This window comes from Mesorhizobium sp. M0243 (assembly GCF_040321775.1).
In the GTDB taxonomy this organism is placed as follows: Bacteria; Pseudomonadota; Alphaproteobacteria; order Rhizobiales; family Rhizobiaceae; genus Mesorhizobium.
The window spans coordinates 169,299-223,639 of the sequence record NZ_JAMYSF010000004.1 but is presented as its reverse complement, the minus strand read 5'-3'; the positions used below and the strand labels follow the sequence as shown (position 1 = coordinate 223,639).

The following is a 54,341-nucleotide window of genomic DNA, read 5'->3' as shown; positions in this document are numbered from 1 at the left end:
CGACCCGAACGAGGCCGACACCTGGGCTGCATTGTCCGACATCGCGGTTCTGGCCGGCCGGGTCGAAGAGGGCCTTGAGCACATTCGCAAGGCGTTCCGGCTGAACCCGTTTCCGGCGAGCTGGTACTATCTGACGCTCGGCCAGGCGCAATATGCGGCGCGCGACTATCAAGCCGCTATCGAGACGTTGCGCCGTGACGAGACCTATCGCACAAGCTCACGCCGTTTCCTGGCGGCAAGCCTGGCGCAACTCGGCCGGCTGGATGAGGCGCGCGCGGAGGCCGAGCTGTTTCTCGTCGGCAACCCGCATTTCACAACCCATCACTGGGCGACGACCGAGCCATTCCGCGACGCCGCTACGCTCGAGCATTTCGTCGATGGTTTTCGCAAGGCCGGTCTTCCGGAGTGACGCGCCGGCATCCGGCCTGCCCGTGGCAAAGGCGAAGTGGTGCGCTAACCCGGATCTAGGCATGGGCATGATCTCGGTGGCGCGAGACCTTCTCGCGGTTACCGCAGGTGCGCATGCTGCACCAGCGCCGCTTGCCGCCTCGCGACGTATCGAGGAAAAGCCAGCCACAGCGAGGGCAGGAATGCAGCCTGTCGCGCGGCAGGGTGAAGAACGCTTCGATGGACAGCATGGCCAGCAAGGCGGTGACGGCATCCGGGTCCCGCCACCGGGCAAGGGCAAGCTTCGGTCTGGTGCGATCCAGCTCGATAGAGCCGGCGGCAAGCGAGCTTGCCGTGCGCGAGAATAACACGCCTAGAGCAATTCCAGGAAAAGTGTGAAGCGGTTTTCCGTCCGGGATTGCGTCAAAACAAAGAGTTAGAGCAGCTCGCCGTTTCCGTGAAACGGTGAAATGATCTAGCGGTTCGACCGCGGACGGTTTGCCGGCGGCGATTGACTCGAAAACCTGAAATGACGCCTCCCGCACTTCGCGGACCCGTTCCACGAACCGCCCATCCGCTATCTCGGCGACGGCCTGCGCCTGGCGATCGTCGGCAAGCCCTGAGGCGTTGAACCAGTTCGCAACATCCCGGACGGACTTAAACAGTTCATTATCAGCTGCTGGCACCCGCCGGTCGAACACGGCGTTCGACAGGTCCAAAGCGGGATGCCCGCCTATGAAGTGATCCGGCACCCATTCGGTGTGTGCATGGCTCACGGAACATAACCTCATTACTTGCATTATACGGTTACAAGATGAATCACTATCACACCGATATACGGTGTCAAAGCCACCCCAGATCGGCGCGAGAGCCTGGAGAGAGAGGATGTGCAGCAATCGTTACAAGACCCGCCACCAGACCATCAATGTCGACGGCCTCGACATCTTCTATCGTCATGCCGGCGACCCGGGCAGGCCGGCAATCCTGCTGTTGCACGGGTATCCGACTTCGTCGCACGTCTATCGAAATGTCATCGAACCGCTGGCGGAGACAGCCTATGTGGTGGCGCCGGATCTGCCCGGTTTCGGCTTTTCGTCCGCCCCTTCCATCGATGCCTATGACTACACGTTCGAGAACCTGGCCAACACGATCGAAGCCTTCATCGAGGCCCTCGGCCTCCAGCGATTCTTCCTCTACATCACTGACTTCGGCACGCCCGTCGGCTATCATCTCGCCACACGGCGGCCGGATCGCATCCTCGGCCTGATCGCGCAGGACAGCAATGCTCATGACGAGGGGCTGGGACCGGAATGGGACGCGCCGAAGGCGTTCTTCGCCGAACCGACTGAAGAAAACCGCGCCAAACTGCCGGACTGGATGAATTTCGAGGGGACCCGGAACCAATATATCGGCGGTCTCCCCGAGCGTCTGAAGGTGTTGTTTCCGCCCGAGGGTTGGTATCTCGATACGGAGCGTCTGGCGAGGCCCGGCAACACCGACATTCAGTTCGAACTCTTCACCGATTATGGCTCGCACATCGCCCGCTTCCCGGCCATCCAGGCCTATCTCCGCGACCAACAGCCAGCATGCCTCGTGCTGTGGGGACGGCACGACGCCTTCTTCGCGCTGGACGAGATCATGGCCTACAGCCGCGACCTCGACGCAGTCGAAATCCATGTCTTTGAGAGCGGACACATGCTTCTCGAAACGCATCATCGCCAATGCGCGGCTCTCATCGCTCACTTCATCCACGAGGTGGAGACTGGGGTATTTCGCGAACCTGCCGGGCGCTAAACGTCGGCGCTCAAACCGCCACTTCGATGGGCTCGGCAAGCCTGGGATTGGCCCGCGCGGCGATCAGGCAGCCGGCCACGATCAGGCACGCTCCGGTCAAGGTGGTCCAGGTCGCCTCCTCACCGAAGAAGAACCAGCCGAGCGCGACCGCCCAGATGAAGGCCGAGTATTCAGTCGGGATCAGATATTGCGCTTCGGCGCGGGCGTAGGACCAGCTCATCAGGAACTGCCCGGCAAGCGACAGCACCGTCACCCCGGCCAAAGGAAGCCAAAGATTGCTCGGTAGGGCGACGGCAAGCCAGGGTGCTGCGAGGCCGAGGAGGATGGCAACGCAAAGGTTCTGGAACAGCATGATCTCGATGGGCTTGGCCAACTGCGCCTGTTGCCGGGCGAGGATCAGATTGTAGCCGTAGAACACCGTCGACACGAGCACCGCTGCCGTGCCGAGCATGGCATCTTGCGAATAGTCTGCCTTCCCGAACTGGCCGGCCATGATGATGGCGACACCGGCAATGCCGGCCAAAGATGCCCAGACAGCCTGGCGCCGGATCCGTTCGCCCAGCAGCAGCGCGGCGAGAAACAGGGCAAACAAGGGCGCCACGAAACTGAGCCCGATCGCCTCCGCGAGCGGCAGCCTGGCCAAGCCCCAGAAGAAGGATATCAGGACGATGCCGACAATCGCGGCACGCAGCGCATGCAGCCTCAGCACCGGAACGGTTGGCGTTAGGCGCGGTCCCGCCAACCAGGCCACGCCCGCGACCACGGTCGCGACCATGCTGCGCCACAGCAAGGTGTTGTAGACGCCGACCGCGATGACCAGGATCTTCATCGCCGCATCCATCCCGGACAGCAGGAAGATCGCAAGCGCGCAAACGAGCACCGGGATCATCGGGGAAACGGCGCCGGTCAGGCTGGATGTCTTCACGGCTTCACTCATGTGACGGATTGCAGCCGGATATATCAGGCCACAGGGCGCGACCAGATGGCAGTCCCGTCGATGTAGCAGTCCAACCCCGATTGGCGTCGTGTTCGCGGCTATCGCCATATCAGGGTATCAGTACCACCTTCCCGGTCGACCGGCGCTCATCCAGCAACCGGTGCGCTTCGCCGGCCTGGTCGAGCCGGAATCTGCCGCCGATCGTGACCTGCAGTTGGCCGCCTGCCGCCATTTGGAACAGTTCGGACAGGCTGGCTTTCAGCACATCGGCAGACAGCAGCGGCAGCAGCGCGAAACCCCTGAGTGACTGGTTGCGGCCGATCAACTGCTCCAGATCGAAGGCAGCGAGGCCAAAGCGCCCGAGCGCAGCAAACACCAGTTCGCCGCCAGGCGCCAAGGCCTCAAGCAAGGCAGCGGTGAGCGCACCGCCGACTGTGTCGTAGATGATGTTGGCGCCCTCCCCGCCGGTGAGGTCGCGGACGCGAGCGGGCCAGTCCGGCTTGGTATAGTCGACTGCGGCATCGGCGCCGAGCGACAAGGCGAAATCCAGCTTTGCCTTGCCGCCGGCGGCTGCGATCACCTGGCGTGCGCCCTTCAGCCTGGCCAGTTGGACAAGCAGCGTTCCCACACCGCCCGATGCGGCCGGCACCAGCACCGCCTTGTCATCGGGCGGGCTTTGCCGAGCAGATGAAGGGCCGTCAGCCCCTGCACCATCAGCGCCGTGGCAGCCTCGGACGGCAGCGCATCCGGCAGCGGCACGACGAGATCGGCTGACATCGTCACCTGCTCCGCATAGCCGCTGTGGGAACGCTGCGACATGAACAAAGGCGCGGCCACGCGGCGACCCAGCAATTGTGCATCCACACCTTGCCCGACGGCCTCGACGACACCCGCCGCCTCGGCGCCCGGGATCATCGGCAGTTGCGGCGTTACCGCGTAGCGGTTCGCGCGCATCAGCACTTTGAAGAAGTTGATCCCGGCGGCATGGACACGGATCAGCACCTCGCCGGCCTGCGGCACCGGCGCCGGCAGATCGACCACCTCCAGCACCTCGGGACCGCCGAAGCGGCTGAGTTGAATGGCTTTCATGGCAAACTCCGATAGCACTGGCATCGGCAGCGGTTTGCCACTATCTGCGGAGCCTCGACTACACACTCATTTGTCCCCTGCTGACCAGGAGGTGACCATGCCAGATCCCAAGAGAATGCCGATCAAAAGACTGCCGATGCTGCCGGCGGAACGGGCGCTGAAAGTGATCGCGGGTCGCTGGAAGGCGGTTATCCTCTACCATCTCTTCGATGGTCCCCGGCGCCTGTCGGCGCTCAAGACGCTGATGCCGGGCATCACCCAGAAAGTGCTGATCCAGCAGCTGCGCGAAATGGAAGAGCACGGCCTGGTCAGCCGCGAGATCTTCGCCGAAGTGCCATCGCGCGTCGAATATTCGGCGACGCGCCTCGGCCTCAGCCTCGAGCCGATCCTGCTGGCGCTCTGCCAATGGGGCCAGCGCCACGCCGACGAGTTGAACGAGGCGGACCGCCTCGCCGACTGCATCATCCGGCCACGGCAGGCGACGCACCCCCAAATGGCATAAATCGAATTTGACGGGTGAGTTGCCGACGCGGGCTGCCAGACCGTCAATTGTCTACAGAACGGATCGGAAAATGCACCGCATAGCTTCGGGCGACCTTTATCAGACCTACGATCTTGGTGACTTGCGCATCACCTCCTTGCGCGATGGCTATGTCGACATGCCGATCGGACGGCTTCGGCAACGCGGCGACAAGCCATTTGGCGATGAATTGCCGCAACAAGTCGCGTTGGTTGGTGGTCAACTCAGGCTTTCCGTCAATGCCTTCGCGATTGACGATGGAAACGGGATCATCTTGATCGATACCGGCGCCTCGAACGCCTGGCATCCCACCATGGGCCGACTTCCCGAGGCGCTGGACGAAGCTGGCATCGATGCAGGACGAGTCCGTACCGTCTGCTTCACCCACACGCATCTCGACCACATCCATGGTCTTGTGCTTGCCGACGGCCGCGACGCTTTCCCGCGCTTGGCGCGCTTGCTCGTTCCCGGGGAAGAACTCGGCTTTTTTCGCGCCGAAGCGCGGCTCGAACGATTTCACGGCACGGCGGAACCCTTCGAAGCCGGAGACCGTATCGGGACACATGTCGACATTGTCGGCGCTCATGGCCATGAAGCGGGACACAGCTGCTTTCGTGTTTCTGCCGGCGGCGAACGCATTTTGATCTGGGGCGACACCGTTCACGTCCCATCGCTTCAGTTCGATCGACCTGAGGTGACATGGGAATTCGACGCCGATCAGGACCAGGCGCGCGAAAGCCGGTTGCGGTTGCTGGCGCTTGCAGCCGACGATCATTGTTTCGTCGCCGGCGCGCATCTGGATTCGCCCGGTGTCGGCCGCGTCGTCCGATCCGGCGCCAGCTTTCAATTCGAGCCGCTATAATTGAAAAAGGGCGGCGCAAGACGCCGCCCCCGGATCCTTGGGAGGATAATTCGAATTGGCGGTCAGGCCGCCTTGACTTCCTCGGCAACGGCGTCGGCCTGACGCGCTGCCTTGAGAACCTTGGCCCACCACGCAACATCGTTGACCAGCGCCGTGGCGGCCTGGTTCAGATGCTCCAGGTCTTCCAGCTTCTTCTCGCCCTGGCGGACGGCGAGGAAATCGCCCCAGGCGATATGGACGGCCGACTTGACCGGCGCCATCTGCAATTCGACGGCATACAGTCTAAGCTGTTCGACGGCACGCGAGCCGCCGACGCTGCCATAACCGACGAAGCCGGCCGGCTTCTTGTTCCATTCATTGGCGGCGTAGTCGATGGCGTTCTTCAGCACGGCCGTCGGGCCATGATTGTATTCGGCGGCGGTGAAGATGAAGCCGTCGAATTCGGCGACCTTCTTCTGCCAGCGCTGTGCCACTTCGTTCTGCGACGGCGCCCAGGCGGAGGATGCGACCTCGTCGAAGAACGGCAGCGGGAAGTCGCGCAGGTCGACGATCTCGACATCGATGTCGGCATGCGACTTGGCGATTTTGGCGATCCACTGGGTTGGCACATCGGCGAAACGAGCGGCGCGCGTCGATCCGACGACGATGGCAATTTTGGGTTTGGACATAAGGGCTCTCCTTGCACGAAGTACTGGTATCATTTGGATACCTGCGCTATATGAGATACTGCAAACGCGATGCACAAGAAGGCACTTTTTTGTTACCGAGGCACCCACACCGCTCCGAAGACTGCCGCGCCATCTCGGAAATCCTGCAGCGCGTCGGCGACAAATGGACTGTTCTGGTCGTTGGCAAGCTGGGCGACGGACCGCTGCGTTTCAATGAATTGCGCGCCGCCGTCGGCGGCATCTCGCAGAAAATGCTGACCACCACCTTGCGCGGCCTGGAGCGTGACGGCTTCGTCACCCGCACCGTGTTTCCAACCATTCCGCCGCGCGTCGATTATGAGCTGACCGAGCTCGGCCACGAGCTGCTGATCCCCGTCAGCGCACTGAGCGAATGGGCGCGCGCGAACACCATGCGCGTCAAGGCGGCGCGCGAAAAATTCGACGGCACGCACGCCTGAAACCCTTGCAGGGCAAGGGATTCAGCCCCGCACGCAACATCCGGCTTGCCTGATCGGAAATTCTATCTCGGCTGCGCGGATCGTTGCCCGAATGCACGCGCCGTTTTGGCTGGCGGATTGCCGCTCATGCCGTCCGCTGACGGCTGCCGCTCAGGCTCCTGACATGCGGACATCGCATCGCGCGGCGGCACAGGTATCACACCGTGCGCCCTGCTCGCCGGGAGCCTGTTCCCCATGCGTGCAGGCACTGCGCGAGATATCTTCCTTCACCTCCGCGTAAGCGGTCACGCCGAGCAGGCATGTCGTCGCCACCAGGGCTGCCACGAGCCAACCGTTCAGCAGATGTTGACGCATTGTCTCTCCTCCGATTGCAGCAGGATCGGGCATGGAGGCAACCGGCGGATGTCGCGAAACGGGTCCGCTACATGGCCCCTGTTACAAACGGCCATCCCCGGCTCGCTCTACCTGATCCCAGCTATGTCGGCGTCAACCGATCCATGGCAGACTGGTACGATCGGCTGGGTATTTTCCGCCCCGGCTGCTACCGGTGAAAGCCGCCATTCGCGTCGAGGTTCATGTCGTACAAGGAATATCCCGCCATCGACCTGCCCCCATCGGAAGCACTGCTGCCGAGCCCGCTGCTTGTCGTCGAGGACGAGCCGATGATGCAGGTGCGGTTGCGCTCGATCCTGAAGGGCCTTGGCTATGCTCAGGAGGAGCTGTTTTTCGCCGGGTCGATCGCGCAGGCCAGGACCCTGCTCGTCGACCAGCCTTTGCCATGGCGCTGGTCGATGTCGGCCTGCCCGATGGCAACGGCATCGACCTTATCGGCTCCCTGCACGAGCATGACGCGGCGCTGCCGATCCTCGTCATCTCGGCCTGGAGCAACGAAAACACCATCCTCGAGGCCCTACGTGCCGGCGCGACCGGCTACCTCCTGAAGGAGCGCGACGACATCGAGCTTTCGCTTTCGATCCGCAGCACCATCCGCGGCGGCGCGCCGATCGATCCCTTCATCGCCCGGCGCATCCTGGAACTGGTGTCGGCGCCGGCGCCGACCGGGCGTGCCCGTCCTTCCACCGACAGGCCGGGGCGCGGCAAGCCCGCGCTTGCGCCGCCGCCTCCCTTGACGCCGCGCGAGATCGAGATCCTCAACCTCGTTGCCAAGGGGCTTACCAATCGAGAGATTTCGGGAGTCCTTTCCCTCTCCAGGTTCACGGTCGAATGCCACATTCGCAACATCTACAAGAAGCTGTCGGTCAAATCCCGGACGGAAGCGATCTTCGAGGCGCGGTCGCAAGGCTTCTTGCCCTGATATTCCTGCTCCTCGTGCCGGGCGGCATCGCCTTTGCCGCCGGCGGGGCCGTGCCGTTCAAGACGATCGAGGCCGTGAGATCCGGCTGGGACGCCGCCGCGCCGCCGGCCACCGGCTGGACCAGCGTGACCTTGCCCGACGACTGGACGACGCGCTGGCCCGGTTTCGACGGCGTGGTCTGGTATCGCCTCACCTTCGACAGGCCCGACGCGGCCGAACCGCTGGGCCTCGCGCTGAACTACTGGACACTGGCCGGATCGATCTCGGTCAACGGCGCGGAACTCGGCCGCGACGAATTCCTCGTCGAGCCGTTGACGCGCTCATGGAACGTGCCCCGCTACTGGCAGCTCGCGGCCCCGGTTCTGCATGCCGGCACCAACACGCTGCTGATCAGGGTCTCGGGCCTGGCGCCATACCAGCCAGGCCTTGGTCCGGTCCTGATCGGCCCGCCTTCGGCGACGCGTGCTCATTTTGTCCAGCAATTCTGGATTCGCCGCGAGCTGCCGGTCTTCTATCTCGGCGTCACCGCGGCGCTTGGCACCTTCTTTTTCGTCGTCTGGCTGCTGCGCCGAAGCCTGAAGGCCTATGGCTGGTTCGCCCTGATGACGATTGCGTGGTTTTGCTATTCGCTCAATTTCGTGGTGACGAGCCCTTGGCCGTTCGGGGCGACCGACACATGGCAGCGTTTCATCATGCTCTCCTTCATGGTCATGGCCGCCGCCTTCGTGCTGTTTGTCATCCGCTTTGCCGAGCGCCGCTTTCCCCAAGGGGAAGCCGTGCTATGGACCGCGCTGGCGATCGGTGCCGCAGCCCTGTTTGCCACGCCGCATTCCCAGCTCGGCCCGATGCTCAACCTGCTGGCCTTGTCCTGGTCGCTGCTTTATATCGGCGCCTGTTTGCTGTCGATCGGCCTGACCTGGCGCAGCGCTCGCCTGGACCACATCGTCCTCCATATCGTCAACGCGTTCACCATCGTGGCCATCCTGCATGACCTGATGACATATCTCGGCATACTTCTTGGCAATGTCTACTACGTCACGCTGACATCCCAGTTCCAGATGGTCGGCATGGCGCTGGTGCTGGCCTGGAACTTCGTCGCCAACATGCGCCGCATCGAGGGGTTCAACGATGAGCTCACGGCCAAGATCGAAACCGCCAGGAAAGAACTCGCCCTCACGCTGCATCAGCAGCATGAGGTCATTTTGGCCAACACCAGGCTGGCCGAGCGCGTGTCCCTTTCCCACAATCTGCACGACGGCATGGGCGGTACCCTGGTCAATTCGATCGCCATGCTGGAGCACGCGCCGCAGAGCCTGCCGGCCGATCGCTTCCTGTCCGTCCTCAAGGAACTGCGCGACGAGTTGCGGGTGATCATCGATACCGCCGCCGACGACCAGACGGGCGGCCAGTCTCTGGCCGGGTGGATCGCACCGCTGCGCCGCCGCCACACGCTGGCATGTGAAAGCCGCGACATCGATTGCGTGTGGAACCTGACCGGGCTGGAGGACTGCCACCTGTCGCTCGCGCGAAGCCTCGATCTCGTCCGCATCCTGCAGGAGGGCCTGACCAACGTGCTCAAGCACAGCCAGGCAAGCTGCGTCGTCATCGACCTGCACCGGCGCGGCGAGACGCTGAGCCTGATGATCCACGACGACGGCGTCGGCTTCGATGCCGCCTCGGAAGCGCCCGTCCCGGGCACCGGCCTGCGCTCGATGCGGGCGCGGGCCGGACGGCTGGGCGGCACGCTCGAAACGCGGTCGCGACGCGGCGAAACCGTGCTGGCCCTGCATGTGCCCGCCGACGCAATTCCAGGAATGGCATGAACGGTTTTCCGCTCGCACTCACGTGAAAACGAGGAGATAGGCGGTTCGACATTGCCGCAGGCGACGAACCGCCTTGAGCCCGGCATAGCTAGTTTCAACGATATCGCGAGCCGGGCTTTCGCGGGATGCTGCAGGCTGGAGAGATTCCAGCGCAATCGGGTTGTGCCGGACACGATGGGATTGACATGGGCCGGAAAGAAACCACTGAACTCATCAAGAAGGGTAAGGAAAAGATCCTGCGCCTGGGCGCCCCGCTTGCCGTCTCGCAACCGATACATCGGATGCCGCCACGCAATCTCGCCCGTCCTCGGCAAGCTAATGGTCCACTAGTGGCCCTTCTGACCCGTCTTCTATGCGCGAGCGCGCTGGGGGCCGCCATGGCTGCACCGGTCCTGCTGACGTTCTCGCCATCTGTGGCACGGGCGGATGGCGGCGCGGGTGCTAGTGGCGCGGCCGGAGGGCAAGGATACACCGGCGCCAATGGAAGCGACAGTACAGGTACGGGCGGCGGTGGCGGCGGCGCCGCCGGCGGGGGTGACGGCGGAAAAGGTGGGGACGGTGCCCAAGGCGGAGCCGGAGGCGCCGGTGACCTCGGCAGCGGCACGACCACCGGCGATGGTGGCGCCGGCAGCGGCGTCTTTGGCAGTGGAGGGGGGGGGCGGAGCCGCCGGTGCCAATGGTGGAGGAGGTGGTGCAAGCGGCGTTGCCAGCGGCGCTTTCCAGACATTGAGCGGCTACGATGGACAAGGTGTTGCAGGCGGGAACCCGGGTGGCTCGGGGGGGGCGGCGGGAGGTGGCGGGGGTGGCGGAGGCAACGGCAATGGGGCTGGCACTTCAGCGATCTCGATCGGTTCAACCGACCTGCTCCTGGGTGGCGGCGGCGGCGGTGGCGCTCTCGGCTATACTACAAGCAACAACGGCGCGCTGACGTTTGGCGGCGGCGGCGGGGCCGGTGGCTATGGGGCTATCGTGACGGGCGGCGGCTTGCAAAACACCAACAGCGGGACGATCAGCGGCGGCGGCGGCGGCGGTGGCGGCGGCGCCAGCTTCAGCTTCAGCGACGATATTCTAACCGCCGGGCCCGGAGGCAATGGAGGCAATGGCGGCGTTGGCGTGATCTTTGCCGGCGGCGGCGCCACCTTGATCAACAACGGCGTGATTCAAGGTGGCAATGGCGGCGGTGGGGGCGGCAGTGGGGTTGGAAGCACGGCCGTAGGCGGCTTCGGCGGTAATGGTATCGTCATGTCGGGTGGCGGCACGATCGAAAACCGCGGCACTATCCAAGGCGGTGCCGGGGGCTTTTCCGGCAGCAACAACGGATCCGCGAATCGCACAATTGGAGGATATGCCATTATCGGAGCCGGCCTGACCGTGACCAACAGCGGCACCATCGCCGCAGGTCCTGGGCGCCTCCCTAGCATCCAGTTCACCGGCGGCGTCAACGCGCTGGAACTGCGGGCAGGCTCGGTGATTACCGGCGCTGTGTGGGCGTCAGCGCGGCCGACAGGTTGAGGCTCGGCGGAAACGTCGACAGCAGCTTCGACGTCTCCACGATCGGGCGGCAATACCGGGATTTCGGCATCTACGAAAAGACCGGCACCGGCACATGGACCTTGAACGGCAGCACCAGTGAGGTGACGTCGTGGACCATCGGCCAGGGCACGTTGTCGGTGTGGTTGGACGCCCATCTCGGAGCCGCCTCGGGCGCCCTGACATTCGACGGCGGCGTGCTGCGGGTCATGAGCACTATGTTCACCGCCACCAGCCGCACGATCAACTGGGGCCCCGGGGGCGGCGGCTTCGACATCGCCGACAGCGCCAACAACTTCACCGTGAGCCAGGCACTGACGGGCCAAGGGGGGCTCACCAAGCTCGGCGCCGGAACCCTGACGCTGACCGGCATCAACATCTATTCCGGCGGCACCGTCGTCAACGGCGGCACGTTGAGGATCGGCGGCGACTGGGCGCTGGGCGATGTCTCGGGCGCCCTGACCTTGAACGGCGGCGCGCTGCAGGTGACGGGCAGTCCCCTCAACTTCACGCTGGAGCGCCAGGTAATCCTCGGCGCCAATGGCGGTACCTTCGATGTCGGCGCCGGCAAGAACCTGATCCTCGACGGCGTGGTTTCGGGTGACGGGCAACTCGCCAAGACCAGTTCCGGCACGCTGACGCTGAACAGCGCCAACAGCTATTCGGGCGGCACGGCGGTGCGCGGCGGCGGCCTTGTCGTGGCGGCGACAGGTGCGCTCGGCGACGGACCGGTCACGATAAGCTCGAACGGAAGCGGGGGATGGGCCAAGCTCTATTCTCGGGCAACGACGCCGCCAATCCCGTCAGCGCCCAGGATCTCTCGATCACCGTCGGGTTGGGCGACCTCAACTTCCTGCGCAATGCGACCGCCGGCGCGGCCACCATCGTCCTGGCGAAGGACGGCAATGGCGGGCTCAATTTCAGCACCGGAACCGATGCCGGCACGGCCAGCATCACCAATCAGGGCGGCGGCTCGGTCGCCTTCACGGGGGCAAGCGCGGACAAGGCGACGATCGTCAATGACGGCCTGGGCATACCGTATTATTTCAGCCGGACAACCTTCGACGACGATTATTCGAGCAATGTGTCTTCCTCCGCCGGAGAGGCCACGATAACCAACAGGAATGGCGGCTCGACTGTTTTTTACGGACATTCGGACGGCGGAACCGCGACCCTGGTCAACGAAGCCGGCGGCACGCTCGATTTCCAGGGATCGTCGCAGGCGCCGTCGTCAACGGCGCCGGCGGCAGCGTGCTGGTGCGCTTCCGGAACCAGGACTCCGTGCTCGATGTCGGCTCGCTGTCGGGCGACGGAGCCATACAGATCGACGATTCAGAGCTGGCGCCACAGCTTTCGCTCGGCTCGCTCGGCCATGACGACATCATCGGCGGCACTATTTCCGGAAACGGCTCCCTGACCAAGACCGGCACGGGCAAGCTGACGCTCAACGGACAGAACAGCTATGCGGGCCCGACCACCGTCGGCACGGGAACGCTGGTGGTGGGCGACGCCAGCCATGGCGACGCGAGCCTCGCCGGCGATGTCACGGTGGATTCCGGCGCGCGCCTTGGCGGCATCGGCACCATAGGCGGCAATGTCACCATCCTCGGCACGCATGGCGTCGGCAATTCCATCGGCGTCCAGACGGTCGGCGGCAACTATGTCAATCACGGCATATTCGAAGTCGAGACGACCCCATCCGGCGCCGACAAGCTGATCGTCGGCGGCACGGTCGACATATCAGGCGCGACGCTCAACCTGGTCCTGACGCCGGCGACAGCCGAGAGCTGGAACCTGCGCAACGGGCCGTACACGATCATCCAGAACAATGGCGCGGCCGATGTCGCCGGCACCTTCGCCTCCGTCGGCAACCTCAACGACCTTCTCTTCCTCGACCATCTCATCAACTACAAGGGCGGCGACGGCAACGACATCACCCTTACCTTGGCGCGCAACGACGTTGCGGTCGCCAACGTCGCCACCACCGGCAACCAAATCGCGACCGCCGGAGCCCTCGACCGGCTGGGCGAAGGCAATGCGCTTGCATGGGCCATGCTGCTCATGACCGACGAGGATGCCGCGCGCCTGGCGCTCGATGCCGCGTCGGGCGAGGTTCATGCGTGCCGATCGCCAAGGATACAGCCATTGTCGGGGCCGGGCTCGATTTCCGGATCGCCGACAGAACCACGCTGGGGATCAGCTACTCCGGCCAGTTCGGGACGAAAGCGGCCGATCAGGGCGTTCGCGCCACGATGGAAGTGCGGTTCTGATTTTACGGCTTGCGCGTCAGCTTTCGGCAGGAACTGCTTTCGGCTTGCCCTCGCCATCCAGCGCCACCATGACGAAATCGGCATGGGTGACCTTTTCCATCAGGTCGGAGAGGTAGCGCTGCGCCCAGGCTTCGACCTTGAGCGTCATCGAGGTGCGGCCGACGCGCTCGACATGGGTGTAGATGCACAGCGTGTCGCCGATCTTCATCGGCTTGGCGAAGGACATCTCTTTCACCGCAGCCGTCACCACGCGGCCCTTGGCGCGCTCGGCGGCACGGATGCCGCAGGCGAGGTCCATCTGCGCCATCACCCAGCCGCCGAAAATGTCGCCGGCCGCATTGGCATCCGAAGGCATGGCCAGGGTGCGCAGCGTCAGATCGCCAAGCGGCCGTCCTTCAGCGTAGTGCACCATGGGAGAATTCCTTCGAGACCGGCCGCCCTCGAGCCCGTATCGTCACGGCGCCCGAAGGTCAACGCGCCACGACATGGCCACAGGCTCCGAACTGACAAAAGACCTGCGACTGCCGGGTCGCGGTGTCGGCAGCTTTTTTGCCGGCAGCTTTTCACGATAGGAATTTTTTCTTGACTCAGTGACCGCAGCTATGGTACATTTTTGCCTATGGTGCTGATTTGCGCCAGTGACCCGCCGTACAGGCGGGTTTTTCGTTTGATGCACCGTCAGCCAACACCCGGTAAGGCTCCGTTAACCCGAGTTGGTGGGCTCTGGCATGGCGATGAGTGGAAGACGGCAGTTCGCATCACCCGGCGAAGGTCGATCAGAAATAGCGCCTGAGGTTCGTGCGAATACGATCGAGCACGCTGTCCCCGGAAAGGTCTGGAGAAAATTCCTTGCCGGTGATCGCCTCATAGGCCTGCGCATAGACCCGCGAAGCCTGTTCGACGATCTCGTCGGGTATCTCAGGGATAGGGTCGCTGTAAGGATCGCACCGCGCCGAGACCCACGAGCGGATGAAATCCTTGTCGAAGCTCTCCGGCCGGCTGCCGCTGGCGAGCGCCTGTTCGTAGCTCGCCGCAATCCAGTACCGGCTGCTGTCCGGCGTGTGGATTTCGTCGGCGAGAATGATGGTCCCGTTCTTGTCGGTGCCGAATTCGTATTTGGTATCGGCGAGGATGAGGCCGCGCTCGGCGGCGCGCTGCTGGCCGCGGGCGGACAGCCGCAAGGCGTAGTCCGATACGGTATCCCACTGCGCCTGCGTGAGAAGACCCTGCTCGAGGATCTCCGCTTTGGACAGCGGTTCGTCATGGCCGCCATGCGCGGCCTTGCTGGTCGGCGTGATGATCGGCTCCGCCAGTCTTTCATTGTCGCGCAGGCCGTCCGGCAGGTGGATGCCATACATGTCGCGGTCACCGCGCTTGTAGCGCGTCAGGATCGAGGTGCTGGTGGTGCCCGCCAGATAGCCGCGCACGACGATCTCGACCGGCAGGATGTCGAGCCTCGTGCCGACGACGACGTTCGGGTCGGGGTATTCGAGAACATGGTTCGGGCAGATGTCGGCGGTTTCCTCGAACCAGTAGCGCGCCGTCTGCGTCAGGATCTCTCCTTTGTACGGGATCGAAGTCAGGATGGTGTCGAAGGCACTGAGGCGGTCGGTGGCGATGATGATGCGCCGGCCATCCGCAAGGTCGTAGTTCTCGCGGACCTTGCCGCTGTAGTGGCCCGGCAGTTCGGGGATGAACGCGTCAGGGAGGGTTCGCATATGATTTCCTGCCTTCCGCAGAGTGGCCAGAGCATGATTCCGAAAAGTTGCAGACTTTCGGAGAAAATCATGCGCCAAAATAATGCCATCGCATAGGCTGTCGAGAAGGTAGATATCAAGCGCGATTGTCGGGCATCCCCGCAAACCCGGCCAGTTCGACGGTCGCTTTTTTCACAACTGATGCCGGATGGCGCGGCGACTTCGGAATGCCGTCGCGTCTAGGCTGCAGCCAATCTTTCGGAGCCTCCCATTTCCATCATGCAGACCTATGATTTCATCATCGTCGGCTCCGGCTCGGCCGGCTCGGTCCTGGCCGAAAAACTCTCGGCCTCGGGGCGCTTCTCGGTGTTAATGCTGGAAGCCGGCGGCAGCGACCGCCGCTTCTACGTGCAGATGCCGCTCGGCTACGGCAAGACCTTCTTCGATCCTGCCGTCAACTGGAACTACAAGGCCGAGCCGGATCCGGGCCTCGCCGGCAATACCGACCACTGGCCGCGCGGCATGCTGCTCGGCGGTTCAAGCTCGATCAACGCCATGGTCTGGATCAGGGGCGCCCGCGAGGATTTCGATGCCTGGGCCGCCGCCGGCAATCCCGGCTGGGGCTATGACGATCTGCTTCCCGCCTTCAAGGCGCTCGAGGACAACCAGGCCGGTGCCGACCGATGGCGCGGCACGGGCGGCCCGCTGCATGTCACCGACTGTTCGGACGCAGTCCATCCGCTGACCAAACGCTATCTCGCCGCCGGCCAGCAGGCCGGCCTGCCGCTCAACCCGGATTTCAACGGCGCCGCCCAGGAAGGCGTCGGCATCTACCAGATCTCGACCCGCAACGGCCGCCGCATGTCGGCGGCGCGCGCTTTCCTGCGCCCGGCGATGAAGCGCGGGAATGTCCGCGTCGAGATGAAGGCGCTGGCGACAAAAATCCTGTTCGAGGGCAAGCGTGCCGTCGGCGTCGAATACCAGCAGAACGGCGGGATGAAGACGGCGCGTGCCGGCCGCGAAATCATCCTGTCGGGCGGTTCGATCAACTCGCCGCAATTGCTGCAACTGTCCGGCGTCGGCCCTTCCGCCCTGCTTGGGAGCCTGGGCATTCCCGTCGTCCATGCCAACGAAAATGTCGGTGCGCATCTGCAGGACCATGTCGGCATCAACTACACCTTCAAGGGCCGGCTGCCGACGCTCAACCAGACGCTGCGTCCCTGGTGGGGCAAGCTGCTGGTCGGTATGCAATACATCCTGACCCGCTCCGGCCCACTGTCGCTGTCGATGAACAATGCCGGTGGCTTCTTCCGCACCGACCCGGCGGCGACGCGGCCAAACATGCAGCTCTATTTCCAGGCCTTCTCGACCGTCATTCCCAAGAGCGGCGAGCGCCCCATCCTGACGCCCGACCCATGGCCGGGCTTTTCCATCGGCCTATCCAACTGCCGCCCGTCGAGCCGTGGAGAGATCATGATCGGCTCGGCCAACCCACGCGACTACCCCAAGATAACGGCCAATGCCTACTCCACCAATGCCGATGTCGAGGAGATGCTGGCGGCGGTGAAATTCGTGCGCAAGATCGCCTCGATGCCCGCCATGGCCGAGATCATCGAGGAAGAGGTGTTGCCCGGCCCGTCGATCACCTCGGACGCCGATCTGGTCCAGGATTTCAGGAAGCGCTCGGGCACCGTCTATCACCCGGTCTCGACCTGCCGCATGGGGCCGGATCCCGCGCGCGCCGTCGTCGACCCCCGCCTCAAGGTGCATGGTCTGGAAGGTTTGCGCGTCATCGATGCCTCGATCTTTCCCGACAACATCACTGGCAACACCAACGCCGCCTCGATCATGACCGGTTGGAAAGGCGCCGAATTGGTTCTGGAGGACCAAGAATGAAGATCACCGACGTCAAGACCTGGGTTGTCGGCAATCCGCCGCCCGGCATCGGCGGCAAGTATTTCATCTTCGTCAAGCTGACCACCGATGGTGGCGTGGTCGGCTATGGCGAGGCCTACAACGCCACCTTCTCGGCCCATGTTACCGCCCGGATGGTCGAGGACATGGCCGAGCGCTATCTCGTCGGCCGCGATCCGCACGACATCGAGAACTTCTTCCGCCGCGCCTATTCCTCCGGCTTCACCCAGCGCCCCGATGTGTCCGGCATGGGCTGCTTCTCGGCGCTGGAAATGGCCTGCTGGGACATTATCGGCAAGGAAGCCGACAAGCCGGTCTACAAACTGCTCGGCGGACAGGTGCACGAGACGCTGCGCTCCTACACCTATCTCTATCCGCACAGCGGCAGCGTCCACTCCGAGGACGCGCACGGCAAGAACGTCTACAACGATCCAGATCTCGCCGCTGCCTGTGCGCTCGAATATGTCGAGCAGGGTTTCAATGCCGTCAAGCTCGACCCGGCCGGCCCCTACACCGCCTTCGACGGCCACCAGCCGCGCCTCGTCGATATCGACCTGTCCACCCGCATGATCAAGGCGATCCGCGAGGCGGTAGGCACCCGCGCCGACATCCTGTTCGGCACGCACGGCCAGTTCACGGCGTCCGGCGCGCTGCGCATGGCGCGCGCCATCGAGCCCTACGATCCCTTGTGGTTCGAGGAGCCGGTGCCGCCTGATATGCCTGAGGTCATGGCCCAAGTGGCCCGCGCGACCTCGATCCCGATCGCCACCGGCGAGCGGCTGACGACCAAATTCGAGTTCGCCCGCGTCATCGAGAACCGCGCCGCGACCATCCTTCAGCCGGACCTCGGCCGCTCCGGCGGCATTCTCGAAACCAAGAAGATCGCCGCCATGGCCGAGGCCTACCACATCCAGATCGCGCCGCATTGCTATTGCGGACCGATCGTCGGTGCCGCCAACATCCAGCTGGCGGTAACGCTGCCCAACTTCCTCATCCTCGAATCGCTGAAGCAGTGGGACGGTTTCCACGCCACGCTGCTGAAGAAGAAGATCGAGTGGCAGGACGGCAAAATCATCCCGTCGAAGGAGCCCGGCCTCGGCGTCGAGCTCAACGAAGCGGTCTGCGACGCACATCCCTATACGGGCAAGGAATTGCATCTGCAGATGATGCAGACGCCGTTGATGCCGTGAGCGAAAGCTACGCCTTCATCGGTCTTGGCCATCTCGGCGGCAACCTTGCCGCCAGCCTGATCCGCAACGGCTTTGCCGTCACCGTCTTCGACCGTGATCCCACCCCCGACGCGCGCCTGGGGGCGCCCGGGGCCACAGCGGCAAGCAGCCCCGCCGAGGCCGCCGCACGGGCCGGCAACGCCATCTCCTGCCTGCCCTCTCCGAAGGTCAGCGAAGCCGTGCTGGCGGGCGCCGATGGTCTGCTGGAGGGCCTGCCCACAGGCGGCACCTGGATCGAGATGTCGACCAACGGCCGCGACGAGATTCTCCGCCTCGCGGCCCTCGCCTCGGCCAAAGGCATCGAGACGCTGGAATGCCCGGTCACCGGCGGCGTGCATCTGGCGGCGGCCGGAAAGATCACCGCGCTGGTCGGCGGCGATCCAGCGCTCTATGCGCGCCATCGCCCGGCAATCGAAGCGATGTGCGCGAAATCGTTCTTGATGGGGCCGGTCGGCTCGGCGGCGGTGATCAAGGTGATCACCAACATGCTCGCCTTCGTTCACCTCGTCGCCGCCGGCGAGGCGCTGATGCTGGCCAAGCGAGGCGGGCTCGACCTCGCCCAAGCTTATCACGCCATCGTCGCCTCCTCCGGCAACAGCTTCGTCCACGATACCGAAAGCCAGCTCATTCTCAACGGCTCCTACGATATCGGCTTCACCATGGATCTGGCGCTGAAGGACCTCAGCTTCGCGCTCGCCATGGGCGAACAGTCAGGCGTGCCGCTTGAGCTGGCGTCGCGCGTCAACGCGATTTTTCAGCAAGGCAAGGCCGCCTATGGCGGCGGCGCCTGGTCGACCCAGATCGTCAAACTGTTGGAAGATGCCGTCGGCACCGACCTGCGCGCACCTGGTTTCCCGGCCAAGCTCGAACTCTAACGCCGGCTGGATATTAAGCGATTTCAGCGAGTTGGCTGGATCGGCGGATTCATCTGAATCAATCCGTCAACGGCTTGATTCAGTATCTGAGCGTCAACGCACCCGGCAGGATCTCGAAGGTCGCGGGTATGCGTCCCGGCGACTCGCCGTCTATGTCGACCAGCGCGCCGTTCTTCTCGACATCGCCGAGCGGTTCGACCACCACTTTCCTGCCGCGCAAGATGGTGATCGCTGGATGGTTCCGGTGCCGGCCGCCATAGAGCAGCCGGATGTCCCAGATCAGCTTCAGCTTGCCGGCGGCGCGCAGGATGACGATGTCGAACTGCCCGTCGGTCAGTTCCGCATCCGGCGCGATCATCATGCCGCCGCCGAAGAATTTTCCGTTGGCGACCGCCACCAGCGCCATGCGCGCTTCGACGGGCGCGCCGTCGTCGACCGTGATCCTGACGTCCTGGAAGCGGTAGCGGATGAACTCGACCACGGTGCGCCACAGGAAAAGCGCCTTGGCCGACATCCTGCCCTTGCGCTTGTCGGCATTGACGGCGCGGTCAGTGGCGCCGGAAAGCCCCAGGCTGGCGATGTTGATGAAATGCCGGCTGGCCAGCGCGCCATGATCATCGATGTAGCAGATGCGCCCGGCATCGACCTTGCGACCCTTGGCTTCGGCCAACCGCTTCAGCACGGCATCCACCTCTTTCGGCAGGCCGAGCCCGCGCGCGAAGTCAATGCCGGTGCCGCACGGCAAGAGGCCGAGCTCGGTGGTCCGGCCGCTTTCCTGGAACGCCTGCAGCAGTCCATCGGCCACTTCGCTGGCGGTGCCGTCGCCACCGGCCGCGATCACCAGGTCGAAGCCAATCATCGCGAGATCGATTGCCAGCCTTTCGGCGTCACCTTCCGCCTGCGTTTCGCGCAGCTCGAATTCGCCGAAGTGCTTTTTCAGCGACGCGGCGACCTCAGGCCAGTGCCGTTTCAGCCGGCCCCCACCGGCAATCGGGTTGAGAACCACTCCGACTTTCAAGCAACCCTCCCGCAAGGACATCGAGCCGCTCGGCACCTCGAATCCTTTGCCGGCATTGAAGCCCGCACCGGCCGGCAGGGCAAGGGCCGAATGTCCACCGCTGCCGCCCATCATGGCGGATCGGAAAATCGCATTCCCTGGTTGATCCCCGATAATCCCGCTATCCACAGGCCTCAGGCCATTCCCCAGGCCCCTTACCCGGCGTAGGTTAAACCCATCTCAGGCGGCTACCGATCATCCAGCCGAAAGGCGAAGTGAAAGGCGGATTTCCTGAGGCCCGGACGGCCCGAAGCGAGAGCAGGCTTGCCTGTTTCGAGGGACGGAGCCGAGACCTACGGGGCCGCGGAAAGCGTGCCAACGCCGACGGCGGACCGATGCTGCCATGAAGGACGGCAAAAACCTTCGATGGTGCGCAGGGCAAAGCCCGCAAGGGTGGAAACCAGCGTGGTCCCGAACGGACGCTGCTCTCGGGCGGCGGACTGGCAGGACCGTCAAAATCAAGGCCGGCAAGGCGCGACGACTTTACGGAAGTTGCTGCCGCGACCGTGTCCTGATCTGACAGGGAGGCGCTGGGAGAAATCCCGGCGCCGACTGTCTTTTTGCCCCTCGATATCCTTCGCCGGCGATCTCGCGGGCGCCGCTTCACCGCGCGCTAAAATCGGTTAGTATCGCTGCGTCGTCAGAGTCTGTTTGCAAAGCGGACTCGTAGAGGGGGGATACTTCATGACGCTGATCCAGAAGCTTGCCGTCGCCTATGCTTTCCTGTTTTTTGGCGTCGTCGCCATTGGCTACATACCCGCGTTCAATGACGCTGGCGGCAATCTGTTCGGTCTGTTTTCGCTGCAATGGTATGACGACCTGCTGCACGCCTTCTCCGGCGTCTGGGCGCTGGCCGCCGCCTTCATCTCGCACCGCCAGGCGGTGTTCTATTTCAAGTTGTTCGGTTCGGTCTACCTGTTCGACGGCGTGCTCGGTCTGGTCACCGGTTCCGGCTGCCTCGATGCCGGCATCTTCATCAACGGCTTCCGCTCCCTCAACGATATCGAATTCCCGGCCCGCTTCTTCGCCAACCTGCCGCACCTGGTCATCGGTGGCTTCGCCGTCTATGTCGGTTTCCGGCTGGCCAGGCGCATACACGAACACTTCGCCACGGCCTGATCTGGCATGTTCCTGTTCCGCTGGCTGAAGCGCATCATCAAGACGATCCTGTGGGTGATCGTCCTCGTCATCCTCATCCCGATCGCCGGGCTGAGCTACGGCTTTCTGACGACGTCGTCGCTCGACAAGACGCCGCTGCCCGGAATTGCCGATGGCGCGCCGCCCAAGGCGCTGGCCGACAAGGTCCGCGCCGAGATCCCCTTCTACCAGCGGCCGGAGGAATCGACCTTCCTCACCTATCCGGAATGGGCGATCGTCTACGCCGCGCGCGAATATGCCGGCTTCGTCGACAAGGACCAGCCGAGCGGCTTTCCCTACTGGTCCTATGTCGGCCGCTTCTGGCAGGACTACGCCATGGTCATCCGCGCCAGTTCTGCCTACAAGTTCAACTACGCCAACCACCAGATGCTGGTCATCATCGGCACCAGCCACTCGATCGAGCATATATTGCAGTGGGCCTATGAGAACACGGTCGGCCGCATCACCGAGGCGACGACGGCCAAGCGCACCGCCGCCGACATCTATCAGGCCAAGCTGGCGGCGGACTATGCAGGGTTTCTCGACCAGGTGCCCTGGTATCAGTTCCCCTATGCCGAGAAGCGCGCCGGCCTGTTTGCCGTGCAGCCGGCGCCGGGAGACAGCTCGATCCGGACCAGCGAACGCAAGCTGGCGTTCGGCCTCGCCGACACCATCAAGCAGGGCTATGCCGACCTGATCACCAAGGCGCTCGCCGCGACGATGGACCCTGCCTTGCTCGACGTCCATGTCTGGGCCAAGGGACCCGTCGGCGAAGCCACCCGCAACGAGCCCGACACCTTGCTCGAACGCGACATGGGCGCTGACGGCACCATCTTCGTCACCAGGCGCTATCAGGTCTTCACCGAAATGATCCCGCGCCTGATCGACAAGGGCGTCTCCTTCGTCGAGATCGGCGGCAATGACGAGATCATGGTCACGGTGCTCTCCACCGATACGATCGCCATCCCTGAAGGCATGCGCATCCTGTTCAGCTATCCGCTCCCGGCCGATCAATCCACGCGCCGCACCGGGCTGACCGTCGCCGTGCGCAAGCTGCATCTCGTGCTGCCGGCGCTGATCAAGGCTGGCGCCAGGCTTGAACACGTCTACGACTACTGAGGCCTTTCGGCCACGCCCGGCCAGGATTATGCATTTCCTGGGCTCCGCCACGCCCATTCCACAATCGCGGCCAAATCCCGCCTTGTTCGCGCGCGAAGGAATGGGAAGAAATGGATGGGTTGCCGGGGGCATCTCGAAGGGACAAGACCGTGATCAAGACCGCCCTTGTCGCTATGACCATTGTCGGCTGCGACTGCGACGCCAAGCTTTGCGAATATATCGGCGAGACGCCGGCCAAGTGGTCGACCGTCGCCGAGTGCGAAGCGGCGATGAAGAGCCAGATGCTGCACGAGCGCAATTTCAACTATCCGCTCGTCTCCGGCATTTGCCGCACGAAGGGTTCGTCGTCCTCCTCGCAACTGGCCGCGACCGCGTCGCGCCCGGAGCTGAAGCCGGCCAGCCGCGTTGTCAGAACCGAAAGCCCGCTACCGCCTGAATTGAGCCACCGGCCGAGCGTCTCGGTCGGTTCGCCGACGACGGCCATGGAAGCCGACGCCGCCCGGCCCGTCGCCTATGAACAGGTGGTCGATGGCGGAACCGGCGTGCTCTATCGCACCAAGAACGGCTACGCCGTGGTCAAGACCGATCTCGGCCGCGCCGCCTCGGCGACCGCCGATGCCGCGAAACGCTCCGTGAACTGGCTGGCCGGCTTAGTGCCAAAGGGGCTGTAGTCCTGCTAGCGTCTCGGTTTGACGACCGCTTAATCAGGCAGGCACATAGGTCAACCTGATTACGTCATCGCCGATCAAATCGCTGGCCACAAAGCGAAGCGGCGGCCGGGGGCCGGCGAAGAATGGCTTGCCATGACCGAGCACGAACGGGTGGAGGTAGAGTTGATATTCATCGATAAGACCAAGGTCGGTCAGGCTTCGTGCCAGGTTTGGTCCGGAAACTGAAATCTCCCCGACGAGCTCAGCCTTAAGCCCACCTATCACCGCCTCGACGTCGTCCCCGACAAGTGTGGCGTTGGGGCCGAGCGACTTCAGAGAGCGCGACACAACCCACTTCGGTTGGCTCCGCCACGCCGCCGCGAATTCGTGCGCCTCCGCGCTCCATTCAGGACTGTCTTCGTCCCAATAACGCATGACCTCGTACATGCCGCGACCGTAAACACTGCCGCTCAAATTGCGCACTTGCTCTATCCAGTGACGAAAGATTGTCGGGCCTGACGGCATTTTCTGGTGGTCGACATAGCCGTCGAGGGACTGGTTCATTCTGAAAATGAGCTTCGCCATGCTGCAGGATCTCCAACATCCGGATCGTCAGAATAACTTGAGCCGCCGTTATGCAAAAGTATGGATTCCCCCCCGAAACCCAAACTGAGAGACGAGCCTAGTCCCGCTGCAGCTTGACTTTCAGGCTCTGCCAGAACTTGTCGATAAGCGGCTTTTCGGTCGCTGCATCCTCGCCGGCAACGCGGGTGATGAACAGCAGCCCCCGATCGGCCAGGCCGAAGCCGACGATCTCGAAATCGGCGGTGTCGGTGCGTGTCTTCACCTCGGCGCGAATCCCGGTCAATTCCTTGCCGTCGGCGAGTTTGCGCGTCGTCGGCTCCTGCGTCAGCTTGGCGCCGGCCTGCACCGATTCCTTGGTCATCTCCTGCAGCATCAGCTGGTTGAGCGACACCGGGTTCATCGTGCCATATTCCTGCACGACGACGATCGTGCCGAGAGCCGACGCCATCAGATACTGCGTGATATCATCGCCGAGATCGGTCTTGGTCACCGAAATGCTGCTGGGGTGAACGAAGGAGAAAACGCTGCCGGAAAAGGTGGCGAAGTCGTTGCGCTCGAGCGTCACCTTGCTGTGCTTACCGCCGGGTAGCGTCACATCAGTGCTCTCGCCGGGATCGATATCGATCGTTACCCCGTCGATGGTCAGCTTGAAGGCTTTGAGATCCTCGCCCCCGGCCGGTCCAGCGCACAGCGCGATGAGGGTGAATGCCGCCGCCGATACCATGCGCATGGCTGTTCTCCTGCTTCTTATGCCACCCCGCTCAGCGCCTTGATGGCACGGTAGAAGGTCGAGGAAAACAGTTCCGTAGGGTCATACTGCCGCTTCGCCGCCAGGAAGGCCGGCAGTTCGGGATAGGAGGCCAGCAATTCCCTGGCCGTATAATGCAGCTGGTAAGGCAGGAAGAAGCGCCCGCCATGCTTGATCGTCACGTCGATCAGCGCCCGCGTCAGCGCGCGCATCCTGGCATTGCCGTCGGCATCGGTCGGCTGGTTGATGTAGAGCACTAGCGAATAGGCTGGCTCCGGCGCGTAGGTCAGCGCCACATCCTCCTTGTGGACGATGCGCACCGAAGCATTGAGCACCGGCAGCGTCTGGTTGCGCAGGATCTCGCGCGCTTCCGCGATGAATTCGACATAGGCGGCACGTGGAATAAAATATTCGTGCAGGATGTCGGTCTCTTCTATTTGATCGTTGAAGAGATAGGGCACCGAATCATGCATCGGGTTGTTGCGGGTGACGAGACAGGCCTCGCCCTCGGCCATGGCCGAAGTACGCGCCACCGTGCAGCTTTCGAATTTCGGCTCCAGCGTCTTTTCGGTGAACCACTTCAACTCCTGGAACAGGCTGCCCCATTTCGCCAGGTTGATGATCACCCGCTTCAACCCGACTGAACCCGGCTCGCCGATCTCAGGCTGATCCGCCGGCGGCTGCTCCGCCACCTTGTCGTAACGGTAGACGATCATATCCTCGAGGAAATTGCCGGGCGCCGTCGACAGATGGCCGTAGAACAGGCCGATATTCTTGTTCGGCTCCAGCACCTCGGCGAAGAATTTCGGAAAATCGTCCGATCTGATGATTTCGCGCGAGGTCCGGTAGACGGCGTTTTCGACGATATCGAGCGTCGCCTCCAGCGCCACGCCGAACAGGCCATAGCCGCCGACGACGTGGCGGAACAGATCGGTGTTCTCGGTGGGCGAGCAGGTCGTCACCGAGCCGTCGGCCAGCATCACTCGCATCGAGCGGATCGAGCCCGCCACCGACCCTGCCTGGTGGTCCATACCGTGCGCATTGACCGACAGCGAGCCGCCGACCGAGAAGATGTCGGTCGACTGCATCGCCTTCACCGCAAAGCGCGGATGCAGAAGGTTCTGGATGTCGTGCCAGCGCGCGCCCGGCTGCAAGGTCATGGTCTTCGCCGCCGCATCCACGGTCACATTGTTGAACTTTCTGAGGTCGAGTACCAGCGCGTTGTCGTCGAAGGCATGCCCGCCCATCGAATGGCGGATGGCGGCCAGTGAGACTTTCAGGCCATTGGCACGCGCGAAGGCCAGCGCATTGGCGATGTGCTCGTCCTCGCTGACCTCGACGACGCCGTAGACCGGCGTCATCGACAGGCCGCTGGCATCGTTGATGTCGCCGCCTTTTGCCGACCAGGGCAGCGACGCATCGAAGGCCGGCGCATTGTCCAGCGGCTTCAAAGGCAACGCGAAGCCGTCGATATCGGCTATCCGTCCGGCGTTCTTCGGCCCCGAAGGCGCGCGCGCCAGCCGCGCCACGGTGTTGCCGCCCCACAGCACCGCGCCACCTAGGACAGCCGCACCCAGCAGCAATCGCCGCGACAGGCGAAACCCTTTTTGTTCGTCGGCCATGAATATCCCCCGTTGGCCAAGGGATAGCGCGGCTTTTTGGCAAAAACCATAGCGATGCCGCCGGACAGCGTTCCGCCGGCCGGCCCTGGGGTCCAGCCGGAAGACCTCATCCAGGTCGCCCGGCATCGAGGGGCGAGGCATGAAAATGGCCGATCCCCGGAGGGACCGGCCATGAGTGGAACAGGGTTTGAAAAATCCGGTCAGCAGGTCTGCCGACGCACGATGCTCTCGCGTTACGAGGCCTTCTTGATCGACGTCACGATGCCGGTCTTGTCATCGACAGTCACCGCCACCTTGGCGCCGACCTTCAATTTCCCGATCGTCGCTTCCGGTGACAGCTGGTAGATCTTGCCGTCGTCGAGGGTGATCGACTTGGTCGTCGGGTCGACGGCCTGGATCGTGCCCTGAACGGTCGCGGCATAGGCCGTGCCGAGGAAGGCGAGCAGAGCGGCGGTGGTTGCGAGGGTCTTCTTCATGGGGTGCACTCCGTGCTGTTTCACTTTTCCGGGCCGCCTTGGGAAACGACAGCACCGGACGGCCTTAAACTGGAACGGAAGCGCTCGCTCCGCAAATCACGTTGGGTGAATTTTTGCAAACAATATCATAGGCTTAATTCCGACACATTGTCTGCGACCGAGATCATTTCAGGCCGCTTCGGCTCCCCCAATGAGCGGACTTCTGTCCGCGAAAAGAGTCGTTTAGCCGGATTGTGGCGGGCGGTTTCGATCACGGCGCGGCCGCCGCAATCCGTCTCAAGCGGCATCACGAAACAGACTGCCGACCGGTCATCGATACACATTTTGTTTCATGGATCAGCTCAACTCGCCGCTCCGAAGTGGATGAAACTCGCGCTCCGGTTGCAAATCGGGAACGGATGCAGGATGGTGCGCCGTTACGATGAAAGGGGCCTTCCATGAAACTTGCAGTCCGGACCGCGATGTCCCTGATGCTGGCGCTTGCGCCGGGGTCCGCCTGTGCGCAAGGCGCGGATCCGGGCGATGACAAGACGATTATGTTTACCGAGGACGATCCCGAGATGGCGGCAGCGACAGCGCAGGCGCTCGCCAGCCTGGATGAATTCCTGGCACTGTCCGAGGCTCCTTCCTCCGACACCGACAGGTTCAAATTGAAGGTCAAGGTGCGCGACGGCAACGTCAGCGAGCACTTCTGGGTCATCCCGTTCCGCCGCACTGAAACAGGCTTTGTCGGCATATTGGCGAACCAGCCGGAGCAAGTGCGTAATGTGGTCTTCGGGCAGAATATAGAATTCACCCGAAACGATATTTCCGACTGGGGCTATATGCGCGCCGGCCATCAGGTCGGCAGCTTCACCGTCTGCGTTATGTTCAACAAAATGTCGAAAGAGGAGGCGGACACCATGCGCGACCAATACGGCTTTGACTGCTGACAGCGAGGCCCAACTAATCGATCTCGTCCTTCGCGCCGATCTTGCGCACAAGTGCCGCCGTCGCCAGCATCGCGCCCATGTCCGATATCATCGGCGCGACATGCGTGGTGTAATCGAGCGGCACCGAAATATCCGGCAGCTCGAAGAAGTTCTTCGTCTGCGGCAGCAGCAGGAACCCATCGCTGCCATTGAGCGCGACACGGGCCGGATCGTCCGGCCAGGTTTCGCCAAGCCATTTCAGCGCCTGCGCCAGCCGGCCGCTCACCAGTGGCTGTGCCGCCCCGAGATTGTCGGTGCGGAACTCGTACGCGGCGTCGAGCGCCACGTCGCCACTGGACAGCTCCTGCAGCTTGCTGGCGAATATGCCGCGAAAGAAACTGATGACCGCGTTGGTCCGGCGCGTCGCCACCAATATGCCGGGGAACGGCGCGATGGTCTCGAAGGCGACGATGACGCCCTGAAAGGCCGTCGACGAGCCCTTGCCCGACCCTTCCCGCAGATGCGCCTCGTAGAGCTCGAACGGAAACCCTTCGTAGCGGCCCGCGACGATGTCGTCGAACGCCTGCCGGTTGAACGGACCAACCGCCGTGCGCGGCAACCGGTCGAATGAATTCGGCGTCACGCCATGCTGGTAGCGCATGTCGGCGATGAAGCCGAAGATGATCGGCAACAGCGTCTCGCGGAACGATTGCTGCAGCCGCGTCGCCGGTTTCCTGGCCTGGAAATAGAGCAGGATCGAAGCCGCGAAGCCGATGACATACAGGAACACATGCGGCGTCGAGACCCATTGCTCGTTGGGGTCGGCGACCTTGTTGAACAGCCAGGCGACCAGCACCACGGCCACCAGCACCAGGCCGACGAACACCGGCACCCGCCAGCGCACCTGCCTGACCGCCGACGCCCTCGCCGCTTCATAGGCCGCGATGTCTTTCCGGATGCCGGCGATGACCGTTTCGCTCGGCATGAAATCCGCTGTTTCCACCGCTATCCCCCGCAATCCTGCCTCTGCGGGAGCATGATAGTCGGTTTTGCAGGGGCCGCCAGACGTTTAAGCGGGTACCGCCTTGATCGGTTGGTGGAGAAGGGAAGATCGCTTTCAGTCGCCCCTCGACCTTGTCACGCACTCGGCCCTCCAAAGCCTCCACCAACACCAGCCGCTCATGGTCGCCGGCGCGCAGGCGCATGAAGGGATGCAGCCGGTAAGACGCGATCGTCCCGCGCGTACCGGCATCGGCACTGACATCGACAGTGAGGATAGAACCGATGCGACCCGGCCATGGCTGGCGGGCGAAGGCGGTGCCGAGGAAATCGCCAAGTCCATAAGCGACCACCGTCTTGTCGATCCTTTCCACCGGCTGCACGACATGGGCGTGATGGCCGGCGATCAGTCCGACGCCCTGCCCGGCCAGCCGCCTGGCCAGCGCCCGCGTCTCGGCACGCGGAAAATGCCGGAACTCCCAGTCCCAATGCGGCACGGCGCAGAGAAGATCCAAGCCAGCGCGCGGCCAGCCCGTCGGATCGCTGTCCATCGAAACGCGCCCCGCAAACAGTTTTTCATCGGCGTTGCGCCACAGCGTGAATGCGGCGAAGCCGATATCAAGCGGTCCGACCTGGACAGGCACCACCGGGCCATTGGCGGCCAGGCCGACCGTGCGGATGCCGAGCCGCTGCAACGCCGCCACCGTCTCGTCGAAACCGGCGACGCCCTGATCCAGCACATGGTTGTTGGCCAGCGACAGCACGAGCCTTTCTCGCGCAATACCAACCGCCGCCAGCGCCTCGGCCAGAAACAACTCGCTCATCGCATGATGCGTGCCGAGCCTTGTGCCCAGCGCCGCGCTTGGTCTGTCCACCACGGGGCTTTCGCAATTGCCGATCACCAGATCGGCAGCGCCGAGCAGCGCCTTGATCGCCGGATCGCAATCCGGCGCGCTGCGGTTGGCCACCGCCGAGATGTCCCCGACAAAGGCAAGCCGCATTGTCTGCCTCGGCGGCGGATCCATAAGCGTCCCAGCCATCAGCGCAAAGTCTTGCACATCGCCGGCCAGAGACGGCTTCAAGAAACGCGGCAGCCAGGACAGTTTGTAGGAAAACGGATAATTCGACACGCGATGCCCAATTGTTTGCCCTGTGTAGACCGTCCGGCGGGCGGGTTGAAGCGCAGCGCTGCAAATGGTGTATATCTGCGCTGCGCGACAAATATTGGGGGAAAAGATGACACGACTGGCAGGCCTGCTGACCGCTTTCATTTTGCTCCTGCCGCTGTCTTCCGCGTCGGCGGCAATGCCCGAAGCGGCTACCCGACTGTTCGAGGCGAAGAGCGTGGCCGCGCGCGACGCTGCCCTGTCGATGCTGGAGGCCGCCGCGCCAAACGACCCGGCATCCGCCTATGCGGCCGGGGCGGGCGAGTTCTTCACCGCATTGGAGATCCTGGCCACCGGCCTGCACCGCCATGGTTTCGAAAGCCCGCAGTCCTTCATGCTGCCACTGATGCGGTTGCCGGTGCCCGACAATCCCAATCCCGAGCCGCTGACTTACGAGCAGTTCCGCGCCATCCTGGTCGGCTTCCGCGACCGGCTGGAAAAATCCGCGGCGACGTTTGCGTCGGTGCCGGCGAACGCCGATATCGGCATGGCGATCGATCTCACCCGTGCGGGCATAGACCTCAACGAGGACGGCACCATCGCTCCGGACGAGAGCATGGCGGCGATCATCGCCGCGTTGTCCCGTGGCGGCATTACATCGGACGACGCCGTCCCCACGCTCACCTTCCGTTTCGACCGCGCCGACGGGTACTGGCTGCAGGGCTATGCCGAGTTCCTGATGGCCCAGGCCGATTTCTGGCTGGCGCATGATTTCAGGAGCACCTTCGACGGCTCGTTCCACATGCTGTTCCCGCGCGCCAAGCTGCCGTTGCAGGATATTCTGGTGCCGCCGGCCGGCGACATGGGCTCGAGCATCTTCTCGTCGGAATGGCGCATCGCCGATTTCATCTCGATGGTGCATCTCATCAACTGGCCGGTGGTCGAACCGGAGCGCCGGCAAGCGGCGCGCCGCCACCTGCTGGAAATGATCCGGCTGTCGCGCGAGGACTGGAAGGCGATCCGCGCCGAGACCGACAATGACCGCGAATGGCTGCCTGGACCGCAGCAGAAGGGCGAGAACCCGCTCACCGGCCTCGAAGTCGGCGAGGAGCAGGTTCAGGCCTGGCTCGCCGCCCTGACCATGGCCGAAGATCTCCTGGAGGGCCGCAAGTTGCTGCCGCATTTCCGCGTCACCGCCGGCACGGGCCTTGGCATCAACATGAAGCGCTTCTTCGATGACCCGAAAAACTTCGATCTGGTGCTGTCGATCACCGGCCCGGCCATCGCGCCCTACCTCGAAAGCGGCGAGCTCGTCACCAGCAGCGATTTCGACCAGATCCAGCGCCAGTTCGGCGGCGGCGGGTTTCTGACCTTTGCGCTCTGGTTCAACTGAGGGCGGGATGTTGAGGCTCTTCCGCAGGGGAAATCTTGGCAAGACCGGCAACATTTTTACTGGAAACAGGCGCCTTTCCCAAGCGATGTCTGCTGGCAGTCACCTCACTGCAGATGCCGCGCGAAGGCGCTTCGCAAAAATTAGCAGCGGCTGTTTTGCTTGACTCGGCCGCCAAAAACAGGCAGCAAAACCAGGTCGGAAGGGCGACAACACCACTTTCCTGGCCGTGGACGAAGGCTGATTTGGCCAAAATCCACATCTCGTCGTTGGTTTTGAGAGGAATTGATTAACCAACTTTGTCCATATTTTGAAGCAATTGGCAACCAACTACAGACGCGGCAAACGCGTCGGGGACCACCTGGGATCACTCACAGAATGGTCGTCGCGGCTCTCAAGGCCACGTACGGGGAAACCGATTGAAGCGAGATTGGTTGCATGGCGTTGTTGAGTACACATAAAAAAAACCGGGGACAGCGTGAGGGCGGCGAGTTCGTCGATGCTCCGCGTTCCTCTTCCTTCAACGCTGGCCGGGTGGCCCGCTGGGTCGCACTGCCCTGCGTCAGCACTGCCATCGGCCTTTGGCTGATCGGCACCATGGCCGGCCTCAGTTCCGTCGGCGCCTCGCTGTCGGCGACTTCGGTTGGCCTGCCCCAGACGCTGTCCATGCCGGGATCGCTCGCATTTACCGATCCGCTGAAACAGCACTTCTTGAAAGCACCCTTCGTGCTGGCCAATGCCAATGGCGGCACTCAGGCCCTGCATGATCATTCGGTGCAGTGCGGTGCCAGCTGTTTCAAGCTGGCCAGGGTAAGCTCACGGGCGGAAAAGTCCGAACGCCTTGTAGCGCAGGCAAAGCCGATGCCAGCCGCCGTGAAGTCGAAGGCGCAGGAGCGCTTCGAACGCATGGAAGCGTCGCTTTCGCCGATGAAGCTGGCCGCTGCCTTTGCCGACGCCGGAAAGCCTGCCGCCACTGCCAACACGCGCCCGGTGATCTCCACCGTCGCACCGCGAATTGCCGAGGCGTCGCTGGTGCCGTCCGTCCAGGTCACGGCCAGCCTGTCCGATAACATGCCAGTTCCGGCGGCCGAACGTTTCGCCCGGCTGGATACCGGCTCGGTGGTCGTGCAGACCGCACCGCAGCCGATGGGCTTTGCCCAATCTGATACGCCAGACAATTCGCAGTTGGCACTTGCCCTCGTGCAGTCGCTGCCGGTCGACGCCGGGGCGTTTGCCTCACCGCTGCCGATCGAGGAATCGTCAGCCGATGTCGCGGTTTCCCCCGTCGAAACCCAGCAGGATCAACCCGGTGATGCCGCCTCGCTGCCGGACGCGCTGACCAACGACGTGCCGTTGCCGACCCGCCGCCCGCAATTCGACCCGCCGCAGCCCAAAATCGTCCAGCAGCAGCCTAAGCCCGTTCAGCAGCCCAAATCTGTTCAGCAGCTCAAGCCCGCCCAGCAATCGAAGCCGGCACGCGAGACGGTCCAGCAGGCCCAGCCGGCGAAACCGACGCGGCAAGGCCGGCCAGCCGATGGCGGCGATGTGCTGGCCTATGCTAAGCCCGACACGCCTTCGGGCGGCCTTGGCAAGGCGTTCAGAAATCTGTTCAACTCGCCGGGATCCAGAAGCGGAGCCGGAAATGGCGTCGCCGTCTACGATATCAGCGCCGGCACCGTCTACATGCCTGACGGCTCAAGGCTCGAGGCTCATTCTGGCATCGGCGCCATGACGGACCAGCCGCGTTATGCCGACCAGAAGAACCGCGGACCGACACCGCCCAACACCTACAATCTGTCGCTGCGCGAGACGCGCTTCCACGGAGTGGAGGCCTTGCGCCTGACACCGGCCGATGGCCGCAACAAATACAATCGCGACGGCTTTCTGGCCCATACCTACCTGCTTCGAGGCCGCTACGGCCAGTCGAGCGGTTGCGTCGCCTTCAAGGACTATGCGCGCTTCCTCGCCGCCTACAAGAAGGGCAAGATCAAACGCCTTGTCGTGGTGCCGCGCCTGAACGGGTCGGCGACGCAGGTCGCATCAGCCGCCAGGGGCGTGTAGCGACAAGAGGCTTTCGGCCGCACCTTCCCGCCTGCTCCTGACAGCCTGCTGTCAGGAGCAGCGCTGTTCGGCACGCCTCTCCCCACCGCGCTCTTTCCATTTTGGCCAGGAAATCCCATATTCGGGACATGGCCAAATCCCCCGATAAGAAAACGCCGCCGACGGCGAACGACGACCGCGCCGCGCCGAAGCGGCGCAGCCCGCTGACCGATTTCCTCGACGCCTCCGAGCCGCTGCACAAAGGCGGTTTCGCCGAGATGCCGCAGCCGGAGCTCTCTGGCACGCCGCTGACCGGTTCGATCGCGGATTGGGCCGAGCAGATCGAGCAGGAAGCCGAAAACGAAGGACGTCTTGTCGGCAAGGGCGACGGCGGCAAATCGCCGAAGCCGTCGAAGAAGATACCCGAGCGCTCAAGCTCGCCGGGACGCAGTTCGCGCGGCACCTCGATGGGTGGCGCGGCGTCAGCCAGGGAGCGCACGGCAGCCGGCCTCAACCCGGTCGCCGGTCTCGACATCTCGCTGGAAGACGCCGAGACGATGGCCTCGGGCAGCGTCACCGCTACCGTCGCCGCGCTGTCGGCGCTGATCGAATCCGGCAATCCGCTGCACAAGGACGGCGTGCTGTGGACGCCGCACCGCCCTGCCCGCCCCGAAAAATCCGAAGGCGGCATTGCCATCAAGATGGTTTCGGATTTCGAGCCGGCCGGCGATCAGCCGACCGCGATCAAGGATCTGGTCGAAGGCGTCGACAACAACGACCGGACCCAAGTGCTGCTCGGCGTCACCGGCTCCGGAAAAACCTTCACCATGGCCAAGGTGATCGAGGAGACGCAGCGCCCTGCCTTGATCCTGGCGCCGAACAAGACGCTGGCGGCGCAGCTCTATTCCGAGTTCAAGAAATTCTTCCCGGAAAACGCCGTCGAGTATTTCGTCTCCTACTACGACTACTACCAGCCGGAAGCCTACGTCCCGCGCACCGACACCTTCATCGAGAAGGAATCCTCGATCAACGAGCAGATCGACCGCATGCGCCATTCGGCGACGCGTTCGCTGCTCGAGCGTGACGACGTCATCATCGTCGCCTCGGTGTCCTGCATCTACGGTATCGGCTCGGTCGAGACCTATACGGCGATGACCTTCCAGATGCAGATCGGCGATCGGCTCGACCAGCGCGCGCTGCTCGCCGATCTCGTCGCCCAGCAGTACAAACGGCAGGACATCAATTTCGTTCGCGGCTCGTTCCGCGTGCGCGGCGACACGATCGAGATCTTCCCGGCCCACTTGGAGGATCGCGCCTGGCGCATTTCAATGTTCGGCGACGAGATCGAGCAGATCACCGAATTCGACCCGCTGACCGGCCAGAAGACCGGCGAGCTGAAAAGCGTCAAGATCTACGCCAATTCGCACTATGTGACGCCGCGCCCGACGCTGAACCAGGCGATCAAGTCGATCAAGGAAGAGCTCAAGCACCGGCTGGTCGAACTCGAGCGCGCAGGCCGCCTGCTCGAGGCGCAGCGGCTGGAACAGCGCTGCCGCTTCGACCTCGAGATGCTGGAAGCCACCGGTTCCTGCGCCGGCATCGAGAACTATTCGCGCTATCTCACCGGCCGCCAGCCGGGTGATCCGCCGCCGACGCTGTTCGAGTACATTCCCGACAACGCGCTGGTCTTCATCGATGAAAGCCATGTCACCGTGCCGCAGATCGGCGGCATGTATCGCGGCGACTTTCGCCGCAAGGCGACACTGGCCGAATACGGCTTCCGTCTGCCGTCCTGCATGGACAACCGGCCGCTGCGCTTCGAGGAATGGGATGCCATGCGTCCGCTTTCGGTCGCCGTCTCGGCGACCCCTGGCGGCTGGGAAATGGAGCAGGCCGGCGGCGTCTTCGCCGAACAGGTCATCCGCCCGACCGGCCTGATCGATCCGCCGGTCGAGGTTCGCCCGGCCAAGACCCAGGTCGACGATGTCGTTGGCGAAATCCGCGACACCACCAAGGCCGGCTACCGCACGCTGGTCACGGTGCTGACCAAGCGCATGGCCGAGGATTTGACCGAATATCTGCATGAGCAAGGCATCCGCGTCCGCTACATGCACTCCGACATCGACACGCTGGAGCGCATCGAGATCCTGCGCGATCTGCGCCTCGGCGCCTTCGACGTGCTGGTCGGCATCAACCTGCTGCGCGAAGGCCTCGACATTCCCGAATGCGGCTTCGTCGCCATTCTCGACGCCGACAAGGAAGGGTTTCTGCGCTCGGAAACCTCGCTGATCCAGACCATCGGCCGCGCCGCCAGAAACGTCGACGGCAAGGTCATCCTGTATGCCGACCAAGTCACCGGCTCGATGGAGCGGGCGATGGCCGAGACCAACCGCCGCCGCGAAAAGCAGGTGGAATGGAACGAGGCCAACGGCATCACCCCGGAATCGGTCAAGTCGCGCATCTCCGACATTCTGGATTCGGTCTACGAGAAGGACCACGTCCGCGCCGACATTTCGCAGTTCACCGACAATGCCGGCGCCATGATGGGCAACAACCTCAAGGCCCATCTCGACGCGATGGAAAAGCAGATGCGCGATGCCGCGGCCAATCTCGACTTCGAGAAGGCGGCTCGTATCCGCGACGAGATCAAGCGTCTGCGAGAGATGGAACTGTCCATCTCCGAAGACCCACTGGCCAAATACGCCGATATGGAAAGTCCTGCCTCAGGTCGCGAAAAGGGCAAGCACAACAAGGGCGTGCCCAAACATCGGACAGCAGAGGAACAGGAGCGTTTCCGCAAGTTCGACGAAGCCCGTGCCGCCGAAGAGGCGGCCAAGGCTGCGCGGCCCAACCTCTTCCGCAAGCCTGATCTCGACGAGATGGGCGCCGATGGCGCCGTACCAGTGAAAAAACCGCTGTTTTCGAAACCCTCGATCGACGACATGGGTCCGGGCACCGACATGCCGACGCCGGCCGGCGCGGTGTCGCGCTCGTTGTTCAAGAAACAGTCGGCCGAAGAGGCGCATGGCTCCGATTTCGGCATTCCCGGCGAGCCGGTCAAGCCGCTGTTCAAGAAGAACTCGCTTGATGAGATGACCGTGCGGCGCACGGAAAAGCCGGTCGAGGGAAAAGTGCCGGCAAAGCCACAGCCGATCTCCCCCCAAGTGGGGGAGATGTCCGGCAGGACAGAGGGGGGCACAAAGGAACGCGACGGCAAACCAATCGTTCGCCAGCGCGCCGGCATCGGCTCGTATGAAGACGCGGGAGATGCCCGCCGCGAAAAGCGTCGGCCGGGAAAGACAGGTAGGCCGGGGCGGTAGGAAGCTGCAGCATCGAGCCTGCGATCGGTTGCGGATTTCAGATGCCGCCGCTTAGAATAGGTGATGGTCGTCGTTCGCAGACTTGATGAAGAGGAGTTCAAGGCTTGCTTTGCCGAGCCGATGACGAATATCACCGCGACGGCGAATGCTGTCGTAGACATATGGCCCTATGTCGACGCGCTAAATCTGGACGAAGTCGGCGTGCCCTATTTGAACGACGTCCACTATGTTTACCGGGACGTTCAAAACCGGTTTGATCAAGTTTTGATTGGCACCGGCAGGTTCAACGCCCTGCTTGTGATCGTTGTCGATCTCGGCAGAAGCGCGGTGTTCGGCATTTCCTACTCGATCTCAACAAAGAATATGGACTAAGCGGCGGTTACTTGAGACCTGTCTGATCCGGCCCTTTGACCTGTGAAGCTCAATCAATCAGCTGGGTAGCACAATGGTCAGGGCAGGCGGAATATGCTCCCTGCGACGGGATATCCAGCCAACCAAGGTTTGATCGATGCGACAGCGAGGCAAACTCCATATTCTCCCCCTAATCTTAGGTAGCAAAGACACGCCTTTGCGGGCCGGAGCTGATCTCGGTCCGGTCGAGAAACACCTTGGCTTTCCTAAATGGTTGTATGTCTATCAGGATCAGCCGTGCGGCTTTCTTCTGGGTTATGGCGATCTGGAAATCGACATTTTGACCAGGCGCAATCGAGCACGCGTCCATCGCATCAGCATCAAACTTTGGGACATGCCTGATGTCCCCAAGCCTTTGCCTTTGAAATGGAGCGGCAACAGCCAAATCGATCTCGATGGCTTTAGCCCGGCAATGACGATTTCGGCCGCCAGGACGCTCCTCGCAGGTCTAGGACTGCATGCCGAGGAATATAAGGTGGAAAGCGTATCTGAAACTGTCCGCCGGCTCGTGCTCCCCCACGCCGAGCTTCATTTCTTCAAGGGACCGGAAGAACCGATCCTGATGGAGTTTCACTTCCTGACACCGCAGGAAATCCAGGGAAATAAGGGGGACTGGGTAATCCGCCGCGAGACTAAGGCCGGCCTGCAGAGGACACACTTGCCAGCGGCCCCACCTTTGGTGTAGCCAGTCCACACACTCGAACGTTTTGAAAGGAGGGCTCACGTGTTTACGTTTCATCGTCACCATCGTCAGCGTGGCCCGATTTCTGCCCTGCGAGCTTGCTTGCAGGGCTGACCAGGGACGGTCCGGGTTTTCCCGCTTCGATTTTTTGGTCTGCCCTTCGTGGTTTTGCAACGCCGAGCCTGATGGCCAGCCTGCGCACCGTCAAAGTGCATTGAACCGGACTTTTCCTCCGGCAAGACCAGAGAAATCAAAATGGCCCTGATCAGCCTCAAATCCCTCGGCGTCACCATGAGTGCGCCGCTGTTTGCCAATCTCGACCTCACCATCGGCTCCGGCGACCGGCTCGGCATTGTCGCCGCCAATGGCCGCGGCAAGTCGACCTTGCTGAAATGCCTGACCGGCGAGATGGAGCCGACCTCCGGTGACATCACCCGCACGCGCGGCCTGCGCGTCGGTCATGTCGAGCAATCCGTTGCCCCGGCCCTTCTCACCCGCAGCTTCCATCAGGTAGTGGCCGACGTCTTGCCGCCCGAGCAGGCTGAAAGCGAGCTGTGGCGCGTCGACGTGGTTCTCGATTCACTCGATGTGCCGGAGCCCATGCGCGAGCGGCCAATGCAGGCGCTGAGCGGCGGCTGGCAGAGACTGGCGCTGATCGCCCGCGTCTGGGTGACAGATCCGGACGTGCTGCTGCTCGACGAGCCGACCAACCATCTCGACCTTGCTCGCATCAGCCAGTTGGAAACTTGGCTCAACGCATTGCCGCGTGAGGTGCCGGTCGTCATTGCCAGCCACGACCGCGCCTTTCTCGACGCCGCCACCAACCGGACGCTGTTCCTGCGCCCGGAACAGTCGCCGGTGTTTGCCCTGCCCTACTCCCGCGCTAGGCTGGCGCTCGACGAGGTCGACGCCTCGACCGAGCGCAAGTTCCAGCGCGACATGAAGGTGGCGCAGCAATTGCGCCGACAGGCGGCTAAGCTCAACAATATCGGCATCAATTCGGGCAGCGATCTGCTGACGGTCAAGACCAAGCAACTCAACCAGCGGGCCGAAAAACTGGAGGAAGCGGCGAACCCGGCGCATCGCGAGAAGTCGGCGGGTGCCATAAAACTGGCCAATCGCGGCACCCACGCCAAAGTGCTGATCACGCTCGACGACGCGGCTGTCGAAACACCCGATGGCACGCTGCTGTTTCGAACCGGCAAGCGCCATATCTGCCAGGGCGACCGCATCGTGCTGCTAGGCCGCAATGGCGTCGGCAAGTCGCGCTTCGTCACCTTGATCCGCAATGCCATCATCGAACCGGACGCGGTGCGGAATGTGAAGGTGACGCCGTCGACCGTGCTCGGCTACAGCGACCAGGCGCTGTCCGGCATCAGCGGCGACGACACGCCGCTGGCGCTGGTCTCGCGGCGCTACGATATCGGCGAGCAGCGCGCGCGGTCGTTGCTGGCCGGTGCTGGCGTGGTTATCGAGATGCAGGAGAAAAAGATCGGCGTGCTGTCCGGCGGCCAGAAGGCGCGGCTGATGATGCTGGCGCTCAGGCTCGCCGATCCCAACATCTATCTGCTCGACGAGCCGACCAACCATCTCGACATCGACGGCCAGGAAGCGCTGGAAGCGGAACTGCTGGCACATCAGGCCAGCTGCGTGCTCGCCTCGCACGACCGCTCCTTCATCCGCGCCATCGGCAACCGCTTCTGGCTGATCGAGAAGCGGCGGCTGACCGAAGTCGAGGATCCCGAGGATTTCTTCCGCGAGGTGGCCGAAACGGCAGGATGAGGCCAAGGGAGGTCGACTGGAATGTAAATTATTTGCTTACAGACCTTGCGTCTTGTAAGCAAACTGTTTACATTTATCCATGATCAAGTCCTTCAAGAACAAGGCGCTGTCGGACCTCTTTCAAACCGGAAAGACCGGCAAGATCGACGCCAAGATGCACAAGCGCATTCTTGTCCGGCTTGACCGCCTAGAAGCTTCGGAGAAGCCGGAGGAAATGAATCTCCCCGGCTTCGATTTCCACTCGCTGAAAGGCCTCGATCCCATGCGTTACACGGTCCACGTCAACGGCCCGTGGTGCATCACATTCGAGTTCGACGGCAAGGATGCCGCCCGCGTCGATTTCGAGCAATATCACTGAGGCGGCCAGATTGGAGAAGTTCGACTTATGACCGTGCACGAGCCGACGCGTCCTATTGAGCGTTGTCCCTCCCACCCAGGAGCGCTGCTTGAGGACATTATCCCGGCAACTGGCAAGACCAAGGTGGAAATTGCAAATCTGCTCGGGATCTCCCGGCAGCATCTCTATGACATCATCCGCGAAAAGAAGCCGGTTTCACCGACTGTGGCCGCTCGCCTTGGCAAGCTGTTCGGCGACGGAGCCGCGATCTGGCTTCGAATGCAGGCGGCTTTCGATGCCTGGCACGCAGAGCGTGAGGTTGATGTTTCAGCGATCCCTACGCTCAGGGTTGCGTAGGTCCGTACGGCAGCATTCGAATAGACCATCAGACGCCACGATAAAAAAATTTCGACGGTCTGTCGGATATCCTCAGCCAGCCCCGTCCTTGGGATGCCGACACGATGATGCCGGCGCCAACCCAGGGAGAATTATCATGTCGGTTCTTTCATCCATCGGTCGCATCGCAACCCGGTATGCGGCAGCGCGCGCTCGTCACCGCAGCGAGCGCATCCTGCTTTCACTGCCTGCCTCGCTGCGCAAGGATATCGGTTTTCCGGACGTCTTCGACGCGCAGAACGGCCGCCGCCCCTGACCTCGCGAGGCGCCAGTCAGTCATGCGTATCACCTGAAAGCGGTGTCGCCTGCATCGATACGCGTTTTTCGAAAGCCTCGAACCAGTGCGTCAGCCGCGCCCGCGAGCGAAAAGGCGGCAGGTGGCGGAACGCCATCCAGGACAGTGTGGTGGCCAAGGCGATGTGGCCGACATGGAGCGGTGCCTCGTCGTCCAGCGTGCTTTCGATCCAATCGTAGCTCGCCTCGATCTTTTCCCGGTGTCCGTCGGCGAGAGCGCTATAACGCAGCTGTTCGGGTCTTCTTTCCGTCTCCCAGCGCAAGGCTATACCCGTCTGAGCCAGGCCTTGGGCAACCGACTGCAGCCGCAACGCCTGCCAGCGCGCCTCACCGTCCTGCGGCAGCAGCTTGCGGCCGTCATGCAGTGTGTCGAGATAGGCGCAGATGACATTGGAATCGAACATCGGCGACGCGTCGGGCCGCAACAGCACCGGCACTTTGCCGAGCGGATTTTCGGCGTAGACGCGAGCATTGCGCAAGGTCGGACTGGTCTCGTGATGAATGACCTCGAGCCGATCGGCAATGCCGACCTCATGAGCGAAGACGAGCGCCTTGCGCGCGAAGGGCGAGTGAGTCTGATAATAGAGGATCATTGTCGTCCCGGGGTTGAAGAGGCGTTCGCGTGATCCATCTGTTCTAGCCCGCGAGCAGCGAGAATTGCGCTCTGATTGGGGGCGGTCGACGCAAGTTCGTTTCACGTCTCTCGTTCAGCTGCCGGCTGCCTGGCCAGTCCAGGGCCGGTCGGCCAAAAAAAATCTCCCGGCCATGTAGGATCGCCGCCGCCTCATCCGTCCTTTGGCTCGCAAGGCCAAACGCAAAGAGGAACAACAAATGACTGACCAGACCCCCGTTCAGCCCGCGGCCAAAGTGCTCGGCGGATTGACCCCCTATCTGCAGTTGGATGGCGCCTTCAAGGCTGCCGAATTCTACAAGAAGGCCTTCGGCGCGGAGCAGGTCTTTGCCTATCCGGCGGACGAAAAAGGCCGCACCATGCACATTCACCTCTACATCAACGGCTCGACGCTCATGCTCTCCGATTTCTATCCGGAAAACGGAATGCCCGCCGTCAAGCCGCAGGGTTACACAATGCAGCTTCACCTCGGCAGCGACGATATCGAAGCCTGGTGGAAGCGCGCCGTCGATGCCGGCTGCGAAGTCGCCGTGCCGCTCCAGGTCATGTTCTGGGGTGATCAATGGGGCAATATGCGCGACCCGTTCGGCGTCGAATGGGCGATGAACGCGCCGGTGAAGAAAGCCTGATCTGCCGCCGATGGCCCGAGCCCCTCACCGGCCAGCGCCGGTGAGGCCCCGTGAACTTCCAGGAGGAGATCCAAAATGTCCTATGTCGATGGTTTCGTACTTGCCGTATCCAAGGCAAAACTCGATGACTACAAGAAGCTGGCCAACCTCGCAGGGCCTATCTGGAGGGAACATGGCGCGCTCGCCTATGTCGAATGCATCGGCGACGACGTGCCCTATGGCGAGGTCACGTCCTTCCCGCGTGCCGTGCAGGCCAAGGACGACGAGATCGTCGTCTTCGCCTGGGCCGTCTATGAGTCGCGGGAGAGCCGCGATGCCGTCATGGCCAAGGTGATGGCCGACCCGCGCTTGAAGGCCGATTGGGCGGACATGCCGTTCGACGGCAAGCGCATGATCTTCGGTGGCTTCAAGCCATTCATTGAGCTTTGAGCAGCCGGTAGCGATTAGAAGAAGCCTCAGCTTCGTCATCCTAGGGCGAAGCAGGAGCGAAGCTCCGTCGCGAAGCCCCTAGGATGACGACGCGGGTGCTTAGGCCAATCTCTAAGGCCACGCGATCAGCTAGATAGCGTTGCACTAATCCAGCTTGTCCAGCAACGGCTTGAGCCGGTCTCCATAGCGCTTCCACAGATCGACCGACCCCTGATACATCGGCTGGCGCACCTGTGCGGCTGAAGCCGTGCGAACCGGTCGGTCGGTTTCGTGGAACGATAGTGCCGCATCGTCCCAAGGCAGGCCGAGATGAGCGATCAATGCCCGCGTCTGTCCGTCCTGGTCGGCGACAAAATCCTCGTAGCGTACATCATGCACGACGCCCGGCAGCACCGTGTGCCAATGCTTCATGATGTCGGTGTAGAGATTGTGGAAGTCGGCGAGCTCGCCGAGATCGTAGCCATAGCGATGGCTGTCGCCGCGGAAATGCACCTTGTAGATCGACAGGCAGGTGGCCGCCGCATCGCGCGCGCAGTGGATGATCCTGGCCTTCGGCATCATCATGTGGATGAAGCCGACAAGCAGGAAGTTGCCCGGCATTTTGTCGGTGACGTGGCGCATGTTCGGATAGCGGGCATGCAGCATGTCGAGATAGGCTTGGCCGGCCTCGGCAAAATCCGCATCGCCCATATCCGATACGCCCCAGGGGAAGCCACCCGGCATGGTCGCCGGGAACTGCCTGCCGACCGCCTTCTTCAAGATGCTGAGCTCGCCTGCGCCATAGACCTGCGGATGGCTGGCAATGATCTGCTCGACCAGCGTCGTGCCCGAACGCGGCATGCCGACGACGAAGATCGGCGTGTCGTCGCTGATTGAGCTGGGCCTGTGCTTCTCGAAGAAGCCGGCATCGAAGGTGGCCTTCATCGCCTCGAACTCGGCCCGCGTCCTGGCCTGGTCGTAGTCGATGCCTTTGCGGCGGATCGCATTGCCTTCGGCGAAATAGTCGAAGGCCCGGCCATAATCCCTGAGATCGTCATTCGCCTTGCCGAGTCCGAAGGACAGCTGCATGCGTGCCAGGCTGTCCTGCGGCGCTTTGGCATGCTGGGCCTCCATGCCCCCAAGCTCGCTGTCGCGCTCCTTCTGGCGCTTGACCTGCGTCAGCATCAGCCAGGCTGTGGCCATGGCGGGGTTGATCGCCAACGCCTGCCGGAACAGGTCGGCCGCCTCGTCGAGCTTGCCCTTTTCCATCAACCCGACGCCGAGCCCGTGCAGCAGGTCGGCATCCTTGGGCCGGATCGTCAGCGCTTCGCGGAAGACAGCCAGCGCCTCATCCAGCCGCCCGGCTTCCTGCAGGGTTTCGGCAAGCCCGATGCGGGCGCGCACATGAAATGGGTTGCGTGCAACCGTGCCGCGATAAATCTCTTCGGCCTCTTCGAACTGGCCGACCTGTTTCAGCGATGAGCCGAGATTGTCGCGCGCCGCGAGCTGGTCCGGCCGCAGATCCACCGCGCCGCGGAAGAAATCGATGGCCGCAGCAGGGCGGCCGAGGTCGCGCATCACCGTACCGAAATTGTTGAGGAAATCGGGATTCGTCGGCTGCAGGCTCACCGACCGTTCGATGAGATCCAGCCCTTCTTCGCTGCGCCCGGTCTGGTGCAGCAGCAGTCCCAGGAAATGCGCCGCGGCCGCATGCTTGGGCTGACGCGCCAACACCTGCCGGTAGATCGTCTCAGCCTCTTGCCGGCGCCCCGCCTGATGCAGTTGCAACGCCTGCTGCACATACTGGTCGAGGCCCAGCGGTGGCTGTCCGCCTGCGCCAGACCTGGCTCCCGCACCCGCCGCTCGTCTTTGATCTCTGTTGATGGGAAACCTGCCGTGTTTTATCCGCCTGTGGCGATCTAGGCCATCGGCGCCGCAGGTTCAAGCCTTCGCTTGCTGTCTCGTCCTTTCGTCGGTGCGGAAAGATCAAATCAGGCGATTGGTCTCGGCAACCTGCCTGGCACGCCGAACCGTTCCATCGGTGTCGGCGATCCTTCGCTTTGCCGCCTCGTCACTTCTGACAGTCAGCCGCGGCGACAGGACAACCATCGGCTTTGCCATTACCGGCTTTGCGACCGGCGTGATCGTTACGGGGGTGCCTATTGGCGTCTTTACGGACATCACGAGGTCTCCTTCTTCAATTCACAAGAAAAATGAAAATACCGGGAGAATTATTCCCGCTAAGCTTCAAACAGTTTTTGAATTGTATGAATTTGTATCATCATTTTTCTGATAGTTACAGCGCGCAATTTTTTGAATGAAACCCAATTTTATTTTAAAACGCCTTGATTAAATTACAACAAAGGCCTATCTGTACAGGATCGCTTTGGGCCAGAATTGGCATCTCGCGGCGTCAGAGGTTCTCGACCCGCCAATCTCATTCCAAATCATCGATACCGAGCGCGCGGCATATTCGCTCCGCGCGACCATTCTCATTCTTCGAAAGACCGACATGAACACCGGAACCGTGAAGTTCTACAATGGCCAGAAGGGCTTCGGCTTCATTCAGCCGACCGATGGCGGCAAGGACGTCTTTGTCCATGTCAGCGCACTGGAGCGCGCCGGCTTCCCCGGCCTCGCCGAAGGCCAGAAGCTGCAGTTCGAGTTGGAGCGTGACACCAAGGGCCGCGAGTCGGCCGCCAATTTGCAATTGATCTGATCCGGCCGAATTCGATGAACGCTGACCACGGATGTACTGGCAGCTCTCGAAAGCGGCTTATTTCCAGCGACTGCCGGAAATAGGAAAGCGGGGCTCGTCCCCGCTTTTTTGTTTTCAGGACCGCTGCTTTGCATAGGTAAGACAATGCCGGACCGCACCACCCACTCCATCGCGCACTTCACCGCACCTTTCGTGCTCGGCGGACTGGAAGGGCAGCTGCCGGCCGGCGACTACGACATCGACCACGACGAAGAGCTGATCGAGGGCATGTCGCGGCTTGCCTGGCGCCGCGTCGCCACTTTCATCCATCTGCCGGCAAGGGCAGCGGAAAACCCGCCCACCAGCCAGCTTGTCGCCATCGATTACCTCGAACTCGAAACAGCGCTGAAGCGCGACAGGGAGAATGCAGCATGATCCGTTTCCAGCAGAATGCGCGCCCGCGTACCGACACGCCCGCGCACCAGTTTTCGATCGGTCAGACCGTGCGCATGAAGAGCCGCACCGGCCTCGTCCAGAAGACCGCCGAACTGTTCCAGATCAAGAGCAGGCTGCCGGTCAAGGATGGTTCGCCGCAGTACCGCATCCGCAGCGAGCAGGAGACCTATGAGCGGGTCACCACCGAAGACAATCTCGAACCGGCAGATCCGGTTGTTGCCGGCAACCCGGTTGTTGCCAGCAACCCGCTTATCTGAGACCCCACCGCCAAGCCAACACTGAAGCAGGAGCACGACATGTCCAAAGGTCAACAGCGAAGCAACCGCGAAACGCGCAAGCCGAAGAAGGACAAGGTCGTGGCAAAGCCCGCCTCCCCGTTCGGCTCCTCGGTCAAGCAGGCGGAGAGCAGCCTGAAGCCGAAGTCGAAGGGCTGACAAACTGGAGGGCGCGCCTCGTGCGTCCTCTCCGTCGTCCCTCTGTGGGGGACGAATTGACTGAACAGGCCCGCGCAATGCTCTGCCACGGAGGCGCGCTTGAATTTCGTCATCGAGTTCTACCGGTCGCGCGACGCCGACGAAGCCACTCTCGACAAGGTATCACTGGAGGCGCCGAACCTGCGCGCCGCGCTGCAGGGCGCCACCGCGCTGTTCCACACGCTGGCCATGCCGCAAATCCCCGATCGCCTGCGCATTTGCGACGACAATGGCAGCGAGCTTTATGCCGGCCCGGCCGACGGCGCCTATCCGGTTTAGAGCAGCGGTGCTGCCCAACGACTCCATTAAAGTTCACGTAAGATCGAGGCCCTAAGATCCGCCTGAACCGGGCCGCTGCCGCGATTGGTGGCCGAGACGTTGCGGGCGACCACCCACGATCGCCGCTCATACCAGAAGGCAGGAGGCGCATGGACAGGTCGCGCATCATCGTGACGGCGGTGGTGTTGGCCATGCTGGGCGCCATCGTGCCAATCGCGGCTATGTTTCATCTCGCTTGGATTCAGGCCGTCCAAAAGGAACATGAGCGGCTGCAGCTGTTCGCCAGCCGCGCCATCGCCAGGGCCGACATCTCGCTCAAGGATGCCACCGCCGCTTTGCGGCAGATCGACCAGTTCACCGGCATCCGCTGTTCGGCGGACCATATAGCCCGCATGCGGCAACTCACCATCAACACGCGCCCGATCGAAGAAATGGGCTATTTCGAAAACGGCCTGCTTAAATGCTCTTCCTGGGGATCGACCGAAGCGCGCGTTGCGCAATCCACCCCTGACTTCACCACCAGGGACGGCATTGCCGTCACCGCCCGCATGCAGCCGGTGATGAGCGAGGACCATTTTCTGATGGCGCTGCGATACAGGGATCACAACGTCCTTGTCGATCCGGTACGCTTTGTCGACGTCATCGTCGATCCCGGTGTCCAGCTCGCCTTGACGACGCAAACGGGCATCCTGCTTGGAGCACTAAACGGCCCTGATCCCGCCCGCGTCGAGAAGATCATCGCCGGCCCCAGCAAAGGCATCGATGACGATCTCCTGTTTGCCACGGCGCGCGAGACGGGCTGGATCGCTGTCGCCACCGAACCGACAAGCCAGATCCTGGGCAGCGTTCGCCAGCAGCAATTTCTGCTGCTCCCGCTCGGCGCCTTCATGGCCGCCTTCATCATCGGCATGGTTGTGTGGCTGTCGCGAAGGCGGCTTTCGCCCTTGGGAGAATTGCAGATCGCCGTACGCAAGCGCGAATTCATCGTCCACTATCAGCCGATCGTCGAACTCAGGACCGGCAATTGCATCGGGGCGGAAGCGCTGGTGCGCTGGAAGCGGCCGAACGGTTCCCTGGTCCGGCCCGATCTCTTCATTCCGCTGGCGGAAGAGAGCGGCCTGATCACGGCGATCACCGATCAGGTCATTGCGATGGTTGTGTTCGACCTGAACAGGCTTCTGGTCGCCGACCGCTCGCTTCACATCGCCATCAATCTCAGCGCAACCGATGTCGGCACCGCGCGGGTCCTGCCTATCATCGAAAAGGCGTTGCAGCACACCGGGATCCGGCCCCAGCAAATCTGGCTCGAGGCGACGGAGCGAGGTTTCGTCGATATCAACTCGGCCCGCTCGACGCTCGTTCGTGCCCGCGAACTTGGCCACGCAGTGGCAATCGACGACTTCGGCACCGGCTATTCCAGCCTGTCCTATCTCGAGGGGCTGCCGCTCGATGCGCTCAAGATCGACAAATCGTTCATCGATACGATCAGCACGAATTCCGCCACCAGTTCCGTCACCCCGCATATCATCGACATGGCCAAGACACTAAAGCTGAAGATCGTTGCCGAGGGCGTGGAAACGCAGGCGCAAGCCGACTACCTCGCGGCGCGCGACGTCGACTACGCCCAGGGCTGGCTTTTCGCCAGACCCATGCCCGCGTCCGAGTTCATCGCCTACTGTCGCCAGGTGAAGCCGACGGCTTGACGCCTGTCGTCCTCAACAAGGCGCATCGTTCTCAGCACGGCCCGTCGCCAACGACGCGATAGTCCGCGGCGCGGGCTTCGCAGGAATTGGGGAAGGTGCGCATCTCGCCATGACGGCGGCCGCAGACCGGAGCATATTCGCGGGTGCAGAACGTCTGCTCTTCACCGCCACCGCCACCGCCACCGCCGCCGTCGCGGCACGGGCCGTCGCGCACGATGCGGTAGCCGGCCCGGTCGGCAAGACAGGCATTGGCGAAGGTCTGGCGGTCGCCGCCGCGGCGGGCACAGACCGGCTCGTACTGCTTGCTGCAATATTGCGGTTCGGGCCGTGGCGGACGCGGGCGCGGCCCTGGTCCCTCATCGACGACGACGGTGCAGGCGGCAAGAATTGCCGACAGCAACAGGATGGCAAAACCCTGCCGCGAAAAGATTGCCGCCAGAAATTTCATGATGATCTCCCACGATCGCGTCCCCGGTTATCGATCCTCGCCATTCCCTTGCCAAATGCAACCCCCCGTTTGGGCCCCGCAACGACGACGGCGCCTGGCCCGCAAGGGGGGGGTAGCGCGCCGCCGATGTCTGGCCCATTCGTGGGCTGGCTTTGGCCGAAGACCCGACCGGCAAGCAAGCCTATGCCGAGCCCATCGATGCCCAAGTCAGTCGATCCTTGCGTCGGGATGCGCCCAGTGTGGCGGCCCGCGGCGGTATCTTGCAACCATCACGTTTCCGTGCGATAAATTCCGTGTTCGGGCATTTGCGACCCGGAGAGCGGAACGTTTTGGACGACCTTTCCCCGATACTGTGAATCTCTGACGGCCCCGTTTTCGGCGGGGGGTTTGACCATGCGCCAATGCATGACTGCCGAAGCAACCACCGGGAACTGCCCTTTGCGCCAGGCGGCGGGCGGGACCACCAAAGACTGAACGGGTGAAGGAGTTTCCCCAATGGCCCAGACCGGCACCGTTAAATTCTTCAACGCGACCAAAGGCTTCGGTTTCATCACGCCCGATGGTGGCGCCAAGGATGTGTTCGTCCATATCTCCGCGATCGAAGCCTCCGGCTTGCGCACGCTCGTCGACGGCCAGAAGGTCACCTTCGACATCGAGCCGGACCGCATGGGCAAGGGCCCCAAGGCCGTCAACCTCCGCGCAGCCTGAGCCATCGGCGCGCCGCATGTCACTCGGACGTGCGACGGAGGCTCCATGCCTGCACCTGGCCTGGAGAGGGATCTGAATTTTGAAAGGCGCGGCGATCTTCGTCGCGCCTTTTCCTTATCGAAGGCGCGGGCCGGTGATGTCGCCCAAGCCGCCAGGTTCTGGGCAACGACTTGCATAAAAACAAAGACCCAAAGCGCGCCGCAACGTGCTTTAGACGCCCGCAAAACTTTCCCTTGCCGATGACGCTAAAATAAAGGACAAATTTCCACTCGGGCATTTGCCGGCCCGAGACTGGAGTTTATGGGACAAAGGAGCTTCCCATGCCGCAGACCGGCACCGTCAAATTCTTCAACCATGCCAAGGGCTTCGGCTTCATCACGCCCGATGATGGAGCGAAGGATGTTTTCGTCCATATTTCAGCCGTGCAGGCGTCCGGTCTTCCCGGTCTCGAGGATGGCCAGAAAGTGTCGTTCGACACCGAGCCGGACAAGCGCGGCAAGGGTCCCAAGGCCGTCAACCTGTCGGTCGGCTGAGCCGGCTTCAAACCGGCGATCCCAGGCAGATCGCTCCCTTGAGAGCCTATGATTTTTGACGTCTGTTTTGAATAGACACGTAAAAATCCGTTCAGCCCCCGTTCAGCCACGGTCGCATATTAGTCTTCGGTAAAGCCGGACCGCATCCCCGAAACTACACGGGCCGGCACGAAGGAGATCGACATGAACCGAATTTTCAAAACCGCCGTCCTGGCCGCTGCCGTGGTCGCTACCACGCTCACGGCCTTGCCCGCCGCCAATGCGCGCGACTGGCGCCGTCATCATGGCCATCATGGCAACGGCGATGCCATTGCCGCCGGCGTGCTCGGCCTCGCGGCCGGCGCGCTGATCGGTGGTGCATTGGCCAATGACCGGCCGCCGCCCGGCGCTAACCGCTACTACGCTGACCGCTACTACGATGACGGTTACGATCGTGACGTGGTGATACGCCCGGCCCCGGTGCGCCGCTACTATGCGGAGCCGCGGGTGGTCTACGCCGATCGTTATGCCGAGCCATGGACGCGTGACTGGTACGAATACTGTTCGGACCGCTACCGCAGCTTCAATTCCCGTACCGGGACGTTCACCGGCAATGACGGCGAACAGCATTTCTGCACTGCCAATTAAACCAAGGGCTTCCCTGCCCCCAAAACAGAAAAGCGCTGACCGCAAGGCCAGCGCTTTTTTGTTGTGGTCCCTACAATGTCAACGGTCGCTTGAGGCTGATGAAAACAGCTACGGTTCCGAGCCTGGTTCAAGTCAAAAAAGGGTTGATCCGCCTCTCCTCGCCAAAACGTCCGCCGGGACCGTGGCCACAGATGAAGCCGATATCGTCGCCGAGCGGCAGGAGCTTGTCCTTGATCGAAGCGATCAGCGCCGCGTGGTCGCCGCCCGGCAGGTCGGTGCGGCCGACCGAGCCGCGGAACAGCACGTCGCCGACATGGGCGAACTTGGCCGCGCGGTTGTAATAAACAACGTGACCTGGTGCATGGCCGGGGCAGTGCAGCACCTCGAACACATGGCCGCCGAACGACACGGTCTCGCCTTCGGCCAGGAACCGGTCGGGCACGCAGTTACGCGCTCCGGCGATGCCGTAGCGCTTGCCCTGGTTTTCCAGATTGTCGAGCAGCGACTTGTCGGCCTCATGCGGACCGATGATCTCGACGCCGAGCGCCTCCTTCAACTCCATTGCGCCGCCGGCATGGTCGATGTGGCCATGCGTTATCCAGATAGCCCCGGCTGAGATCGCATTGTCCTTCAGCACCGCCAGCACCTTGTCGATATCGCCGCCAGGATCGACGACGACGCCATGCTTGTCATCCATGTCGAACAGGATGGTGCAATTCTGCTGGAACGGTGTGACCGGCACGATGCCGGCATTGAGCTGACCCATGATCGTCCTTTCGATGTTCACGGGTGATGTAGAGGCGCGGACAAAGGGCGTCCACCCTCGAAAGACGAACATCGGTAGCTCCGAAAACGGAAATGGGCGGCCGAAGCCGCCCATTTGAAAAGACCGAAACGGCCTGCCTACTTCTTCATGGCGCCCATGACCGCGCCGAGAATGGCGGTCAAGATCGCGCCGCCGCCGGCGCCGCCGACGATGTTCTGCAGGTTCAGCGCGCTGCCGAGACCGCTCGTTGCTGCTGCCGCAGCCGCCGGATCGACCGCACCGCCACCCAGCAGGCTGCCGAGGATCGCCGCACCGCCGACGCCGCCAATGGCTCCGCCCAGGATTTTGGGAAGCTGACCCATCGCCGCCGTCTTGAGCGCCGCACCGACCGCCTGACCACCGATGACGCCAGTAATCACCTGTATGATGATCGGAAGAAGCGTGTTCATGTCCATATGATTAGTCCCTCCATAGCTGTCAGCCTCCCGGGCCGACACCATCATGAGACGCCGAATTGGACGAAAGTCAAATGCAGAAACGCTGAAATAAAAGGGGCGGCCCGAAAACCGCCCCTACTTCCTAAAAAAGCTGTGACTTTCGTTATTCTGCGGCGATCGCGTGCTTGGGCTGAACGGCCGCAGAATAGTCATTCATAAGATTCTTGGCTATTTCGCCGACCTCGAATCGGTAAGGCCCGATCTCGGAAACCGGCGTCACTTCCGCTGCCGTCCCGGTCAGGAAGCACTGCTCGAAGCTTTCCAGCTCTTCCGGCAGGATGGCGCGTTCAATCACCTCCAGGCCGCGATCCTTGGCCAGCCCAATGACCGTGCGGCGGGTGATGCCGTCGAGGAAGCAGTCGGGCTTGGGTGTGTGAATCTTGCCCTCCTTGACGAAGAAGATGTTGGCTCCGGTCGCTTCGGCGACCTGGCCACGCCAGTCGAGCATCATGGCGTCGGCATAGCCCTTGGCCTCGGCGGCGTGCTTGGACATGGTGCAGATCATGTAGAGGCCGGCGGCCTTCGACTTGGAAGGCGCGGTGCGCGGGTCGGGCCGGCGCCATTCCGCCACATCGAGACGGATGCCTTTCAGCTTCTGCGCAGGATCGAAATAGCTCGGCCATTGCCAGATGGCGATGGCGCAGTTGATGCGGTTGTTCTGCGCCGAGACGCCCATCTGCTCACTGCCGCGCCAGGCAATCGGCCGGACATAGGCGTCCTGGAAACCCTGCTTCTTGAGAAGCGTGGAAGAGGCGTCGTTGAGCTCGGCCACCGAATAGGGGATATTGAAACCGAGCAGGCGTGCCGATTCATGCAGGCGCTCGGTGTGTTCGTTGAGCTTGAAGACCTCGCCGCCATAGGCACGCTCTCCCTCGAAAACGGCGCTGGCGTAATGCAGCCCGTGCGTCAGCACATGGATCTTGGCGTCACCCCATTGGACGAATTCGCCGTTCATCCAGATGAAGCCATCGAGTTGATCGAAGGGAACGGATGCCATGGTAACCTCCCACGGGCGGCAGCCCGGATAGTTGTATCGTTGTGTGTTTCGTGTCGGCCGCCCAAAGCGGCTTTTATGGTGGAGCGTAGGCGGATAATTGCGCTCTGGCAAACTTAGGAAATTCCGGAAAAACCGGCTTCCCTTGCCTTTTCGTTCGCAATCCGCCCAAAAGCTTGTCAAAAATTACCATTGCAGGGAAATTACGTCAATAGTACTGACATAATCTCTCTTTCCCACGGAGAAATAATGACGGATCGAAGCCCAGCCGCCGGAAAACCGATCAGGACCGCGATGTCGGTCGAGGACGGCATCGACTTCGCCATCATCGAGCTGCTCTTCTTCGCCTATCGTGACTTCACCTCCGATCCGGACCAGATCCTGGCCGACTACGGCTTCGGCCGGGCCCACCACCGGGTGCTGCATTTCGTCAACCGCAGGCCGGGCCTGACGGTCGCCGAACTGCTCGACGTGCTGAAGATCACCAAACAGAGCCTGGCCCGTGTGCTCAAGCAGTTGATTGACACCGACCATGTCGTGCAGTTGCAAGGTCCGCGCGACCGCCGCCAGCGCGAACTTTATCCGACGGCCAAGGGCCGTGCGCTGGCGCTGGCGCTGGCGCGGCCACAGTCGCGCCGCATCCATGCTGCATTGGGGGATTCCGGAGTAACCGAACGGACCTTGGTGGAACGGTTCCTCGAAGCGATGGTCAATCCGGAACTGAGGGCGCAGATCGACGTTGGGTCCGCAAAAATGTCAGGGAAAAGCCATGGAGAGCACTGAACGGGTCGATCACGCGGCCGCACCGGACGACGACGCGCCACACCTGCTTGTGGTCGACGACGACACCCGAATCCGCAATCTTCTCAAGCAGTATCTGACCGAAAACGGCTTTCGCGTCACCGTCGCCGGCAATGCCGGCGAAGCCAGGCGCAAGCTTGCCGGCCTCGACTTCGACCTTCTGGTGCTGGACGTCATGATGCCGGGTGAGACGGGCGTCGACCTGACCAAGTCGCTGCGGGCCGAAAAGAACGTACCGATCCTGATGCTGACGGCCCTGTCGGAGACCGACAGCCGCATCTCAGGGCTTGAGGCCGGCGCCGACGACTACCTGCCGAAGCCGTTCGATCCGCGCGAGCTGATCCTGCGCATCAACAACATCCTTCGCCGTGGTGGCCCGGCGACCACGCCCAAGGTCGAGCAGTTGGTCTTCGGCCCCTACACCTTCCAGATCGCCCGGCGCGAATTGAAGCGTGGCGGCGAGGCGCTGAAGCTGACCGACCGCGAACAGGAGATCCTGGCGATCTTCGCGGCAAGGGCCGGCGAGACGATACCCCGCCACGAGCTTGTCGGTGACGATTCGGAGGTCGGCGAGCGCACCATCGACGTCCAGATCAACCGGCTGCGCCGCAAGATCGAGCGCGATCCGTCCAACCCGGTCTGGCTGCAGACCGTGCGCGGTATTGGGTATCGGCTCAGCGTGGAATAGAATGCCGCCTGCGGCCTGCTGAGCGGCTGCGGGCAAGCGAAATGAGCGAATGGCAACCACGGAACTGGAACAGCCGGGCAATGGCGGCTTGAGCGCACGCGCGGCGCGGACGCTGAAGGCGGTGCCGCGCGCCTGGAACCGCTTCTGGCGCCTCGTCTCGCTCTATATGCCCAAGCGGCTCTATGCCCGCTCGCTGATCATCGTCATCGCGCCGATGATCCTGCTGCAATCGGTCGTCGCCTTCGTCTTCATGGAACGTCATTGGGCAACCGTGACGCAGCGCCTGTCGCAGGCCACCGTGCGCGACATTGCCGCCATCATCGACCTGATCGAGACCTATCCGCGCGATGCCGACTACACCAACATCATCCGCATCGCCCAGGACCGCATGCAGCTGAAGGTCGACCTCTTGCCGCCCGACCCGCTGCCCGCGCCCGGCCCAAAACCGTTTTTCTCGATTTTGGATGATGTTCTCTCGTCCGAGATCACCCGCCAGATCAACCGCCCGTTCTGGATCGACACGGTCGGCAACTCCAACATCGTCGAGGTGCGCGTGCAGCTCGAGGGCAAGG

Annotated in this window: 62 protein-coding genes and 2 pseudogenes (2 of these 64 cut by a window edge); 43 read left to right on the top strand and 21 right to left on the bottom strand. The window is 62.7% G+C overall.

Going from position 1 to position 54,341, the window contains the following annotated elements; all coding sequences use genetic code 11:
- Positions 1-409: the final stretch of a winged helix-turn-helix domain-containing tetratricopeptide repeat protein gene (locus NKJ11_RS07200; protein WP_128303796.1), read on the top strand. The gene continues 1,097 nt to the left of window position 1, outside the view; the window shows 409 of its 1,506 coding nt (coding positions 1,098-1,506); its start codon lies off the left edge, out of view; the stop codon is at positions 407-409.
- 55 nt (positions 410-464) lie between these two features.
- On the opposite strand, the gene NKJ11_RS07195 is transcribed toward NKJ11_RS07200, so the two are convergent.
- A complete protein-coding gene (locus NKJ11_RS07195; RefSeq protein WP_032908926.1) occupies positions 465-1,163 on the bottom strand; it encodes a CGNR zinc finger domain-containing protein in 699 nt (232 codons plus the stop codon).
- Between the two features lie 109 nt (positions 1,164-1,272).
- On the opposite strand from NKJ11_RS07195, the gene NKJ11_RS07190 reads away from it, so the two are divergent.
- A complete protein-coding gene (locus tag NKJ11_RS07190) occupies positions 1,273-2,181 on the top strand; it encodes an alpha/beta fold hydrolase (RefSeq protein WP_352610444.1) in 909 nt (302 codons plus the stop codon).
- 10 nt (positions 2,182-2,191) lie between these two features.
- Here NKJ11_RS07190 and NKJ11_RS07185 read toward each other — a convergent pair whose 3' ends face one another.
- Positions 2,192-3,118, bottom strand: a complete 927-nt coding sequence (locus tag NKJ11_RS07185; protein ID WP_128303793.1) for a DMT family transporter — start codon at positions 3,116-3,118, stop codon at positions 2,192-2,194.
- Between the two features lie 109 nt (positions 3,119-3,227).
- A pseudogene (locus NKJ11_RS07180) lies at positions 3,228-4,207 on the bottom strand (quinone oxidoreductase family protein).
- 97 nt (positions 4,208-4,304) lie between these two features.
- Here NKJ11_RS07180 and NKJ11_RS07175 point away from each other — a divergent pair.
- A complete protein-coding gene (locus NKJ11_RS07175) occupies positions 4,305-4,709 on the top strand; it encodes a winged helix-turn-helix transcriptional regulator (protein ID WP_352792981.1) in 405 nt (134 codons plus the stop codon).
- A gap of 70 nt (positions 4,710-4,779) precedes the next feature.
- The gene (locus tag NKJ11_RS07170; protein ID WP_352792980.1) at positions 4,780-5,589 is read left to right on the top strand and encodes an MBL fold metallo-hydrolase; all 810 of its coding nucleotides are present in this window, start codon (positions 4,780-4,782) and stop codon (positions 5,587-5,589) included.
- 62 nt (positions 5,590-5,651) lie between these two features.
- Here the strand turns inward: NKJ11_RS07170 and NKJ11_RS07165 are convergent, their stop codons facing one another.
- Positions 5,652-6,257, bottom strand: coding sequence for an NADPH-dependent FMN reductase (locus NKJ11_RS07165; protein WP_023809763.1), 606 nt, complete (start codon positions 6,255-6,257; stop codon positions 5,652-5,654).
- Positions 6,258-6,346: 89 nt separating this feature from the next.
- Between NKJ11_RS07165 and NKJ11_RS07160 the strand changes: the two genes are divergently transcribed.
- On the top strand, positions 6,347-6,715 hold the full coding sequence (locus NKJ11_RS07160; RefSeq protein ID WP_164781857.1) for a winged helix-turn-helix transcriptional regulator: 369 nt from the start codon (positions 6,347-6,349) through the stop codon (positions 6,713-6,715).
- Positions 6,716-6,865: 150 nt separating this feature from the next.
- Here NKJ11_RS07160 and NKJ11_RS07155 read toward each other — a convergent pair whose 3' ends face one another.
- Entirely contained in the window at positions 6,866-7,069 is a 204-nt protein-coding gene (locus NKJ11_RS07155) for a hypothetical protein (protein WP_352792978.1), read from the bottom strand.
- A gap of 424 nt (positions 7,070-7,493) precedes the next feature.
- On the opposite strand from NKJ11_RS07155, the gene NKJ11_RS07150 reads away from it, so the two are divergent.
- From NKJ11_RS07150 to NKJ11_RS07130, 5 genes and pseudogenes are all read left to right on the top strand, one after another.
- The gene (locus tag NKJ11_RS07150; protein WP_352792976.1) at positions 7,494-8,030 is read left to right on the top strand and encodes a LuxR C-terminal-related transcriptional regulator; all 537 of its coding nucleotides are present in this window, start codon (positions 7,494-7,496) and stop codon (positions 8,028-8,030) included.
- 14 nt (positions 8,031-8,044) lie between these two features.
- Positions 8,045-9,853 carry a sensor histidine kinase gene (locus NKJ11_RS07145; RefSeq protein WP_352792974.1) on the top strand — a complete coding sequence of 603 codons (1,809 nt, stop codon included), beginning with the start codon at positions 8,045-8,047 and terminating at the stop codon, positions 9,851-9,853.
- A 480-nt stretch (positions 9,854-10,333) separates the two neighbouring features.
- A complete protein-coding gene (locus NKJ11_RS07140) occupies positions 10,334-11,365 on the top strand; it encodes a hypothetical protein (RefSeq protein WP_352792972.1) in 1,032 nt (343 codons plus the stop codon).
- Positions 11,338-12,498 (top strand): autotransporter-associated beta strand repeat-containing protein, encoded by a 1,161-nt coding sequence (locus NKJ11_RS07135; RefSeq protein ID WP_352792970.1) that lies wholly within the window; start codon positions 11,338-11,340, stop codon positions 12,496-12,498. Before NKJ11_RS07140 ends, NKJ11_RS07135 begins: the two co-directional genes overlap by 28 nt.
- A 136-nt stretch (positions 12,499-12,634) precedes the next feature.
- Positions 12,635-12,844: pseudogene (locus NKJ11_RS07130) on the top strand (hypothetical protein); the annotation flags it as partial.
- 279 nt (positions 12,845-13,123) lie between these two features.
- Here the strand turns inward: NKJ11_RS07130 and NKJ11_RS07125 are convergent.
- Positions 13,124-13,501: a hypothetical protein gene (locus NKJ11_RS07125; protein ID WP_352792968.1), complete on the bottom strand. Its 378-nt coding sequence runs from the start codon at positions 13,499-13,501 to the stop codon at positions 13,124-13,126.
- Between the two features lie 2 nt (positions 13,502-13,503).
- On the opposite strand from NKJ11_RS07125, the gene NKJ11_RS07120 reads away from it, so the two are divergent.
- Positions 13,504-13,653 (top strand): autotransporter outer membrane beta-barrel domain-containing protein, encoded by a 150-nt coding sequence (locus NKJ11_RS07120; RefSeq protein ID WP_352792967.1) that lies wholly within the window; start codon positions 13,504-13,506, stop codon positions 13,651-13,653.
- Positions 13,654-13,669: 16 nt separating this feature from the next.
- On the opposite strand, the gene NKJ11_RS07115 is transcribed toward NKJ11_RS07120, so the two are convergent.
- The gene (locus tag NKJ11_RS07115; protein ID WP_023809765.1) at positions 13,670-14,065 is read right to left on the bottom strand and encodes an acyl-CoA thioesterase; all 396 of its coding nucleotides are present in this window, start codon (positions 14,063-14,065) and stop codon (positions 13,670-13,672) included.
- Between the two features lie 364 nt (positions 14,066-14,429).
- Positions 14,430-15,371, bottom strand: coding sequence for a phosphoribosylaminoimidazolesuccinocarboxamide synthase (locus tag NKJ11_RS07110; RefSeq protein WP_352792966.1), 942 nt, complete (start codon positions 15,369-15,371; stop codon positions 14,430-14,432).
- 258 nt (positions 15,372-15,629) lie between these two features.
- On the opposite strand from NKJ11_RS07110, the gene NKJ11_RS07105 reads away from it, so the two are divergent.
- From NKJ11_RS07105 to NKJ11_RS07095, 3 genes are read left to right on the top strand one after another with little or no spacing between them, the layout of a single operon-like run.
- Positions 15,630-17,246, top strand: coding sequence for a GMC family oxidoreductase (locus NKJ11_RS07105; RefSeq protein ID WP_352630004.1), 1,617 nt, complete (start codon positions 15,630-15,632; stop codon positions 17,244-17,246).
- On the top strand, positions 17,243-18,454 hold the full coding sequence (locus tag NKJ11_RS07100; RefSeq protein ID WP_352792965.1) for a mandelate racemase/muconate lactonizing enzyme family protein: 1,212 nt from the start codon (positions 17,243-17,245) through the stop codon (positions 18,452-18,454). The genes NKJ11_RS07105 and NKJ11_RS07100 overlap by 4 nt, the downstream gene beginning before the upstream one ends.
- On the top strand, positions 18,451-19,368 hold the full coding sequence (locus tag NKJ11_RS07095) for an NAD(P)-dependent oxidoreductase (protein ID WP_352792963.1): 918 nt from the start codon (positions 18,451-18,453) through the stop codon (positions 19,366-19,368). Before NKJ11_RS07100 ends, NKJ11_RS07095 begins: the two co-directional genes overlap by 4 nt.
- Positions 19,369-19,447: 79 nt before the next feature.
- Here NKJ11_RS07095 and NKJ11_RS07090 read toward each other — a convergent pair whose 3' ends face one another.
- A complete protein-coding gene (locus NKJ11_RS07090) occupies positions 19,448-20,386 on the bottom strand; it encodes a diacylglycerol/lipid kinase family protein (protein WP_352630010.1) in 939 nt (312 codons plus the stop codon).
- A gap of 723 nt (positions 20,387-21,109) precedes the next feature.
- Here NKJ11_RS07090 and NKJ11_RS07085 point away from each other — a divergent pair.
- The 3 genes from NKJ11_RS07085 to NKJ11_RS07075 all read left to right on the top strand — a co-directional run bounded on the left by NKJ11_RS07085 (position 21,110) and on the right by NKJ11_RS07075 (position 23,352).
- Positions 21,110-21,544: a hypothetical protein gene (locus tag NKJ11_RS07085; protein ID WP_127294990.1), complete on the top strand. Its 435-nt coding sequence runs from the start codon at positions 21,110-21,112 to the stop codon at positions 21,542-21,544.
- 6 nt (positions 21,545-21,550) lie between these two features.
- Positions 21,551-22,681, top strand: a complete 1,131-nt coding sequence (locus NKJ11_RS07080) for a hypothetical protein (RefSeq protein ID WP_352440389.1) — start codon at positions 21,551-21,553, stop codon at positions 22,679-22,681.
- A gap of 149 nt (positions 22,682-22,830) precedes the next feature.
- Positions 22,831-23,352, top strand: a complete 522-nt coding sequence (locus NKJ11_RS07075; protein ID WP_023809774.1) for a hypothetical protein — start codon at positions 22,831-22,833, stop codon at positions 23,350-23,352.
- 33 nt (positions 23,353-23,385) lie between these two features.
- Here NKJ11_RS07075 and NKJ11_RS07070 read toward each other — a convergent pair whose 3' ends face one another.
- The 4 genes from NKJ11_RS07070 to NKJ11_RS07055 all read right to left on the bottom strand — a co-directional run bounded on the left by NKJ11_RS07070 (position 23,386) and on the right by NKJ11_RS07055 (position 26,762).
- A complete protein-coding gene (locus NKJ11_RS07070; RefSeq protein WP_352610452.1) occupies positions 23,386-23,916 on the bottom strand; it encodes a dihydrofolate reductase family protein in 531 nt (176 codons plus the stop codon).
- Positions 23,917-24,013: 97 nt separating this feature from the next.
- Positions 24,014-24,646 (bottom strand): hypothetical protein, encoded by a 633-nt coding sequence (locus tag NKJ11_RS07065; RefSeq protein WP_352610454.1) that lies wholly within the window; start codon positions 24,644-24,646, stop codon positions 24,014-24,016.
- A gap of 17 nt (positions 24,647-24,663) precedes the next feature.
- On the bottom strand, positions 24,664-26,286 hold the full coding sequence (locus tag NKJ11_RS07060; protein WP_352792961.1) for an FAD-binding oxidoreductase: 1,623 nt from the start codon (positions 26,284-26,286) through the stop codon (positions 24,664-24,666).
- A gap of 233 nt (positions 26,287-26,519) precedes the next feature.
- Positions 26,520-26,762, bottom strand: a complete 243-nt coding sequence (locus NKJ11_RS07055; protein WP_013530037.1) for a DUF1344 domain-containing protein — start codon at positions 26,760-26,762, stop codon at positions 26,520-26,522.
- Positions 26,763-27,199: 437 nt separating this feature from the next.
- Between NKJ11_RS07055 and NKJ11_RS07050 the strand changes: the two genes are divergently transcribed.
- Positions 27,200-27,694: a YegJ family protein gene (locus NKJ11_RS07050; RefSeq protein ID WP_352792960.1), complete on the top strand. Its 495-nt coding sequence runs from the start codon at positions 27,200-27,202 to the stop codon at positions 27,692-27,694.
- A 13-nt stretch (positions 27,695-27,707) separates the two neighbouring features.
- On the opposite strand, the gene NKJ11_RS07045 is transcribed toward NKJ11_RS07050, so the two are convergent.
- Positions 27,708-28,658, bottom strand: a complete 951-nt coding sequence (locus tag NKJ11_RS07045; protein ID WP_352630018.1) for a hypothetical protein — start codon at positions 28,656-28,658, stop codon at positions 27,708-27,710.
- A complete protein-coding gene (locus tag NKJ11_RS07040) occupies positions 28,606-29,802 on the bottom strand; it encodes a CapA family protein (protein WP_352792959.1) in 1,197 nt (398 codons plus the stop codon). Before NKJ11_RS07040 ends, NKJ11_RS07045 begins: the two co-directional genes overlap by 53 nt.
- A gap of 106 nt (positions 29,803-29,908) precedes the next feature.
- Between NKJ11_RS07040 and NKJ11_RS07035 the strand changes: the two genes are divergently transcribed.
- From NKJ11_RS07035 to NKJ11_RS06990, 10 genes are all read left to right on the top strand, one after another.
- Positions 29,909-31,171, top strand: coding sequence for a hypothetical protein (locus NKJ11_RS07035; RefSeq protein WP_023809781.1), 1,263 nt, complete (start codon positions 29,909-29,911; stop codon positions 31,169-31,171).
- A gap of 35 nt (positions 31,172-31,206) precedes the next feature.
- Complete coding sequence (locus NKJ11_RS07030; RefSeq protein WP_155930561.1) at positions 31,207-31,461, top strand: hypothetical protein; 255 nt, start codon at positions 31,207-31,209, stop codon at positions 31,459-31,461.
- Between the two features lie 145 nt (positions 31,462-31,606).
- The gene (locus tag NKJ11_RS07025) at positions 31,607-33,229 is read left to right on the top strand and encodes a DUF2778 domain-containing protein (protein ID WP_023809782.1); all 1,623 of its coding nucleotides are present in this window, start codon (positions 31,607-31,609) and stop codon (positions 33,227-33,229) included.
- A gap of 128 nt (positions 33,230-33,357) precedes the next feature.
- A complete protein-coding gene (gene uvrB / locus NKJ11_RS07020; RefSeq protein WP_352792958.1) occupies positions 33,358-36,528 on the top strand; it encodes an excinuclease ABC subunit UvrB in 3,171 nt (1,056 codons plus the stop codon).
- 63 nt (positions 36,529-36,591) lie between these two features.
- Positions 36,592-36,900, top strand: a complete 309-nt coding sequence (locus NKJ11_RS07015; protein WP_023809784.1) for a hypothetical protein — start codon at positions 36,592-36,594, stop codon at positions 36,898-36,900.
- Between the two features lie 136 nt (positions 36,901-37,036).
- The gene (locus NKJ11_RS07010) at positions 37,037-37,624 is read left to right on the top strand and encodes a hypothetical protein (RefSeq protein ID WP_081734780.1); all 588 of its coding nucleotides are present in this window, start codon (positions 37,037-37,039) and stop codon (positions 37,622-37,624) included.
- Between the two features lie 252 nt (positions 37,625-37,876).
- Positions 37,877-39,403, top strand: a complete 1,527-nt coding sequence (locus NKJ11_RS07005) for an ABC-F family ATP-binding cassette domain-containing protein (protein WP_352792957.1) — start codon at positions 37,877-37,879, stop codon at positions 39,401-39,403.
- A 79-nt stretch (positions 39,404-39,482) separates the two neighbouring features.
- Complete coding sequence (locus NKJ11_RS07000) at positions 39,483-39,761, top strand: type II toxin-antitoxin system RelE/ParE family toxin (protein WP_352792956.1); 279 nt, start codon at positions 39,483-39,485, stop codon at positions 39,759-39,761.
- Between the two features lie 27 nt (positions 39,762-39,788).
- A complete protein-coding gene (locus NKJ11_RS06995; protein WP_352792955.1) occupies positions 39,789-40,097 on the top strand; it encodes a HigA family addiction module antitoxin in 309 nt (102 codons plus the stop codon).
- A 136-nt stretch (positions 40,098-40,233) separates the two neighbouring features.
- The gene (locus NKJ11_RS06990) at positions 40,234-40,392 is read left to right on the top strand and encodes a hypothetical protein (RefSeq protein ID WP_023809790.1); all 159 of its coding nucleotides are present in this window, start codon (positions 40,234-40,236) and stop codon (positions 40,390-40,392) included.
- A gap of 16 nt (positions 40,393-40,408) precedes the next feature.
- Here the strand turns inward: NKJ11_RS06990 and NKJ11_RS06985 are convergent, their stop codons facing one another.
- Positions 40,409-41,023 (bottom strand): glutathione S-transferase family protein, encoded by a 615-nt coding sequence (locus NKJ11_RS06985; RefSeq protein WP_352792954.1) that lies wholly within the window; start codon positions 41,021-41,023, stop codon positions 40,409-40,411.
- Positions 41,024-41,261: 238 nt separating this feature from the next.
- Here NKJ11_RS06985 and NKJ11_RS06980 point away from each other — a divergent pair, with 238 nt between their 5' ends.
- On the top strand, positions 41,262-41,690 hold the full coding sequence (locus NKJ11_RS06980) for a VOC family protein (protein ID WP_023809793.1): 429 nt from the start codon (positions 41,262-41,264) through the stop codon (positions 41,688-41,690).
- Positions 41,691-41,765: 75 nt separating this feature from the next.
- Positions 41,766-42,119 carry a DUF1428 domain-containing protein gene (locus tag NKJ11_RS06975; protein WP_023809794.1) on the top strand — a complete coding sequence of 118 codons (354 nt, stop codon included), beginning with the start codon at positions 41,766-41,768 and terminating at the stop codon, positions 42,117-42,119.
- A gap of 144 nt (positions 42,120-42,263) precedes the next feature.
- Here the strand turns inward: NKJ11_RS06975 and NKJ11_RS06970 are convergent, their stop codons facing one another.
- Positions 42,264-43,886, bottom strand: a complete 1,623-nt coding sequence (locus NKJ11_RS06970) for a tetratricopeptide repeat-containing sulfotransferase family protein (RefSeq protein ID WP_352792952.1) — start codon at positions 43,884-43,886, stop codon at positions 42,264-42,266.
- A 94-nt stretch (positions 43,887-43,980) separates the two neighbouring features.
- Here NKJ11_RS06970 and NKJ11_RS06965 point away from each other — a divergent pair, with 94 nt between their 5' ends.
- The 7 genes from NKJ11_RS06965 to NKJ11_RS06935 all read left to right on the top strand — a co-directional run bounded on the left by NKJ11_RS06965 (position 43,981) and on the right by NKJ11_RS06935 (position 47,707).
- Positions 43,981-44,391, top strand: coding sequence for a hypothetical protein (locus NKJ11_RS06965; protein WP_352752932.1), 411 nt, complete (start codon positions 43,981-43,983; stop codon positions 44,389-44,391).
- Positions 44,392-44,610: 219 nt separating this feature from the next.
- Positions 44,611-44,817 (top strand): cold-shock protein, encoded by a 207-nt coding sequence (locus NKJ11_RS06960; RefSeq protein ID WP_023809797.1) that lies wholly within the window; start codon positions 44,611-44,613, stop codon positions 44,815-44,817.
- Between the two features lie 144 nt (positions 44,818-44,961).
- Positions 44,962-45,231 carry a hypothetical protein gene (locus tag NKJ11_RS06955; RefSeq protein WP_352553473.1) on the top strand — a complete coding sequence of 90 codons (270 nt, stop codon included), beginning with the start codon at positions 44,962-44,964 and terminating at the stop codon, positions 45,229-45,231.
- Complete coding sequence (locus NKJ11_RS06950) at positions 45,228-45,509, top strand: hypothetical protein (protein WP_023809799.1); 282 nt, start codon at positions 45,228-45,230, stop codon at positions 45,507-45,509. Before NKJ11_RS06955 ends, NKJ11_RS06950 begins: the two co-directional genes overlap by 4 nt.
- A gap of 39 nt (positions 45,510-45,548) precedes the next feature.
- Entirely contained in the window at positions 45,549-45,686 is a 138-nt protein-coding gene (locus tag NKJ11_RS06945) for a hypothetical protein (protein ID WP_164482279.1), read from the top strand.
- Between the two features lie 99 nt (positions 45,687-45,785).
- Positions 45,786-46,004 (top strand): hypothetical protein, encoded by a 219-nt coding sequence (locus tag NKJ11_RS06940; RefSeq protein WP_136615974.1) that lies wholly within the window; start codon positions 45,786-45,788, stop codon positions 46,002-46,004.
- 149 nt (positions 46,005-46,153) lie between these two features.
- Positions 46,154-47,707 (top strand): EAL domain-containing protein, encoded by a 1,554-nt coding sequence (locus NKJ11_RS06935; RefSeq protein ID WP_352792950.1) that lies wholly within the window; start codon positions 46,154-46,156, stop codon positions 47,705-47,707.
- A gap of 31 nt (positions 47,708-47,738) precedes the next feature.
- On the opposite strand, the gene NKJ11_RS06930 is transcribed toward NKJ11_RS06935, so the two are convergent.
- Positions 47,739-48,155 carry a Kazal-type serine protease inhibitor domain-containing protein gene (locus NKJ11_RS06930; protein WP_031212712.1) on the bottom strand — a complete coding sequence of 139 codons (417 nt, stop codon included), beginning with the start codon at positions 48,153-48,155 and terminating at the stop codon, positions 47,739-47,741.
- 495 nt (positions 48,156-48,650) lie between these two features.
- Between NKJ11_RS06930 and NKJ11_RS06925 the strand changes: the two genes are divergently transcribed.
- From NKJ11_RS06925 to NKJ11_RS06915, 3 genes are all read left to right on the top strand, one after another.
- Positions 48,651-48,863: a cold-shock protein gene (locus NKJ11_RS06925; protein WP_352792949.1), complete on the top strand. Its 213-nt coding sequence runs from the start codon at positions 48,651-48,653 to the stop codon at positions 48,861-48,863.
- 320 nt (positions 48,864-49,183) lie between these two features.
- Positions 49,184-49,396, top strand: a complete 213-nt coding sequence (locus NKJ11_RS06920; protein WP_013530020.1) for a cold-shock protein — start codon at positions 49,184-49,186, stop codon at positions 49,394-49,396.
- Between the two features lie 183 nt (positions 49,397-49,579).
- Positions 49,580-50,023: a BA14K family protein gene (locus NKJ11_RS06915; RefSeq protein ID WP_352792948.1), complete on the top strand. Its 444-nt coding sequence runs from the start codon at positions 49,580-49,582 to the stop codon at positions 50,021-50,023.
- 127 nt (positions 50,024-50,150) lie between these two features.
- On the opposite strand, the gene NKJ11_RS06910 is transcribed toward NKJ11_RS06915, so the two are convergent.
- The 3 genes from NKJ11_RS06910 to NKJ11_RS06900 all read right to left on the bottom strand — a co-directional run bounded on the left by NKJ11_RS06910 (position 50,151) and on the right by NKJ11_RS06900 (position 52,283).
- Complete coding sequence (locus NKJ11_RS06910; protein WP_352440472.1) at positions 50,151-50,789, bottom strand: MBL fold metallo-hydrolase; 639 nt, start codon at positions 50,787-50,789, stop codon at positions 50,151-50,153.
- A 137-nt stretch (positions 50,790-50,926) separates the two neighbouring features.
- The gene (locus NKJ11_RS06905; RefSeq protein WP_023809804.1) at positions 50,927-51,244 is read right to left on the bottom strand and encodes a hypothetical protein; all 318 of its coding nucleotides are present in this window, start codon (positions 51,242-51,244) and stop codon (positions 50,927-50,929) included.
- A gap of 145 nt (positions 51,245-51,389) precedes the next feature.
- Complete coding sequence (locus NKJ11_RS06900; protein ID WP_352792946.1) at positions 51,390-52,283, bottom strand: branched-chain amino acid aminotransferase; 894 nt, start codon at positions 52,281-52,283, stop codon at positions 51,390-51,392.
- Positions 52,284-52,529: 246 nt separating this feature from the next.
- On the opposite strand from NKJ11_RS06900, the gene NKJ11_RS06895 reads away from it, so the two are divergent.
- The 3 genes in view from NKJ11_RS06895 to NKJ11_RS06885 are tightly spaced (at most 49 nt apart) and all read left to right on the top strand, a layout consistent with a single transcriptional unit that may run on beyond the window.
- Positions 52,530-53,063, top strand: coding sequence for a MarR family winged helix-turn-helix transcriptional regulator (locus NKJ11_RS06895; protein WP_027039379.1), 534 nt, complete (start codon positions 52,530-52,532; stop codon positions 53,061-53,063).
- Positions 53,050-53,769 (top strand): response regulator, encoded by a 720-nt coding sequence (locus NKJ11_RS06890; RefSeq protein WP_013530014.1) that lies wholly within the window; start codon positions 53,050-53,052, stop codon positions 53,767-53,769. Before NKJ11_RS06895 ends, NKJ11_RS06890 begins: the two co-directional genes overlap by 14 nt.
- A 49-nt stretch (positions 53,770-53,818) precedes the next feature.
- Positions 53,819-54,341, top strand: partial view of an ATP-binding protein gene (locus NKJ11_RS06885; RefSeq protein ID WP_023809807.1) — the 5' portion only. It continues 893 nt past the right edge of the window; only the first 523 of its 1,416 coding nucleotides appear in the window; the start codon lies at positions 53,819-53,821; the stop codon falls past the right edge of the window.

Excerpts from the sequence above, each read along its gene's own strand:
- NKJ11_RS07190 (WP_352610444.1), top strand. The coding sequence starts at position 1,273 with ATGTGCAGCAATCGTTACAAGACCCGCCACCAGACCATCAATGTCGAC.
- NKJ11_RS07185 (WP_128303793.1), bottom strand. The coding sequence starts at position 3,118 with ATGAGTGAAGCCGTGAAGACATCCAGCCTGACCGGCGCCGTTTCCCCG.
- NKJ11_RS07175 (WP_352792981.1), top strand. The coding sequence starts at position 4,305 with ATGCCAGATCCCAAGAGAATGCCGATCAAAAGACTGCCGATGCTGCCG.
- NKJ11_RS07170 (WP_352792980.1), top strand. The coding sequence starts at position 4,780 with ATGCACCGCATAGCTTCGGGCGACCTTTATCAGACCTACGATCTTGGT.
- NKJ11_RS07165 (WP_023809763.1), bottom strand. The coding sequence starts at position 6,257 with ATGTCCAAACCCAAAATTGCCATCGTCGTCGGATCGACGCGCGCCGCT.
- NKJ11_RS07155 (WP_352792978.1), bottom strand. The coding sequence starts at position 7,069 with ATGCGTCAACATCTGCTGAACGGTTGGCTCGTGGCAGCCCTGGTGGCG.
- NKJ11_RS07150 (WP_352792976.1), top strand. The coding sequence starts at position 7,494 with ATGGCGCTGGTCGATGTCGGCCTGCCCGATGGCAACGGCATCGACCTT.
- NKJ11_RS07140 (WP_352792972.1), top strand. The coding sequence starts at position 10,334 with ATGGAAGCGACAGTACAGGTACGGGCGGCGGTGGCGGCGGCGCCGCCG.
- NKJ11_RS07125 (WP_352792968.1), bottom strand. The coding sequence starts at position 13,501 with ATGAACCTCGCCCGACGCGGCATCGAGCGCCAGGCGCGCGGCATCCTC.
- NKJ11_RS07115 (WP_023809765.1), bottom strand. The coding sequence starts at position 14,065 with ATGGTGCACTACGCTGAAGGACGGCCGCTTGGCGATCTGACGCTGCGC.
- NKJ11_RS07110 (WP_352792966.1), bottom strand. The coding sequence starts at position 15,371 with ATGCGAACCCTCCCTGACGCGTTCATCCCCGAACTGCCGGGCCACTAC.
- NKJ11_RS07105 (WP_352630004.1), top strand. The coding sequence starts at position 15,630 with ATGCAGACCTATGATTTCATCATCGTCGGCTCCGGCTCGGCCGGCTCG.
- NKJ11_RS07100 (WP_352792965.1), top strand. The coding sequence starts at position 17,243 with ATGAAGATCACCGACGTCAAGACCTGGGTTGTCGGCAATCCGCCGCCC.
- NKJ11_RS07085 (WP_127294990.1), top strand. The coding sequence starts at position 21,110 with ATGACGCTGATCCAGAAGCTTGCCGTCGCCTATGCTTTCCTGTTTTTT.
- NKJ11_RS07080 (WP_352440389.1), top strand. The coding sequence starts at position 21,551 with ATGTTCCTGTTCCGCTGGCTGAAGCGCATCATCAAGACGATCCTGTGG.
- NKJ11_RS07070 (WP_352610452.1), bottom strand. The coding sequence starts at position 23,916 with ATGGCGAAGCTCATTTTCAGAATGAACCAGTCCCTCGACGGCTATGTC.
- NKJ11_RS07065 (WP_352610454.1), bottom strand. The coding sequence starts at position 24,646 with ATGCGCATGGTATCGGCGGCGGCATTCACCCTCATCGCGCTGTGCGCT.
- NKJ11_RS07060 (WP_352792961.1), bottom strand. The coding sequence starts at position 26,286 with ATGGCCGACGAACAAAAAGGGTTTCGCCTGTCGCGGCGATTGCTGCTG.
- NKJ11_RS07055 (WP_013530037.1), bottom strand. The coding sequence starts at position 26,762 with ATGAAGAAGACCCTCGCAACCACCGCCGCTCTGCTCGCCTTCCTCGGC.
- NKJ11_RS07050 (WP_352792960.1), top strand. The coding sequence starts at position 27,200 with ATGAAACTTGCAGTCCGGACCGCGATGTCCCTGATGCTGGCGCTTGCG.
- NKJ11_RS07045 (WP_352630018.1), bottom strand. The coding sequence starts at position 28,658 with ATGCCGAGCGAAACGGTCATCGCCGGCATCCGGAAAGACATCGCGGCC.
- NKJ11_RS07035 (WP_023809781.1), top strand. The coding sequence starts at position 29,909 with ATGACACGACTGGCAGGCCTGCTGACCGCTTTCATTTTGCTCCTGCCG.
- NKJ11_RS07025 (WP_023809782.1), top strand. The coding sequence starts at position 31,607 with ATGGCGTTGTTGAGTACACATAAAAAAAACCGGGGACAGCGTGAGGGC.
- uvrB (WP_352792958.1), top strand. The coding sequence starts at position 33,358 with ATGGCCAAATCCCCCGATAAGAAAACGCCGCCGACGGCGAACGACGAC.
- NKJ11_RS07015 (WP_023809784.1), top strand. The coding sequence starts at position 36,592 with ATGGTCGTCGTTCGCAGACTTGATGAAGAGGAGTTCAAGGCTTGCTTT.
- NKJ11_RS07010 (WP_081734780.1), top strand. The coding sequence starts at position 37,037 with ATGCGACAGCGAGGCAAACTCCATATTCTCCCCCTAATCTTAGGTAGC.
- NKJ11_RS07005 (WP_352792957.1), top strand. The coding sequence starts at position 37,877 with ATGGCCCTGATCAGCCTCAAATCCCTCGGCGTCACCATGAGTGCGCCG.
- NKJ11_RS07000 (WP_352792956.1), top strand. The coding sequence starts at position 39,483 with ATGATCAAGTCCTTCAAGAACAAGGCGCTGTCGGACCTCTTTCAAACC.
- NKJ11_RS06995 (WP_352792955.1), top strand. The coding sequence starts at position 39,789 with ATGACCGTGCACGAGCCGACGCGTCCTATTGAGCGTTGTCCCTCCCAC.
- NKJ11_RS06990 (WP_023809790.1), top strand. The coding sequence starts at position 40,234 with ATGTCGGTTCTTTCATCCATCGGTCGCATCGCAACCCGGTATGCGGCA.
- NKJ11_RS06985 (WP_352792954.1), bottom strand. The coding sequence starts at position 41,023 with ATGATCCTCTATTATCAGACTCACTCGCCCTTCGCGCGCAAGGCGCTC.
- NKJ11_RS06980 (WP_023809793.1), top strand. The coding sequence starts at position 41,262 with ATGACTGACCAGACCCCCGTTCAGCCCGCGGCCAAAGTGCTCGGCGGA.
- NKJ11_RS06975 (WP_023809794.1), top strand. The coding sequence starts at position 41,766 with ATGTCCTATGTCGATGGTTTCGTACTTGCCGTATCCAAGGCAAAACTC.
- NKJ11_RS06965 (WP_352752932.1), top strand. The coding sequence starts at position 43,981 with ATGGGAAACCTGCCGTGTTTTATCCGCCTGTGGCGATCTAGGCCATCG.
- NKJ11_RS06960 (WP_023809797.1), top strand. The coding sequence starts at position 44,611 with ATGAACACCGGAACCGTGAAGTTCTACAATGGCCAGAAGGGCTTCGGC.
- NKJ11_RS06955 (WP_352553473.1), top strand. The coding sequence starts at position 44,962 with ATGCCGGACCGCACCACCCACTCCATCGCGCACTTCACCGCACCTTTC.
- NKJ11_RS06950 (WP_023809799.1), top strand. The coding sequence starts at position 45,228 with ATGATCCGTTTCCAGCAGAATGCGCGCCCGCGTACCGACACGCCCGCG.
- NKJ11_RS06945 (WP_164482279.1), top strand. The coding sequence starts at position 45,549 with ATGTCCAAAGGTCAACAGCGAAGCAACCGCGAAACGCGCAAGCCGAAG.
- NKJ11_RS06935 (WP_352792950.1), top strand. The coding sequence starts at position 46,154 with ATGGACAGGTCGCGCATCATCGTGACGGCGGTGGTGTTGGCCATGCTG.
- NKJ11_RS06930 (WP_031212712.1), bottom strand. The coding sequence starts at position 48,155 with ATGAAATTTCTGGCGGCAATCTTTTCGCGGCAGGGTTTTGCCATCCTG.
- NKJ11_RS06925 (WP_352792949.1), top strand. The coding sequence starts at position 48,651 with ATGGCCCAGACCGGCACCGTTAAATTCTTCAACGCGACCAAAGGCTTC.
- NKJ11_RS06920 (WP_013530020.1), top strand. The coding sequence starts at position 49,184 with ATGCCGCAGACCGGCACCGTCAAATTCTTCAACCATGCCAAGGGCTTC.
- NKJ11_RS06915 (WP_352792948.1), top strand. The coding sequence starts at position 49,580 with ATGAACCGAATTTTCAAAACCGCCGTCCTGGCCGCTGCCGTGGTCGCT.
- NKJ11_RS06910 (WP_352440472.1), bottom strand. The coding sequence starts at position 50,789 with ATGGGTCAGCTCAATGCCGGCATCGTGCCGGTCACACCGTTCCAGCAG.
- NKJ11_RS06905 (WP_023809804.1), bottom strand. The coding sequence starts at position 51,244 with ATGGACATGAACACGCTTCTTCCGATCATCATACAGGTGATTACTGGC.
- NKJ11_RS06900 (WP_352792946.1), bottom strand. The coding sequence starts at position 52,283 with ATGGCATCCGTTCCCTTCGATCAACTCGATGGCTTCATCTGGATGAAC.
- NKJ11_RS06895 (WP_027039379.1), top strand. The coding sequence starts at position 52,530 with ATGACGGATCGAAGCCCAGCCGCCGGAAAACCGATCAGGACCGCGATG.
- NKJ11_RS06890 (WP_013530014.1), top strand. The coding sequence starts at position 53,050 with ATGGAGAGCACTGAACGGGTCGATCACGCGGCCGCACCGGACGACGAC.